This window comes from Variovorax sp. 22077, from assembly GCF_052044195.1.
GTDB classification, from domain to species: Bacteria; Pseudomonadota; Gammaproteobacteria; order Burkholderiales; family Burkholderiaceae_C; genus Variovorax; species Variovorax atrisoli.
This window is the reverse complement of record NZ_JBQEQC010000023.1, coordinates 55,781-111,296: the sequence shown is the minus strand read 5'-3', so window position 1 is coordinate 111,296 and position 55,516 is coordinate 55,781. Positions and strand designations below refer to the sequence as shown.

52 protein-coding genes, 1 tRNA gene and 1 pseudogene (2 of these 54 cut by a window edge) are annotated in these 55,516 nt (G+C 69.1%); 33 read left to right on the top strand and 21 right to left on the bottom strand.

The window, feature by feature from the left end; genetic code table 11:
- On the bottom strand, positions 1-65 hold the 5' end (the start) of the coding sequence (locus ACTJLF_RS27390) for a YicC/YloC family endoribonuclease (RefSeq protein ID WP_019656437.1). 859 nt of this gene lie to the left of the window's left edge; the window shows 65 of its 924 coding nt (coding positions 1-65); it begins with the start codon at positions 63-65; its stop codon lies off the left edge, out of view.
- Positions 66-156: 91 nt separating this feature from the next.
- On the opposite strand from ACTJLF_RS27390, the gene ACTJLF_RS27385 reads away from it, so the two are divergent.
- From ACTJLF_RS27385 to ACTJLF_RS27360, 6 genes are all read left to right on the top strand, one after another.
- Entirely contained in the window at positions 157-1,164 is a 1,008-nt protein-coding gene (locus ACTJLF_RS27385) for a serine/threonine protein kinase (protein ID WP_019656438.1), read from the top strand.
- A 4-nt stretch (positions 1,165-1,168) separates the two neighbouring features.
- Positions 1,169-2,074 (top strand): PP2C family protein-serine/threonine phosphatase, encoded by a 906-nt coding sequence (locus ACTJLF_RS27380; RefSeq protein ID WP_019656439.1) that lies wholly within the window; start codon positions 1,169-1,171, stop codon positions 2,072-2,074.
- A 41-nt stretch (positions 2,075-2,115) separates the two neighbouring features.
- Positions 2,116-2,847, top strand: coding sequence for a ribonuclease PH (gene rph / locus ACTJLF_RS27375; RefSeq protein ID WP_132754093.1), 732 nt, complete (start codon positions 2,116-2,118; stop codon positions 2,845-2,847).
- Between the two features lie 19 nt (positions 2,848-2,866).
- The gene (locus ACTJLF_RS27370) at positions 2,867-3,466 is read left to right on the top strand and encodes a non-canonical purine NTP pyrophosphatase (RefSeq protein WP_132754091.1); all 600 of its coding nucleotides are present in this window, start codon (positions 2,867-2,869) and stop codon (positions 3,464-3,466) included.
- A 14-nt stretch (positions 3,467-3,480) separates the two neighbouring features.
- Complete coding sequence (gene hemW / locus ACTJLF_RS27365; RefSeq protein WP_132754089.1) at positions 3,481-4,743, top strand: radical SAM family heme chaperone HemW; 1,263 nt, start codon at positions 3,481-3,483, stop codon at positions 4,741-4,743.
- Positions 4,744-4,775: 32 nt separating this feature from the next.
- A tRNA-Ser gene (locus ACTJLF_RS27360) sits at positions 4,776-4,863 on the top strand.
- A 161-nt stretch (positions 4,864-5,024) separates the two neighbouring features.
- Here ACTJLF_RS27360 and ACTJLF_RS27355 read toward each other — a convergent pair.
- Entirely contained in the window at positions 5,025-5,273 is a 249-nt protein-coding gene (locus tag ACTJLF_RS27355; protein ID WP_132754087.1) for a hypothetical protein, read from the bottom strand.
- Positions 5,274-5,714: 441 nt separating this feature from the next.
- On the opposite strand from ACTJLF_RS27355, the gene ACTJLF_RS27350 reads away from it, so the two are divergent.
- From ACTJLF_RS27350 to ACTJLF_RS27335, 4 genes are all read left to right on the top strand, one after another.
- Positions 5,715-6,470 carry a hypothetical protein gene (locus tag ACTJLF_RS27350; protein WP_132754085.1) on the top strand — a complete coding sequence of 252 codons (756 nt, stop codon included), beginning with the start codon at positions 5,715-5,717 and terminating at the stop codon, positions 6,468-6,470.
- 5 nt (positions 6,471-6,475) lie between these two features.
- Positions 6,476-6,994 carry an ATP/GTP-binding protein gene (locus ACTJLF_RS27345; RefSeq protein WP_132754083.1) on the top strand — a complete coding sequence of 173 codons (519 nt, stop codon included), beginning with the start codon at positions 6,476-6,478 and terminating at the stop codon, positions 6,992-6,994.
- 53 nt (positions 6,995-7,047) lie between these two features.
- Positions 7,048-7,431, top strand: a complete 384-nt coding sequence (locus ACTJLF_RS27340) for a roadblock/LC7 domain-containing protein (protein WP_019656467.1) — start codon at positions 7,048-7,050, stop codon at positions 7,429-7,431.
- Positions 7,432-7,515: 84 nt separating this feature from the next.
- Positions 7,516-7,875: a hypothetical protein gene (locus ACTJLF_RS27335; RefSeq protein WP_019656468.1), complete on the top strand. Its 360-nt coding sequence runs from the start codon at positions 7,516-7,518 to the stop codon at positions 7,873-7,875.
- A 58-nt stretch (positions 7,876-7,933) separates the two neighbouring features.
- On the opposite strand, the gene ACTJLF_RS27330 is transcribed toward ACTJLF_RS27335, so the two are convergent.
- Positions 7,934-8,947: an AraC family transcriptional regulator gene (locus tag ACTJLF_RS27330; RefSeq protein WP_440884302.1), complete on the bottom strand. Its 1,014-nt coding sequence runs from the start codon at positions 8,945-8,947 to the stop codon at positions 7,934-7,936.
- A 238-nt stretch (positions 8,948-9,185) separates the two neighbouring features.
- Here ACTJLF_RS27330 and ACTJLF_RS27325 point away from each other — a divergent pair, with 238 nt between their 5' ends.
- The 5 genes and pseudogenes from ACTJLF_RS27325 (at position 9,186) to ACTJLF_RS27305 (ending at position 14,287) form a co-directional block, all read left to right on the top strand.
- Positions 9,186-9,977, top strand: a complete 792-nt coding sequence (locus ACTJLF_RS27325; RefSeq protein WP_440884301.1) for an SDR family oxidoreductase — start codon at positions 9,186-9,188, stop codon at positions 9,975-9,977.
- Between the two features lie 30 nt (positions 9,978-10,007).
- Positions 10,008-11,246 carry a styrene monooxygenase/indole monooxygenase family protein gene (locus tag ACTJLF_RS27320; protein ID WP_440884300.1) on the top strand — a complete coding sequence of 413 codons (1,239 nt, stop codon included), beginning with the start codon at positions 10,008-10,010 and terminating at the stop codon, positions 11,244-11,246.
- 13 nt (positions 11,247-11,259) lie between these two features.
- Positions 11,260-12,492 (top strand): annotated as a pseudogene (locus ACTJLF_RS27315) (styrene monooxygenase/indole monooxygenase family protein); the annotation flags it as partial.
- The gene (locus tag ACTJLF_RS27310) at positions 12,493-12,993 is read left to right on the top strand and encodes a flavin reductase family protein (protein WP_309938299.1); all 501 of its coding nucleotides are present in this window, start codon (positions 12,493-12,495) and stop codon (positions 12,991-12,993) included.
- Between the two features lie 55 nt (positions 12,994-13,048).
- Positions 13,049-14,287: a dienelactone hydrolase family protein gene (locus ACTJLF_RS27305; protein WP_440884299.1), complete on the top strand. Its 1,239-nt coding sequence runs from the start codon at positions 13,049-13,051 to the stop codon at positions 14,285-14,287.
- A gap of 19 nt (positions 14,288-14,306) precedes the next feature.
- On the opposite strand, the gene ACTJLF_RS27300 is transcribed toward ACTJLF_RS27305, so the two are convergent.
- Positions 14,307-15,221, bottom strand: coding sequence for a LysR family transcriptional regulator (locus tag ACTJLF_RS27300; protein WP_019656474.1), 915 nt, complete (start codon positions 15,219-15,221; stop codon positions 14,307-14,309).
- A gap of 159 nt (positions 15,222-15,380) precedes the next feature.
- On the opposite strand from ACTJLF_RS27300, the gene ACTJLF_RS27295 reads away from it, so the two are divergent.
- Together ACTJLF_RS27295 and ACTJLF_RS27290 are read left to right on the top strand one after the other, a co-directional pair.
- Complete coding sequence (locus ACTJLF_RS27295; protein ID WP_019656475.1) at positions 15,381-16,373, top strand: Bug family tripartite tricarboxylate transporter substrate binding protein; 993 nt, start codon at positions 15,381-15,383, stop codon at positions 16,371-16,373.
- Between the two features lie 138 nt (positions 16,374-16,511).
- Positions 16,512-18,062: an amidase gene (locus tag ACTJLF_RS27290; protein ID WP_440884298.1), complete on the top strand. Its 1,551-nt coding sequence runs from the start codon at positions 16,512-16,514 to the stop codon at positions 18,060-18,062.
- On the opposite strand, the gene ACTJLF_RS27285 is transcribed toward ACTJLF_RS27290, so the two are convergent.
- On the bottom strand, positions 18,059-19,483 hold the full coding sequence (locus ACTJLF_RS27285; protein ID WP_440884297.1) for a short-chain fatty acyl-CoA regulator family protein: 1,425 nt from the start codon (positions 19,481-19,483) through the stop codon (positions 18,059-18,061). The two genes, ACTJLF_RS27290 and ACTJLF_RS27285, sit on opposite strands and share 4 nt — an antisense overlap.
- Positions 19,484-19,604: 121 nt before the next feature.
- On the opposite strand from ACTJLF_RS27285, the gene ACTJLF_RS27280 reads away from it, so the two are divergent.
- From ACTJLF_RS27280 to ACTJLF_RS27250, 7 genes are all read left to right on the top strand, one after another.
- Entirely contained in the window at positions 19,605-20,030 is a 426-nt protein-coding gene (locus ACTJLF_RS27280) for an acyl-CoA thioesterase (RefSeq protein WP_126183015.1), read from the top strand.
- Entirely contained in the window at positions 20,027-21,196 is a 1,170-nt protein-coding gene (gene prpC, locus ACTJLF_RS27275; protein ID WP_354412364.1) for a bifunctional 2-methylcitrate synthase/citrate synthase, read from the top strand. Before ACTJLF_RS27280 ends, prpC begins: the two co-directional genes overlap by 4 nt.
- A 140-nt stretch (positions 21,197-21,336) precedes the next feature.
- On the top strand, positions 21,337-22,320 hold the full coding sequence (locus ACTJLF_RS27270; RefSeq protein ID WP_019656480.1) for a tripartite tricarboxylate transporter substrate binding protein: 984 nt from the start codon (positions 21,337-21,339) through the stop codon (positions 22,318-22,320).
- 91 nt (positions 22,321-22,411) lie between these two features.
- Positions 22,412-25,051 (top strand): Fe/S-dependent 2-methylisocitrate dehydratase AcnD, encoded by a 2,640-nt coding sequence (gene acnD / locus ACTJLF_RS27265; protein WP_440884296.1) that lies wholly within the window; start codon positions 22,412-22,414, stop codon positions 25,049-25,051.
- Between the two features lie 18 nt (positions 25,052-25,069).
- Entirely contained in the window at positions 25,070-26,260 is a 1,191-nt protein-coding gene (gene prpF / locus ACTJLF_RS27260) for a 2-methylaconitate cis-trans isomerase PrpF (protein ID WP_440884295.1), read from the top strand.
- A gap of 50 nt (positions 26,261-26,310) precedes the next feature.
- Positions 26,311-27,174, top strand: coding sequence for an isocitrate lyase/PEP mutase family protein (locus ACTJLF_RS27255; RefSeq protein ID WP_132799278.1), 864 nt, complete (start codon positions 26,311-26,313; stop codon positions 27,172-27,174).
- Between the two features lie 87 nt (positions 27,175-27,261).
- Positions 27,262-27,612 carry a FlxA-like family protein gene (locus tag ACTJLF_RS27250; RefSeq protein ID WP_440884294.1) on the top strand — a complete coding sequence of 117 codons (351 nt, stop codon included), beginning with the start codon at positions 27,262-27,264 and terminating at the stop codon, positions 27,610-27,612.
- 20 nt (positions 27,613-27,632) lie between these two features.
- On the opposite strand, the gene ACTJLF_RS27245 is transcribed toward ACTJLF_RS27250, so the two are convergent.
- Positions 27,633-28,181, bottom strand: a complete 549-nt coding sequence (locus ACTJLF_RS27245) for a MarR family winged helix-turn-helix transcriptional regulator (RefSeq protein WP_440884293.1) — start codon at positions 28,179-28,181, stop codon at positions 27,633-27,635.
- A 225-nt stretch (positions 28,182-28,406) separates the two neighbouring features.
- Between ACTJLF_RS27245 and ACTJLF_RS27240 the strand changes: the two genes are divergently transcribed.
- Complete coding sequence (locus tag ACTJLF_RS27240; protein WP_440884292.1) at positions 28,407-29,393, top strand: tripartite tricarboxylate transporter substrate-binding protein; 987 nt, start codon at positions 28,407-28,409, stop codon at positions 29,391-29,393.
- Positions 29,394-29,516: 123 nt separating this feature from the next.
- On the opposite strand, the gene ACTJLF_RS27235 is transcribed toward ACTJLF_RS27240, so the two are convergent.
- The 4 genes from ACTJLF_RS27235 to ACTJLF_RS27220 are packed head-to-tail and all read right to left on the bottom strand — an operon-like array spanning position 29,517 to position 33,385.
- Complete coding sequence (locus tag ACTJLF_RS27235) at positions 29,517-30,683, bottom strand: mandelate racemase/muconate lactonizing enzyme family protein (protein WP_132754061.1); 1,167 nt, start codon at positions 30,681-30,683, stop codon at positions 29,517-29,519.
- Between the two features lie 39 nt (positions 30,684-30,722).
- Positions 30,723-31,433 carry an SDR family NAD(P)-dependent oxidoreductase gene (locus ACTJLF_RS27230; protein ID WP_019656488.1) on the bottom strand — a complete coding sequence of 237 codons (711 nt, stop codon included), beginning with the start codon at positions 31,431-31,433 and terminating at the stop codon, positions 30,723-30,725.
- Positions 31,423-32,394 (bottom strand): Bug family tripartite tricarboxylate transporter substrate binding protein, encoded by a 972-nt coding sequence (locus ACTJLF_RS27225; RefSeq protein WP_019656489.1) that lies wholly within the window; start codon positions 32,392-32,394, stop codon positions 31,423-31,425. Before ACTJLF_RS27225 ends, ACTJLF_RS27230 begins: the two co-directional genes overlap by 11 nt.
- Positions 32,395-32,446: 52 nt before the next feature.
- Complete coding sequence (locus ACTJLF_RS27220; protein ID WP_126183020.1) at positions 32,447-33,385, bottom strand: dihydrodipicolinate synthase family protein; 939 nt, start codon at positions 33,383-33,385, stop codon at positions 32,447-32,449.
- Positions 33,386-33,500: 115 nt separating this feature from the next.
- Here ACTJLF_RS27220 and ACTJLF_RS27215 point away from each other — a divergent pair, with 115 nt between their 5' ends.
- The gene (locus ACTJLF_RS27215) at positions 33,501-34,436 is read left to right on the top strand and encodes a LysR family transcriptional regulator (protein ID WP_440884291.1); all 936 of its coding nucleotides are present in this window, start codon (positions 33,501-33,503) and stop codon (positions 34,434-34,436) included.
- Between the two features lie 39 nt (positions 34,437-34,475).
- On the opposite strand, the gene ACTJLF_RS27210 is transcribed toward ACTJLF_RS27215, so the two are convergent.
- A complete protein-coding gene (locus ACTJLF_RS27210) occupies positions 34,476-35,267 on the bottom strand; it encodes a fumarylacetoacetate hydrolase family protein (RefSeq protein ID WP_440884290.1) in 792 nt (263 codons plus the stop codon).
- A gap of 155 nt (positions 35,268-35,422) precedes the next feature.
- A complete protein-coding gene (locus tag ACTJLF_RS27205; RefSeq protein ID WP_026346569.1) occupies positions 35,423-35,866 on the bottom strand; it encodes an Lrp/AsnC family transcriptional regulator in 444 nt (147 codons plus the stop codon).
- A gap of 139 nt (positions 35,867-36,005) precedes the next feature.
- On the opposite strand from ACTJLF_RS27205, the gene ACTJLF_RS27200 reads away from it, so the two are divergent.
- A complete protein-coding gene (locus ACTJLF_RS27200) occupies positions 36,006-36,908 on the top strand; it encodes a DMT family transporter (RefSeq protein ID WP_132754057.1) in 903 nt (300 codons plus the stop codon).
- A gap of 13 nt (positions 36,909-36,921) precedes the next feature.
- Here ACTJLF_RS27200 and ACTJLF_RS27195 read toward each other — a convergent pair whose 3' ends face one another.
- From ACTJLF_RS27195 to ACTJLF_RS27165, 7 genes are all read right to left on the bottom strand, one after another.
- Positions 36,922-40,047, bottom strand: a complete 3,126-nt coding sequence (locus ACTJLF_RS27195; RefSeq protein ID WP_440884289.1) for an efflux RND transporter permease subunit — start codon at positions 40,045-40,047, stop codon at positions 36,922-36,924.
- Positions 40,048-40,057: 10 nt separating this feature from the next.
- Positions 40,058-41,197: an efflux RND transporter periplasmic adaptor subunit gene (locus tag ACTJLF_RS27190; protein WP_440884288.1), complete on the bottom strand. Its 1,140-nt coding sequence runs from the start codon at positions 41,195-41,197 to the stop codon at positions 40,058-40,060.
- 239 nt (positions 41,198-41,436) lie between these two features.
- Complete coding sequence (locus ACTJLF_RS27185; protein ID WP_019656494.1) at positions 41,437-41,979, bottom strand: Rrf2 family transcriptional regulator; 543 nt, start codon at positions 41,977-41,979, stop codon at positions 41,437-41,439.
- A 34-nt stretch (positions 41,980-42,013) separates the two neighbouring features.
- The gene (locus tag ACTJLF_RS27180) at positions 42,014-42,712 is read right to left on the bottom strand and encodes a Bax inhibitor-1/YccA family protein (RefSeq protein ID WP_019656495.1); all 699 of its coding nucleotides are present in this window, start codon (positions 42,710-42,712) and stop codon (positions 42,014-42,016) included.
- 190 nt (positions 42,713-42,902) lie between these two features.
- Positions 42,903-43,331 carry a hypothetical protein gene (locus tag ACTJLF_RS27175; RefSeq protein WP_240649936.1) on the bottom strand — a complete coding sequence of 143 codons (429 nt, stop codon included), beginning with the start codon at positions 43,329-43,331 and terminating at the stop codon, positions 42,903-42,905.
- An 84-nt stretch (positions 43,332-43,415) separates the two neighbouring features.
- Positions 43,416-45,635, bottom strand: a complete 2,220-nt coding sequence (gene yccS, locus ACTJLF_RS27170) for a YccS family putative transporter (protein ID WP_440884287.1) — start codon at positions 45,633-45,635, stop codon at positions 43,416-43,418.
- 63 nt (positions 45,636-45,698) lie between these two features.
- Positions 45,699-47,021, bottom strand: a complete 1,323-nt coding sequence (locus tag ACTJLF_RS27165; RefSeq protein ID WP_440884286.1) for an NUDIX hydrolase — start codon at positions 47,019-47,021, stop codon at positions 45,699-45,701.
- 139 nt (positions 47,022-47,160) lie between these two features.
- On the opposite strand from ACTJLF_RS27165, the gene ACTJLF_RS27160 reads away from it, so the two are divergent.
- Positions 47,161-48,378 carry an acyl-CoA dehydrogenase family protein gene (locus ACTJLF_RS27160; protein ID WP_019656499.1) on the top strand — a complete coding sequence of 406 codons (1,218 nt, stop codon included), beginning with the start codon at positions 47,161-47,163 and terminating at the stop codon, positions 48,376-48,378.
- 31 nt (positions 48,379-48,409) lie between these two features.
- Here ACTJLF_RS27160 and ACTJLF_RS27155 read toward each other — a convergent pair whose 3' ends face one another.
- Together ACTJLF_RS27155 and ACTJLF_RS27150 are read right to left on the bottom strand one after the other, a co-directional pair.
- Positions 48,410-49,738: a PhzF family phenazine biosynthesis isomerase gene (locus ACTJLF_RS27155; protein WP_440884285.1), complete on the bottom strand. Its 1,329-nt coding sequence runs from the start codon at positions 49,736-49,738 to the stop codon at positions 48,410-48,412.
- A gap of 2 nt (positions 49,739-49,740) precedes the next feature.
- Complete coding sequence (locus ACTJLF_RS27150; RefSeq protein ID WP_440884284.1) at positions 49,741-50,730, bottom strand: Bug family tripartite tricarboxylate transporter substrate binding protein; 990 nt, start codon at positions 50,728-50,730, stop codon at positions 49,741-49,743.
- A 103-nt stretch (positions 50,731-50,833) separates the two neighbouring features.
- Here ACTJLF_RS27150 and ACTJLF_RS27145 point away from each other — a divergent pair, with 103 nt between their 5' ends.
- The 5 genes from ACTJLF_RS27145 to ACTJLF_RS27125 all read left to right on the top strand — a co-directional run.
- Positions 50,834-51,682, top strand: coding sequence for an AraC family transcriptional regulator (locus tag ACTJLF_RS27145; RefSeq protein ID WP_416491604.1), 849 nt, complete (start codon positions 50,834-50,836; stop codon positions 51,680-51,682).
- Between the two features lie 270 nt (positions 51,683-51,952).
- Positions 51,953-52,636: a response regulator transcription factor gene (locus tag ACTJLF_RS27140; protein ID WP_020723231.1), complete on the top strand. Its 684-nt coding sequence runs from the start codon at positions 51,953-51,955 to the stop codon at positions 52,634-52,636.
- On the top strand, positions 52,633-54,000 hold the full coding sequence (locus tag ACTJLF_RS27135) for a sensor histidine kinase (RefSeq protein WP_440884283.1): 1,368 nt from the start codon (positions 52,633-52,635) through the stop codon (positions 53,998-54,000). The genes ACTJLF_RS27140 and ACTJLF_RS27135 overlap by 4 nt, the downstream gene beginning before the upstream one ends.
- Before the next feature lie 117 nt (positions 54,001-54,117).
- The gene (locus ACTJLF_RS27130; protein ID WP_019656505.1) at positions 54,118-54,606 is read left to right on the top strand and encodes a tripartite tricarboxylate transporter TctB family protein; all 489 of its coding nucleotides are present in this window, start codon (positions 54,118-54,120) and stop codon (positions 54,604-54,606) included.
- 37 nt (positions 54,607-54,643) lie between these two features.
- Positions 54,644-55,516 carry the 5' portion of a tripartite tricarboxylate transporter permease gene (locus ACTJLF_RS27125; RefSeq protein WP_019656506.1) on the top strand. It continues 639 nt past the right edge of the window, so the window shows 873 of its 1,512 coding nt (coding positions 1-873); its start codon is at positions 54,644-54,646; its stop codon lies off the right edge, out of view.

Sequence of the window (55,516 nt, the reverse complement as noted above, 5' to 3'; positions counted from 1 at the left end):
TCGGAGTGGCTGCCTGCGGGCCCGTTCTGGCCGCTGGCGTAGCCGGTCATGCTGTAAACTGGCATTGCGCCTCACTGTGGTTTTGCTTGCATGCTCCGAGGCGTCGGCACGGCGTTCGCTTGCCGCACCATCGCCTTCGGGCGAAACTCCCGGATTATGTCAAAGGTCAAGCCTACGCCCCTGCCGCCCGATACGGTCATTGGTGGTTACCGTGTTGTACGCCGGCTTTCCGCGGGCGGATTCGGCGTGGTCTACCTTGCGATCGATTCCAGCGGGCAGCAGGTGGCCATCAAGGAATACCTGCCGTCGTCGCTCGCCACGCGGGGCCCGGGTGAGCTCGCTCCGCAGGTGCCGCCGGAGAAGCTGTCGCTTTACCGGCTCGGCCTGAAGAGCTTCTTCGAGGAAGGGCGTTCGCTGGCGCAGATCTCGCACGCATCGGTGGTCAGCGTGCTCAACTTCTTCCGCGAGAACGAGACCGTCTACATGGTGATGAACTACCTGGAGGGCGCGACCCTGCAGGACTTCGTGGTCACCGCGCGCGACCTGAAGAAGCAGAAGGTGTTCCGCGAGTCGACCATCCGCTCGCTCTTCGACGAGATCCTGCGCGGCCTGCGCATCGTCCACCAGTACAAGATGCTGCACCTGGACATCAAGCCGGCCAACATCTTCGTCACCGACGACGACCGCGCCGTGCTGATCGACTTCGGCGCCGCGCGCGAAGTGCTCAGCAAGGAAGGCATCTTCATCCGCCCGATGTACACCCCCGGCTTCGCGGCGCCCGAGATGTACCGGCGCGATTCGTCCATGGGCCCGTGGACCGACATCTACGCCATCGGCGCCTGCATCTATGCCTGCATGCAGGGCTATCCACCCAACGACGCGCCCCGGCGCATCGAGAAGGACCGCCTCAGCCTGTCGCTCTCGCGGCTGCGCGGCGTCTACTCCGACAACCTGATCGAAGTGGTCGAGTGGTGCATGTCGCTCGATCCGCTGTCGCGTCCGCAGTCGGTCTTCGCGCTGCAGAAGGAACTCAGCCGCGAAGGCGAGCGCCGCTATACCAAGCTCACGGTGGGCGAGAAAGTGCGCCTGTCGATCGACAACATCCGCTCCTTCGACAAGAAGGGTCTGCCCAAGGCTGCCGCGCCCACCACGCGCCCTGCATGACATCATGAAATTCTCCGTCTTCCAGGTCAGCCGCAAGGGCGGGCGTCTCAAGAACGAAGACCGCATGGGCTATTGCTACACGCGGGAATCGGGGTTGTTCGTGCTCGCCGACGGCATGGGCGGCCATCCGGAAGGCGAAGTGGCGGCGCAGCTCGCACTGCAGACCATCGCCGCGCTCTACCAGCGCGAGGCACGCCCGATGGTCAAGGACGTGAAGTCCTTCCTCGCCGAATCGGCCATGGCTGCGCACCAGCAGATCATGCGCTACGCGAGCCACAAGGCCATGCTCGACACGCCGCGCACCACCGTCGTCGCGGCCGTGCTGCAGAACAACACCGCCACCTGGATGCACTGCGGCGACTCGCGCCTGTACGTCGTGCGCGACGGCCGCCTCCTGGTGCGCACGCGCGACCACTCGCATGCCGAGCGCCCGAAGCCGAACGGCTCCGACATGCCCGTCAACCGCAACCTGCTGCTCACCTGCCTGGGCTCGCCGACGACGCCGCTCTTCGATGTCTCGGCACCGCTGCAGCTGCAGCGCGGCGATCGCATCATGCTGTGCTCCGACGGTGTGTGGGGCGTGCTGGACGACGAACTCATCGTGCACACGCTGTCCTCCGGCAAGCCCGTTTCCGACGCCGCTCCCGACCTCGCCGAGATGGCGCTGCGCAAGGGCGGCTCCCACAGCGACAACGTCACGCTCATTGCGCTCGAATGGGAGATGCCCGACAGCGCGGACGACCGCAGCGGCGTTTCCACCGAGACCATCGAGGACGGTGTCTTCGCCTCCACCATCCAGGCCGGCATGCCCTCCGACAACGAGATCGACGACCTCGACGAAGACGCCATCGAGCGCTCCATCGCCGAGATCAACGAGGCCATCCGCAGATCGGCGGCGCGCAAGACCTGAGCGCAGCCTTCTTTCCTTTTTCCTTTTCCGGTTCTCGAACAATGACTGCTTTCACACGAAGCGGCGGCCGTGCCGCCGACCAGCTGCGCCCGGTGCGCATCACCCGCGGTTTCACCATCCATGCCGAAGGCTCCGTACTCATCGAGTTCGGCCAGACCCGCGTGTTGTGTACCGCCTCCGTCGAGGAAAAAGTGCCGCCGCACAAGAAGGGCAGCGGCGAGGGCTGGGTCACCGCCGAATACGGCATGCTGCCGCGCGCCACCCACACCCGCAGCAGCCGCGAGGCCGCCAAGGGCAAGCAGACCGGCCGCACGCAGGAAATCCAGCGCCTCATCGGCCGCTCGATGCGCGCCGTGTTCGACCTCGCCGCGCTCGGCGAACGCACCATCCACCTGGACTGCGACGTGCTGCAGGCCGACGGCGGCACGCGCACCGCGGCCATCACCGGCGCCTTCGTCGCCGCGCAGGACGCCGTCAGCAAGCTGCTGGCATCCGGCGCCATCGCCGCCTCGCCCATCAAGGGCCACGTGGCGGCGATCTCGGTCGGCATCGTCGGCGGCACGCCGCTGCTCGACCTCGAATACACCGAAGACTCCGCCTGCGACACCGACATGAACGTCGTCATGACGGGCGCCGGCCATTTCGTCGAAGTGCAGGGCACGGCCGAAGGCGTGGCCTTCACCCGGGAAGAAATGAACATCCTGCTCGGCCTGGCCGAGAAGGGCATCGGCGAGCTCGTGGACCTGCAGAAGCAGGCGCTGCTCTCCAACTGACGCATCCACTGGCGAATTCATGAAACTGGTCCTGGCTTCCAACAACGCAGGCAAGCTCGCCGAGCTCCAGCAGCTGTTCGCCGAGCTCGCCGTCACCCTGGTGCCGCAGTCGGCGCTGGGGGTGAGCGAGGCCGAGGAGCCTTTCCGCACCTTCGTCGAGAACGCGCTGGCCAAGGCGCGCCACGCGAGCGCAGCCACCGGACTGCCCGCCATCGCCGACGACGCCGGCCTGTGCGTTGACGCCTTTGGCGGCCTGCCGGGCGTTGACACCGCCTTCTACGCCACGCAGTTCGGCTACACCAAGGGCGATGCCAACAACGTGAAGGCTCTGCTCGAGCAACTCGACGGCGTCGTCAACCGCCGCGCCGCGCTCGTCAGCACGCTGGTCGCGCTGCGCAGCCACGACGACCCCGAGCCGCTCATCGCGGTGGGCCGCGTGGTCGGCGAGATCGCGCCTGCACCCGTCGGCGATAACGGCTTCGGCTTCGACCCCGTCATGTACCTGCCGTCCTTCGGCAAGACCTTCGCGCAGCTGCCGCCCGAGGTGAAGAACGCCAACAGCCACCGCGGCCGTGCGGCGCAGGCCATGCTGGCGCTGATGCGCGAGCGCTGGTTCTGAGCGGTACGCGATCGATGGCCACCACCTTCCCGATCCTGCCGGCGCAGGCTGCCGGCGCGCCGCACGCCAACGACGTGCTGCACTGGATGCGTCCCGGTCCGCTGCAGCTCAGCGCGCTGCCCCCGCTGTCGCTGTACATCCACCTGCCCTGGTGCCTGCGCAAGTGCCCGTACTGCGACTTCAACTCGCATGAATGGCGCGCCGCCAGCGAGGCCGACATCGACGGTATTCCCGAAGCGGCCTACATCGACGCGCTGGTGGCAGACCTCGACGCCGCGCTGCCGCTCATCTGGGGCCGCAGCGTCCACACCATCTTCATCGGCGGCGGCACGCCCAGCCTGTTTTCACCGCAGGCCATCGACCGCCTGCTGAGCGACGTGCGCGCACGCCTGAAGCTCACGCCCGACTGCGAGATCACGCTTGAAGCCAACCCCGGCACCTTCGAGCGCAACCGCTTCCGCGCATACCGCTCGGCCGGCGTCACGCGCCTGTCGGTGGGCGTGCAGAGCTTCAACGACGAGCATCTGAAGGCGCTGGGCCGCGTCCACGACCGCGCGCAGGCCATCGCCGCCCTCGAGGAGGCCGCGAGCAACTTCGACACCTTCAACCTCGACCTGATGTACGCGCTGCCGGGCCAGACCCTGGAAGACCTCGAGGCCGACCTCTCGCAGGCCCTCGCGCTCGCGCCGCCGCACCTCTCGGTTTACCACCTGACCATCGAGCCCAACACCTGGTTCGCCAAGTTCCCGCCCACGCTGCCCGAGGACGACATCGCCTACGCCATGCTCGACCGCATCACCGAGCGCACCGGCGCCCGCGGCATGTCGCGCTACGAGGTGTCCGCCTATGCGCGCGAAGGGCACCAGTGCGCGCACAACCTCAACTACTGGCAGTTCGGCGACTACCTCGGCATCGGCGCGGGCGCACACAGCAAGCTGAGCTTCGCCCACCGCATCGTGCGGCAGGTGCGCTTTCGCGAGCCGCGCCTGTACATGGAGAACGCACGCGCCGGCGCGGCCGTGTCGCAGAGCGACGAAGTGGCCCTGGCCGACCTGCCGTTCGAATTCATGCTCAATGCATTGCGGCTGAAGCAGGGCTTCACGCTGCCGCAGTTCAGCGAACGCACCGGGCTTGCGATGACGTCGATCCAGCGCGGCCTCGAAGAAGCCGAGCGCAAGGGCCTCGTCGAGCGCGACCTGTTCCGCGTATGGCCGACCGAACGCGGCCTCGACTTCCTGAGCGACCTGCAGTCGATGTTCCTGCCCGACGAGGAGTAGGGCGCCGCCGTCGGCATAAAATCGTCGGTTCCGGAGAGTTGGGTGAGTGGTTTAAACCAGCAGTCTTGAAAACTGCCGACGTGAAAGCGTCCGTGAGTTCGAATCTCACACTCTCCGCCAGAATCAATCTCTGGCAGTTTTTGAAAGTCCCGCGCAGCCTCTGCGACGGGACTTTTTCATTGATCCGTCCCTGCTTGCCGAGAGGGCTGCAGCGGATCCGCTGATGACTTCCTCCGACAGCTGCTGCGCCTAGTCCTTGTTGATGCCATCGGTGATCGCTGTCACGAGCGATTCAGCGTCCATGGCTCCGCTGCGGCAGGTCGCTCTTCGGAGAAAAAGTGGCGGTTGCATGTGCTCATGACAATGCGGACGCCCTCGGTGGTCGGCTTCGAAACGGCTGCATCGGTGCATTCATCGTAGTTCTTGCGCGCCGCAGGAGACAGTTGCTCGAAGCGCGTCTGAGCACGAGCGGTCATGGCGGCCAACAGAACTACGAGAAGACTGGCGCCGGTTTCAACTTCTTTTTTCACGTTCCGATGGCAGTTGCCGGTGCTCCTGGCTTGCCTTGATGGAAGCCCATGCGCTGGCCAGCCGGCGTGTTCTCACCCGGCCTCGCCGCAGCCAACCCGGGTGCCTCTTCGCCCCGCCTGAACAGCGGGCCATCGGCACTGCCGTCGCCCTGCCGCCACACCCCTCACCACCGATTCCCGTAGGCAGCAGTCGGGCTTTGTAATCTAGTGTTTTTATTTGCAACGGATGTTATATTTTCCCAGAAACATTCTCGTAACACTTAGGGCTTCAGTACAGGACTGACGGGCGTCTTCCTGTGGATGCCCATCATGGGGAGCTCTGGAATTGCAGTTCAAGCCGCAAGAAAGCCCCAATCCGGTGCGACTGGCCTCGGCCGTCGCTTGGCCGATCCGGAGCCGCCTGTGAACACGCCGGCTACTGCCCCTCGCGCCCGTCGCCCGTTGCTGAGCTTCAGCGTGGAGGGCCTGCCGGCCCGCGACGAGTTGCTCTTCAAGTCCCTTGTCCGGCTGCTCGACCATCGCACCCACCAGCACTGGGACTGGCAGGTCCAGGACGCCGATCTGCGCGTGGTGGGCGACAAGCTGTCGGCGCCACCCGAGCAGGATCCGGCGGAGCGTCCGGTGCCACTGCTGACGATCGGCGACACGCCGCCGCCGCACGGCCCTTTTCTGCGCCTGCCGCTGCATGCCGATGCGCTCGAGGCGATGCTCAACCGCCTCGGTGCGATGCTGGTCCACGCCCGTGAACTGGGGCTGGCCGCGGCTTCCCGCAGCCGCAGCGAGCAGGTCGCACGAGGCGAGGAATACCGCCTGCTGCGCTGGCCCTCGTCCACCCTGCTCGACACGAGCATGCGCATGAAGCTCGCGACGCTGCTCGCGACCCGTCCGGCAACGCCGCAGGCCTTGCAGCAACGCTCGGGCGCCAGCGCGCGCGAGTGCGCGGACTTCATCTCGATGCTGGAACGCGCAGGCTTCGTCGCCAGCAGCAGCGGCGGTGGCGGCAGCGGCAGTGGCGTCACCGGCTTCGCCAACAGCCGAGCACCCGAATCGATCTGGCCCGATTCGCACATCTCCTCCGGCAGCGAGGCGCATCACCCCGCTGCCGCCGGCCCGGCGGCCCGCGCCAACGTGGAGCCGGGCCTGCTCGCCCGCATCCGCAACCGGCTCGGCTTGCTGGCTTCCGGACCGAGGGCCTGAAGAGCGTGGAACACAAGATTCTTTTCACCGGCACCATGGGTGCGGGCAAGACCACCGCCATCGCCGCGGTGAGCGAGATTCCCCCGGTGCGCACCGAGGTGCGCAACAGCGACACCTCCGTCGCCAAGGCCACCACCACGGTCGGCCTGGATTACGGTGAACTCACGCTCGACAACGGCGAGAAGCTGCGCCTGTACGGCACGCCGGGGCAGATGCGCTTCGACTTCATGTGGCGCATCCTCGCGCGCGGCGCGCTGGGCCTCGTGATCCTGGTCGACAACAGCCGCCCCGATCCGCTGGCCGACCTGGAGGTGTACCTCGACGGCTTCGCCGAGCTGATCGAGAGCTCGGCCTGCGTGGTCGCGGTCGGCCGCATGGAAGCGCACCCAGAGCCCGGCCTCGAAGCCTATGCCCAGCGCATGCAGGACAAGGGCGTGCTGTGCCCCGTGCTGCCCGCCAACGTGACCGATCCGCAGCAGGTGGTGCAGCTGCTGGAGCTGCTGCTGATCCAGCTCGAGGCCTGAGGGCCGGACGGCTTCCCCTTTCTTTTTCACCGCAACGCCGGACCCCCAATCACATGAACATCGCACCCCGCATCAAGGACGCCGCCGAGACCGTCGTCGACACGCTCATGCGCGAGATCAAGGGCGTGAAGGCCGTGGTGATCGCGACCGAGGACGGCCTCGAGCTCGCCGCGCGCGCGCAGAACACCGCCCAGGTCGCGCGCATGTCGGCCATCGCGAGTTCGCTCGCGGCGCTCGGCGCGGTGGCGGGCGAGGAAAGCGGCCTCGGGCAATGCGAGAACGTCGCCATCGAAACCGCACTGGGCCACATCCTGATGCTGCAGGCCCGCCACCAGGAAGCCGGGCTGATCGTGAGCGTGGTCACTGGCAAGGACGCGGTCATCGGCCAGGCCCTGTACTTCTCCAAGCAGGCGACGTTGGCGCTGCAGCGGGCCTGAAGGCTTTCACCAGCGGCTGCCGCTCATCATTCGCCCGGGCGGCGGCCGATCATCAGGGCGATGGAATACCTACGAAAGACTCCGATGGCAAACATCAAGCAATCCATGGACGAACTCATGACCATCGACGGCGCGCTGTGCGCGGCGCTCGTCGACTCGGGCAGCGGCATGATCCTTGGACAGATCGGTTCGGGCGTCGACCTGGAAGTGGCCGCCGCCGGCAATACCGAAGTGGTGCGCGCCAAGCACAAGACGATGCGCGCGCTGGGCCTGAACGACGTGATCGAGGACATCCTGATCACGCTCGGCCGCCAGTACCACATCATTCGCCCGCTGCAGAAGCACGAAGGCCTGTTCATCTACCTGGTGCTCGACAAGTCGAAGTCGAACCTCGCGCTTGCCCGCCGCAAGACGCAGGACGTGGAGCAGACGCTGGCGGTCTGACGCGCCAAGCCGATCTGCGGGGTCCGGCGAAGAGCCGGGGCCCGCGCATGCGGCTCGGTCAGCAGGGGCGCAGCGCCCGGGTCTCCGAAGGCCTTTCCCCGAAGCGCGCGCGGTACTGTGCCGCGAAGTGCCCCAGGTGGAGAAAGCCGTACTTCTGCGCCACCTCTCGCACGCCGGCGCCATTGGCGCCCGCCGAGGTGCGCTGCTGCAGTTCGTTGCGCACCCTGTCGAGGCGCGTCTCGCGCAGGAACTCCATCGGCCCCTGGCCCGCGTGCTGGCGAAAGGCCAGCTGCAGCGCACGCGCACTGCAGCCGACCTCGCGGCAGACGTCCGCCAGCGACAGGGGCTGGTCCGCATGCGCCGACATGTATTCCTGGGCCCTGCGGACCACGCGCGGCAGCAGGCGCCGCTGGTTGTCGCCTGCCAGGGCCCTGGAGTGGTTGTGGCCCGCCGACATCAGCAGGCTGGAGATCAGGTAGGCCTCTGCGTGCTCGGCCAGCGGACCGCCGCCGTGCAGGCCGGTGCCGGCATCGAGCGTGAGCCGCAGGTAGTCGATGAAGTGCACCAGCGGCGCGAGCGTGGGGTTGTCCAGCGGCACGCCCAGGTCGAACACCAGCGGCTTTCCGACGGGGGCCTGCAGCAGCGATTCGAGCCGCGAATGCAGCGCGGAGCGGGCCAGTTGCACGATGAGGTGCGGGCTGCCGTCGGCCCAGCGCATCGACAGCGGCTCGGTGGGCGAGGGCAGCGAAGCGAGGCGGGGCGTGGCGTCGATCTGCTGCGCGCCGCAGCGGATTTCGGCGCCGCCGCGCAACGGAATCTGCAACAGGAAGAAATCCTGCAGGTAGCCCGGGTCGATCTGCACGCCGGGGCCGTACTGCACGTAGTTGAGGCTCACGTCCCGGTGCAGCTTCGCGCTGTGGTGGCAGGCGTCCAGTCTGGTGCGCGGCTTCAGCATCACGAGGCCGTGCGGGCAGAACACGCGGGCCACGCTCTCACGCGCCTCGTCCACGTCGTGGCTCTCGAAAAGCCGGTAGCGCTGCAGCGGCAACGGTGGGGTCGTGAGGGTTTCCATGGGGCGAGGACAGGGCGAGGGCACCGTAGCAAAAACCGTCCCCGCCCACAATTCGGACCTCCCCGCGGCCATCCCTCGGCCCTGACCCAGGAGCCGGCGCAGGCCATCGCCCCAAGAAATCTGCGCGCCAGGGACAGCGCCTGCGTTTGCGGGACTCGTCCGGCGCACCCTTGCCCATAACGTTCGCTCCACAGGCACCAGCCGGGCCTGCCCGATCAAACCGAGGAGAGCAAGCGTCATGTTCAAGGGACTCGAAGGCAAGAGCGCCATCGTCACCGGTGGCTCCACACTGATAGGCGCGGGCGTGGTGCGCGCCCTGCATGCGGCGGGGGTGAAGGTCGTCATCGCCGACATCGACGCCGGCAACGGCCAGGCGCTGGCCGATTCGCTGGGGGCCGGCGTGCGCTTCATGCGCACCGACATCACCGACGACGCGCAGGTGAAGGCCTGCGTGGCCGAGGCGGCCGAGCATCACGGCGGGGTGCACTTCCTCGTCAACCTGGCGTGCTCGTACGTGGACGACGGCTTCAAGTCGCCGCGCGCCGACTGGCTCACCTCGTTCAACGTGAACGTGGCCAGCGCCGTGGCGATGCTGCAGGCCGTGCATCCGCACATGGTGGCTGCCGGCGGCGGGGCGGTGGTCAACTTCACGAGCATCTCGTCGAGCGTGGCGCAGACGGGCCGCTGGCTCTATCCGGTAAGCAAGGCGGCGATGGCGCAGCTCACCCGCAACATGGCGATGGACCTCGCGCCCGACCGCATCCGCGTGAACAGCGTGTCGCCGGGCTGGACCTGGTCGGCGGTGATGAACCAGCTCACGAACGGCGACCGCGCCAAGACCGATCGCGTGGCCGCGCCTTTCCACCTGCTCGGCCGCGTCGGCGACCCGGACGAGGTGGCGCAGGTGGTGCTCTTCCTGTGCTCCGACCACGCAAGCTTCGTGACCGGTGCCGACTACGCGGTGGACGGCGGCTACTCCGCCATGGGGCCCGAGCAGGCCGTTCCCGCCATTCCCAAGTTGATGGACTGAGCTCCAGCCGGAGCATCGAAGGAGCAGCAAATGAAGCGAATCGCCATCGTCGGCGCGGGCCAGTCGGGCCTGCAACTGGGACTCGGCCTGCTTGCCGCGGGCTACGAGGTCACGATGTTCAGCAACCGCACGGGCGAGGACATCCGCCAGGGCAAGGTCATGTCTAGCCAGTGCATGTTCCACACCTCGCTGCAGATCGAGCGCGACCTGGGGCTCGACCATTGGGCGAGCGCATGCCCCACGGTGGACGGCATCGGTCTGGCCGTGCCGCACCCGGAGCAGAAGGGCGCCAAGGTCATCGACTGGGTCGCGCGGCTCGATTCGAGCGCGCAGTCGGTCGACCAGCGCGTGAAGATTCCGGCGTGGATGGACGAGTTCAGGAAGAAGGGCGGCGAGCTCGTCTTCAAGGACGCGGGCATCGACGAGCTCGAGACCTGCACGCAGACGCACGACCTCACGCTGGTGGCCAGCGGCAAGGGCGAGATCTCGAAGCTCTTCGAGCGCGACGCCCACAAGTCCACCTACGACAAGCCGCAGCGCGCCCTCGCGCTGACCTATGTGAAGGGCATGAAGCCGCGCGAGCCGTACTCGGCGGTGTGCTTCAACCTGATTCCCGGCGTTGGCGAGTACTTCGTGTTCCCGGCGCTGACCACCACGGGGCCGTGCGAGATCATGGTGTTCGAAGGCGTGCCCGGCGGCCCGATGGACTGCTGGGCCGACGTGAAGACACCCGAGGAGCATCTCGCGCGCAGCAAGTGGATCGTCGACACCTTCACGCCATGGGAGGCCGAGCGCTGCCATGACATCGAGCTGACCGACGACAACGGGATCCTCGCCGGCCGCTTCGCGCCCACGGTGCGCAAGCCGGTGGCGACGCTGCCGTCGGGCCGCAAGGTGCTGGGCCTGGCCGACGTGGTGGTGCTCAACGACCCGATCACCGGCCAGGGATCGAACAACGCGGCCAAGTGCGCAGACACGTATCTCAAGAGCATCCTCGCGCGCGGCGACGGCCCGGCCGACGCCGCCTGGATGCAGCAGACCTTCGACCGCTACTGGTTCGGCTATGCACAGTGGGTCACGCAGTGGACCAACATGCTGCTGGCCCCGCCGCCGCCGCACGTGCTCAACCTGCTCGGTGCGGCCGGCGCGGTACCGCCGCTGGCCAGCGCATTCGCCAACGGCTTCGACGATCCGCGCACCTTCTTCCCGTGGTTCGCGGACCCGACCGAGTCGCAGCGTTTCATCGACACCTGCGCAGCGGTTGCATAGCGGGAGCGGCACCATGAAGCGACGCGTGGCCATCGTCGGCGCCGGCCAGTCCGGCATGCAGCTCGCGCTCGGCCTGCAGAGCGCGGGGCACGAGGTGACGGTGTTCTCCAACCGCAGCGCACGGGAGATCGCCGAGGGGCCTGTGATGTCCAGCCAGTGCATGTTCGAGACCGCGCTGCAGACCGAGCGCGAACTGGGGCTCGACTGGTGGGCCGACGAATGCCCGGCGGTGGAAGGCATCGCCGTCGCGGTGCGCAACCCCGAAGGCGGCAAGGCCGTCGAATGGAGCGCGAAGCTCGACGGCCCCGCGCAGTCGGTAGACCAGCGGCTCAAGATACCCGCGTGGATCGCCGAGTTCGAGAGGCGCGGCGGGCAGCTGGTGCTGCGCGACGTGGACATCGACGATCTGGAGACCTGCACGCAGATGCACGACCTGGTGGTCGTGGCGAGCGGCAAGGGCGAGATCTCCAGGCTCTTCGAGCGCGACCCCCAACGCTCGCCCTACGAGCAACCGCAGCGCGCACTCGCACTGACCTATGTGAAGGGCATGAGGCCGCGCGGGCCGCACTCGGCGGTGTGCTTCAACCTGATTCCGGGCGTGGGCGAGTACTTCGTGTTCCCGGCGCTGACCACCACGGGGCCGTGCGAGATCATGGTGTTCGAAGGCGTGCCCGGCGGCCCTATGGACTGCTGGGCCGACGTGAAGACGCCCGAGGAGCATCTCGCGCGCAGCAAGTGGATCCTCGAAACCTTCCTGCCCTGGGAGGCCGAGCGCTGCAGGCACGTCGAGCTCACCGACGACAACGGCATCCTCTCGGGCCGCTTCACGCCCACGGTACGCAGGCCGGTGGCGACGCTGCCGTCGGGCCGCAAGGTGCTGGGCCTGGCCGACGCGGTGGTGCTCAACGACCCGATCACCGGCCAGGGATCGAACAACGCGGCCAAGTGCGCCGACATCTACCTCAAGCGCATCCTCGAGCATGGCGACGCGCTCTTCGACGCCGCGTGGATGCAGCAGACCTTCGAGCGTTACTGGGAGGGCTATGCCCGCTGGGCCACCGGCTGGACCAACAGCCTGCTCGCGCCCCCGGGGCCGCATCTGCAGAAGCTGCTGCAGAGCGCCTCCAGCATGCCGGCGGTCGCGAGCATCGTGGTCAACGGCTTCGACGATCCGCGCGCCTTCGCGCCGTGGTGGTTCGATGCGGCGGAGGCCGACCGCTTTCTCGAAGCGTGTGCACGCGAGGCCGTGGTCGACCGCTTCGACCGGCGCGACTTCCGCAAGGCCCTCGGGCAGTTCAGCACTGGCGTGACCGTCATCACCACCCGCGCGATGGACGGGCGGCGCGTGGGCATGACGGCCAACTCGTTCTCGTCGGTCTCGCTCGATCCGCCGCTGGTGCTGTGGAGCCTCGCGCGCCAGGCGCCGAGCCTGGCCGACTTCACCGGTGCCAGCCATTTCGCGATCAACGTGCTGGCGGCGAACCAGCATCACCTGTCGCGGCAGTTCTCGACACCGCAGGCCGACAAGTTCGGCGGCGTCGACTGCTGCGAGGGCACGGCCGGCGTGCCGCTGCTCAACGGCGTGATCGCGCGCTTCGTGTGCCGCAACGTCAGGCAGTACGATGGGGGCGACCACCTCATCTTCATCGGCGAGGTCGAGCGCTACGACCGCTTCGACGGCGAGCCGCTGGTCTTTCATTCGGGCTACTACCAGGTGACCACAAGACATCCGGAATGCATGCAATGAGCGCGTGGCCCGCCACACTTATCCCGTGAACCACCCCATGAACGGAGCAACACACATGCAGCAGAAAGCACCCCAGGCCGCACCACAGCGCATCCGCATCGAGGCCACCGACGCAAGCGGCAGCTTCAGCGGCTACCTCGCACTGCCCAGCTCGGGCACCGGGCCCGGCCTGGTCATCGCGCAGGAGATCTTCGGCGTGAACGACACGATGCGAGAGGTGGCCGACTACTACGCGGAAGAAGGCTACGTGGTGCTCGTGCCCGACCTGTTCTGGCGCCAGCAGCCCGACGTCGAACTCGGCTACACGCCCGAGGACTGGCAGCGCGCCTTCGGCTTCTACCAGGGCTTCGACGAGGCCAAGGGCATGGAGGACATGCAGGCCGCGATCACCGCCCTGCGCCAGCGGCCCGAGGTGCAGGACGCCAAGGTCGGCGTGCTCGGCTTCTGCCTCGGCGGCAAGCTGGCCTACCTCGCGGCGTGCCGCACCGATGCGGACGTGGCCGTGGGCTACTACGGCGTGGGCATCGATGCCGCGCTCGACGAGGCCGACAAGATCAAGCGCCCGCTCACGCTGCACATCGCAGAGCTCGACAAGTTCTGCCCGCCCGAGGCGCGCGACCGCATCGTGGCGGCGCTCAAGGGCCGCCCCGGCGTCTCGCTGCACGTGTACCCGGACATGGACCACGCCTTCGCACGCCTGGGCGGCGAGCACTACCACAAGCCCTCGGCGCTGATGGCGCACGAGCGCAGCATCGCCACGCTGAAGGACGCCATCGGCCCGCACTACGACCTCTCGGCGCTGTGGGACAAGCACTGCGAGTACGAGTTCGGCACACGCAACGTCGACGACACCATGTCGACCATGGTGGCCGAGCCCTACGTCAACCACATCCCGACCATGACCGGCGGCGTGGGCTACAGGAACCTGCACGCCTTCTATTCGAACCACTTCGTCAACAGCAACCCGCCCGACACCTCGCTGGTGCCGATCTCGCGCACCATCGGCGCCACGCAGGTGGTCGACGAGATGCTGTTCTGCTTCACCCACACCACCGAGATCCCGTGGATGCTGCCGGGCGTGGCACCGACCGGCAAGCGCGTGGAGATCCCGCTGCTCGCGGTCATCAAGTTCCGCGGCGACAAGCTCTACCACGAGCACATCTACTGGGACCAGGCCAGCGTGCTGGTGCAGGTGGGGTTGCTCGATGCGAAGCTGCTGCCGGTGGCGGGCGTGGAGACGGCCCGCAAGCTGCTCGACGAGACGCTGCCGTCGAACACGCTGATGCAGCGTTGAGGCCCTGAAGCCCTGAGCCCTAGTCCGAAGCCTTCACCGCATCCACCAGGAAGCGCACGAAGGCCTTGCCCGCGTCGGACAGCGAGCGGCCCGCCATGGTTTCGATGGCGAGGTGCCGCTCGTGCATCTCGCGGTCCTTCAGCGGGATAGCGACCAGCGCCTTGCTCTGCAGCAGCGCGCGGATCGACAGCGGACCGTAGAACGCGATGCTGCCGCCGCCCGCGGCCGCGAAGCTCAGCAGCGCGTTCGCATGGTTGCTCGACATCGCCAGCTGGTAGCGCAGCTCCTGGCGCGAGCAGCTCGCATCGAGCAGGCGGCGGATCGAGCTGTCCTCCTGCGGCAGCCCCAGCGGATAGGCCACCACCTGGCGAAGCGAGAGCTGCCGCTGGCGTGCGAGCGGATGGTCCATCGCCATCACCGCGAGGATGGGGCTCGGATGCCGCAGCTCCACCTCGATGCCCGGCTCCGGCAGCGCACTGAGCGTGATGCCCACGTCGGCCTCGCCGTCGCGCACCAGCCGCGAGATGTCGGAGGGCGCGCAGACCTCCAGGTGGAAGCGGATGCCCGCGTGCTTGAGGCGGAACTGCGCGATCAGCCTCGGTATGAAGTCGAAGGCGAAGCCCTCGGTGCTCGCCACGCGGACGTGGCCGCTGCGCAGTCCGCGCAGCCCGGCGATCTCGTTCGCGACGCGCTCGATGTCCTGCTGCGCCCGCTTGGCGTGCGCCGCGAGCAGTTCGCCCGCGGCGTTGGGCACCATGCCGCGGGCATGGCGTTCGAAGAGCAGGGTGTCGAGCTCCCGCTCCAGCCGCGCGACCTGCCGGCTCACGGCCGAGGGCGCGACGTTGAGCTTGAGTGCGGCTTCCTTCACCGAGCCGGTCTTCACGACCTCGAGAAAGTAGCGCACCGCTGTTTCCTGCAAGGCACGAGGCGCCATGGATCGCTCCTGCACGTGGTCCGGACGGTTGCTGAAGATTGCCGATTCGGCAACGAAGAATTCTAAACATTGCGCTTGTGGCACCGGCATGACGATCCTAGGATGAACTCGTTCGCACCCTCGAACCCCTGTCATCCAGTCGAAATTCCAGGAGTCCCGATGAACCGTCTTCCGCTCGTGGCGCGCATGGCATTGCTGTGCTGCAGCCTTGGATTTGGCGCCGTGCCGCTGACTTCGCTTGCCGCCGAGACGGGCTTTCCCGCGCGGCCGGTCACGCTGGTGATTCCCTTCCCGCCGGGCGGCGCCACCGACGTCAACGGCCGCGTGATCGCGCAGAAGCTCGGCAAGGAACTGGGCCAGCCGGTGGTGATCGAGAACCGCGGCGGCGCCGGCACGGTGGTGGGCGCGAGCTACGTGGCGAAGTCCACGCCCGACGGCTACACGCTGCTGCTGAGCTCGGGCTCCACCTTCACCGTCAACCCCGCGATCCGCAGCAACCTGCCCTACGACCCGGTGAAGAGCTTCGAGCCGATCGGCATCGCCGGTCGCGTGGCGCTGATCCTGCTGGCCAACAGCGAAGTGCCGGTGCAGACCGTCAAGCAGTTCGTCGAGTACGTGAAGGCCGCGCCGGACAAGTACTCGTACGGCTCCTTCGGCACCGGCACCACCGCCCAGTTCGCGGGTGAAACCATGCTGCGCGCCACCGGCCTGAAGATGACGCACGTGCCCTACAAGGGCAGCGCTCCGGCCATGACCGACCTGATGGGCGGGCAGATCCCGTTCACCATCGACACCGTGAGCGCGACAGTTCCGCAGCTCAAGAGCGGCAAGATCAAGGCGATCGCGCTCACCACCGCGAAGCGCTCTGCGCTGCTGCCCGACGTGCCCACCTTCGCCGAGAGCGGCTATCCCGACGTCGACATGGATTCGTGGCTCATGCTCGCGGCCCCCAAGGGAGTGCCCGCCGACGTGAAGGCGAAGCTGGAGAAGGCGCTCGCCGCGACCATCGCCGACCCCGAGACGAAGAGCAAGCTGCTGGCCGCGGGGCTGGAGCCGAGCTACAGCAACGCGGCCACGAGCGTGGAGCTGATCAACCGCGAGCTGCCGATCATGCGAGCCATCGCGGCGAGAGCCAACATCACTGCGGACTGAACAGGTTCTCCCCCAGGCTTCGCGCACTTCGTGTCGCTGCGCCTACCCCCTCGCCGGGGGCGACACCTACGGCCCGGCGGAGCCGGTTCCGTGGTGTCTTGCGAATGTGCAGCGCCATGGCCAGAACAAGAGACATCGATGACCTTTGCCAGAACAACCCACGATTCCGCCGACGAACTCGTCGAGAAATCCGCCGTCGAACTGCGCCGCCTCATCGGCAGCAAGCAGATATCGCCCGTCGAGCTGCTGGAGGCATGCATCGCGCGCATCGAGCGCGTGAACCCGTTCGTCAATGCGGTCACCGCCACCTGCTTCGATAGAGCGCGCGCCGAGGCGAAGGCGGCCGAAGGCGCCGTCATGCGCGGCGATGCGCTGGGCCTGCTGCACGGCCTGCCGATGGGCGTGAAGGACCTGGAGCCCACCGAGGGCCTGCTCACCACCTGGGGCTCGCCCATCTACCGCGACCACGTACCCACGGAAGACATCGAGCTCGTGGCGCGCCTGCGCCGGGCCGGCGCCATCGTCGCAGGCAAGACCAACGTGCCCGAGATGGGCGCGGGCGCCAACTCGCGCAACGACGTGTGGGGCGCCACGGGCAACCCGTTCAACCCGAACCTCAACGCGGGCGGCTCCTCGGGCGGCTCGGCGGCCGCGCTGGCCTGCGACATGCTGCCGGTGTGCACCGGCTCCGACACCGGTGGCTCGCTGCGCATTCCGGCCGCGAAGTGCGGCGTCGTGGGCTTCCGGCCCTCGCCGGGCGTGGTGCCCAGCGTGCGCAAGCCGCTGGGCTGGACGCCGATCTCGGTCGTCGGCCCCATGGGCCGCACCGTGGAAGAGGCCTGCCTGCAGCTGGCGGCATCGGCCGGCATGTGCGCGGGCGACCCGCTGAGCTATCCGCTCGACCCGATGTCCTTTCTCGTGCCGCCTCCGGTCGACCTGGGCCGGCTGCGCGTGGCATGGACCGAGGACTTCGGCATCTGCGCCGTGGACAACGGCATCCGTGCCACCTTCCGCCGCAAGATCGAAGCGATGCGGCACCTCTTCGGCCGCTGCGACAAGGTCGACTTCGACATGGGCGAGGCGCACCGCTGCTTCGACGTGCTGCGCGCCGAGGCCTTCGTGGCCGGCATGCAGGCGGCCTACGAGCGCGACCCCGACAGCCTCGGCCCCAATCCGCGCGCCAACTACGAGATGGGCGCGAGGATGAGCCTGCTCGACAGCGCCTGGGCACAGGCCGAGCAGACGCGGCTGCTGAAGCGCTTCCAGGCCACCTTCGCCGACTACGACCTCGTGCTGTCGCCGACCACGCCGGTCTCGCCCTTCCCGTGGACCCAGCTCTACGCCGCCACCATCAACGGCGAGCCGCAGGCCAACTACTACCGCTGGCTGGCGCTGACCTATGTGGTCACGCTGACCACGCACCCCGCGATCGCGCTGCCCTGCGGCCTCGACCACGCGGGCATGCCCTTCGGGCTGCAAATGGTGGGCGGGTTCAGGGCCGACCACCAGGTGCTGGGCGCGGCGCATGCGATGGAGGCGGCGTTCTCGTCGAACCCCGAGCTGCGGCGGCCGCGTCCCGACCTCGCTGCGCTGCGCGTGGCCGAACCTGCGCTGACTTCGATCGTCAGGATGCCGCCCGTCTTCGGCGATGGCCGTGCTGCCGCATCGGCCGCCGTGTCGGCCGTCTAGGAGTTCGCCACCGCATACGGCGTGAACCTGCTTTCGTTCTCGTTCACGTCCAGCGCCCGTCCGATGAACGGGAACGCCCGTTGCGGGCAGGCGGTGCGTTCGCACACCTTGCAGCCCATGCCGATGGGCGTGGGCGCTTCCTGGTCCGCGAGGTCGAGGCCCTTGGAGTAGACCAGCCTCGGCGCATGGCGGATATCGCAGCCCAGGCCGATGGCGAAGGTCTTGCTCGGTGAGCCGAAGCCGCGCTGCCCGTGCGAGACGGTGCGCGCCACCCACAGGTAGGTGCGCCCGTCAGGCATGCGCGCGAGCTGCCGCAGCACGCGGCCCGGCTGCGCGAAGGCCTCGTACACGTTCCACAGCGGGCAGGTGCCGCCGGTCTTCGAGAAGTGGAAGTGCGTGGCCGACTGCCGCTTCGAGATGTTGCCCGCGCGGTCCACGCGGATGAAGAAGAAGGGCACGCCGGGCGCGCCGGGCCGCTGCATCGAACTCAGGCGATGGCACACCGTCTCGAAGCCCACGCCGAAGCGGCGCGCCAGCAGGTCGATGTCGTAGCGCAGGGCTTCCGCCGTCTTCAGGAACAGGCCGTAGGGCAGCAGCACGGCGCTCGCGAAGTAGTTCGCCAGGCCGATGCGGGCGAGCGCATGCGTGGGTGCGTCGTCGATCAGGCTGGCGCCCTGCAGCAGCGATTCGATGAGCTGCGTCTGCTCCAGCAGCGCGAGCTGCGTCGCGAGCTGGAAGGCCTGCTGGCCCGGCTCCAGGCCCGACGACAGGCGCAGCACGCGGCTGGCCGGGTCGTAGCGGCGCTGGCTGTCGATGGCGTCTTCGTCGGTGGGCACCACGTGCACGCCGTGCTGCCTCGAAAGGCGCTGCTGCAGCCATTCCGACAGCGTGCCGCCGTGGCCGCGCGCCTCGTCGGCGAGCCTTTCCGCCTGCAGGTCGAGCTCCTCGAAATGGTTCTGGTGGGCGAAGAAGAAATCGCGCACCGCCTCGAAGGGCATGGGCCGCGCGTTCGTGAGTTCGCCGCGTCCGTCGCCGAGCTCGGCGGCCATGATCTCCAGCCGCTCCATCGCTTCCTGGTGGCGGCGGTGCAGCGCGAGCAGCGCGCGCGCCACGGCGGGCATCTGCGAAGCCACCTCGCGCAGTTCAGGCAGGGCGATGGCTTCGCCGCCGGGGTTGTCGGCCAGCGCGTCGCGCATGCTCGAGACGAGGCGGGCCTCCTCGTCTTCCGAGAACTGCTGCACGTCGACGCCGAGCGTGCGGCTGATCCTGAGCAGCACGGGCACGGTGAGTGGCCGCTGGTTCTGTTCGAGCTGGTTCAGGTAGCTGGGCGACAGGCCCAGCGCCTGCGCGAGTGCCACCTGCGTCAGGCCGCGCTCGGCGCGCAGCTTGCGCAGGCGAACGCCCATGAAGGTCTTGCTCATCGTGCGGCTCCTCGCTGGCTCAGGTTTTTCGCAATATTTGCAAATCTGGTGTTTCCCATTCGCAATGATTGGCAAATTCAGTCCTTCATTATGGGCAGGCAATTGCGTAAATTGCGAATCCATGACTGACGAGCGCACGGCCTTCGAACTCACGGAAATCGTGTTTCCCGAGCACGCCAACCACTACGGCACCCTGTTCGGCGGCAATGCCCTGCTGCTGATGTCGAAGGCGGCCTTTCTCGCTGCGCGTGCCCATGCCGGCACCGACGTGGTGATGGCCCGCTGCAGCGACGCGCAGTTCCTCGCGCCCGTGCCCGTGGGCAGCGTGCTGAGGCTGCGGGCGTGGATCGGCCGCGCCGGCCGCAGCTCGCTGACGGTGCGCGTCAGCGGCACGGCGCATCAGCTGGGGCGCGAGCCGGTGGCGGTGTTGCAGTCGCTGTTCGAAATGGTCGCGGTCGACCGCAGCGGCCGGCCCGTGCGCATACCCGCCTCGTTTCCGAAGCAGGAAATGAAGGACAAGGAAACCAAGGAGAAGGAAGCAGCATGAACGACATCGCCACCCCCGCCGAAGCCAAGGCCGGCTTCCGGCCGAAGAAGTCCGTGGCCCTGTCCGGCGTGACCGCCGGCAACACCGCGCTGTGCACGGTTGGGCGCACCGGCAACGACCTGCACTACCGCGGCTACGACATCCTCGACATCGCAGAGGTCTGCGAGTTCGAGGAGATTGCGCACCTGCTGGTGCACGGCAAGCTGCCCACGGCCGCGGAGCTGCGCGCCTACAAGGCGAAGCTCAGGTCGATGCGCGGCCTGCCTGCGAGCCTGAAGGAAGCGCTCGAGCAGTTGCCCGCCGGCGCGCACCCGATGGACGTGATGCGCACCGGCGTGTCGTCGCTGGGCTGCATGCTCCCCGAGAAGGAAGACCACAACCTGCCGGGCGCACGCGACATCGCCGACCGGCTGATGGCTTCGCTGGGCTCGATGCTGCTGTACTGGTACCACTGGTCCACGCAGGGCAGGCGCATCGACGTGGAGACCGAAGACGACTCCATCGGCGGCCACTTCCTCCACCTGCTGCACGGCCGCGAGCCTTCCGAAGCCTGGGTGCGCGCGATGCACACGTCGCTCAACCTCTACGCCGAGCACGAGTTCAACGCATCGACCTTCACCGCTCGCGTGGTGGCGGGCACCGGCTCCGACATGTACTCGGCCATCACCGGCGCCATCGGCGCGCTGCGCGGGCCCAAGCACGGCGGCGCCAACGAGGTGGCCTTCGAGATCCAGAAGCGCTACGACTCGCCCGACGAGGCCGAGGCCGACATCCGCCGCCGGGTCGAGGCGAAGGAGGTCGTGATCGGCTTCGGCCACCCGGTCTACACGGTGAGCGACCCGCGCAACGTGGTCATCAAGGGCGTGGCGAGGTCGCTGTCGCAGCAGGCGGGCTCGACCAAGATGTTCGACATCGCCGAGCGGCTCGAAGGCGTGATGTGGGAGGTGAAGAAGATGTTTCCGAACCTCGACTGGTTCAGCGCGGTGAGCTATCACATGATGGGCGTGCCCACGGCCATGTTCACGCCGCTCTTCGTGATCGCGCGCACCGCGGGCTGGGCGGCGCACATCATCGAGCAGCGCATCGACAACAAGATCATCCGGCCCAGCGCCAACTACACGGGGCCCGAGGACCTGGCCTTCGTGCCCATCGAGGCGCGCGCCTGAGGCGCGGGGTTCGCCGGTCCAGGGTTCATGCAGCCTCCGGGTGGTCAGGGCGGGGTCGGCGGACAGGCGCAAACTAGCGCTTGCCGACGCGACGGCACGCCGTTGCGGAACGCATGACAACAACACTGGAGACAAACCGCATGACCTTGAATCGCCGCGCCTTCTCGTCAGCCGCCCTGGCCGGACTGGCACTCCCTCTCGCCCGCACGGTCCGGGCCCAGGATGCCTTTCCGTCCAAGCCGCTGCGCATCGTCTGCCCCTTCGCGCCCGGAGGCGGCTCCGACTTCATCGCCCGCATCGCCGCCAACGTGCTGACCCAGCAGCTCGGCCAGTCGGTGGTGGTGGACAACCGGCCCGGCGCCGGCGGCACCATCGGCACCGAGTACGCGCTGCACACGCCGGCCGACGGCTACACGCTGCTGCTGATCGCCGGCAGCTACACGGTCAATCCCTCGCTCTACAAGCTGCGCTTCGATCCGGTGGGCGACATCAGCCCGGTGATCCAGCTGTCCAAGGGCGCCTACGTGCTGTGCGTCAACCCGTCGAAGGTGCAGGCGAAGAGCCTGCGGGAGCTGCTGGCCTTCGCGCGCCAGAACCCCGGCAAGCTGAGCTTCGCCTCGGCGGGCAACGGCAGCCACCTGCACATCGTGAGCGAGTACATGTTCGGCATGGCGAAGGTGAAGGCCACGCACATCCCGTACCGCGGCACCGGGCCGGCGGTCACCGACCTGGTGGCAGGCAACGTCGACATGCTGATCGCGGGCACCGAGGCGCTGATGCCGCACGTGCAGTCGGGCCGGCTGCGTGCCCTGGCCGTCACCACGGCGCAGCGGCTGCAGGCCTATCCCGACATTCCCTCGATCGCCGAGGCCGGCGGGCTGCCCGACTACGACGTGGTGGCCTGGCACGGCCTGGTGGCGCCCAAGGGCGTGCCGCCCGCCGTCATCGCGAAGCTCAACGGCGCGCTGGCCACCGGGCTGAAGGCGCCCGAACTCGGGGCCAAGCTGGACCCGACCGGCGTGTCGCCGGCCGGCGGCACGCCCGAGCAGTTCGGCGCGCTGATCCGTGCGGAGATCCCGCGCTATGCCAAGGTCGTGAAGGACAACGACATCCGCTCCGAGTGAGCCCGTTCAAGCAAGAGAGAAAGCAGAAAGCCCAGTCGGCGCGGCCCGCCATCGCCGCTGCCGCGCCGACGCCGCAGACAGATCCGCCACGATGAACACACGATTCCGAAAGCCGCTGCCCGGCACCACGCTGGACTACATCGATGCCCGGGCCGCCGTCGATGCGCTTCGCCCCGGGGCCTGGAGCACGCTGCCCTACACCGCGCGGGTGCATGCCGAGAACCTGGTGCGCCGCTGCGACCCGGCCATCCTCGACGAGTGCCTGCTGCAGCTGGCCGAGCGCCGCCGCGACCGCGACTTCCCGTGGTTTCCGGTGCGCGTGGTGTGCCACGACATCCTGGGGCAGACCGCGCTGGTCGATCTTGCGGGCCTGCGCGATGCGATCGCGGCCGAGGGCGGCGACCCCGCGCGCGTGAACCCGGTGGTGCCGGTGCAGCTCATCGTCGACCATTCGCTGGCCGTGGAGTGCGGAGGGTTCGACCCGCAGGCCTTTGAGAAGAACCGGCAGATCGAGGATCGCCGCAACGAGGACCGCTTCCACTTCATCGACTGGACGAAGCGCGCCTTCGCCAACGTCGACGTGATCCCTGCGGGCAACGGCATCATGCATCAGATCAACCTGGAGAAGATGTCTCCGGTGGTCTGGGTGCAGGACGGGCTGGCCTTTCCCGACACCTGCGTGGGCACCGACAGCCACACGCCGCACGTCGACGCGCTGGGCGTGATCGCGGTCGGCGTGGGCGGCCTGGAGGCCGAGAACGTGATGCTGGGCCGCGCCTCGTGGATGCGGCTGCCCGAGATCGTCGGCGTGGAGCTCACCGGCCGCCGCCAGGCCGGCATCACGGCCACCGACATCGTGCTCGCGCTCACCGAGTTCCTGCGCAGGGAGAAGGTGGTCGGCGCCTACCTGGAGTTCTTCGGCGAGGGCGCGCGCAGCCTGACCATCGGCGACCGCGCCACCATCTCCAACATGTGCCCCGAGTACGGCGCCACCGCCGCGCTCTTCCATGTCGACGAGCAGACGCTGGCCTACCTGAGGCTCACCGGCCGCGAGGAAGAGCAGGTCGCGCTGGTCGAGACCTATGCGAAGACCGCCGGCTTCTGGGCCGATGCGCTTGCGACGGCCAGCTACGAGCGCGTGCTGCGCTTCGACCTGTCGGGCGTGGTGCGCAACATGGCCGGCCCCTCGAACCCGCACCGGCGGCTGCCGACCTCGCAGCTGGCCGAGCGCGACATCGCCGTCGGCCTGGCCGAGGCGCGCAGGCAGGAGGCCGAAGGGCTGATGCCCGACGGCGCGGTGATCATCGCGGCCATCACCTCGTGTACCAACACCTCGAATCCGCGCAACGTGATCGCGGCCGGGCTGCTGGCGCGCAACGCCAACCGGCTGGGGCTGCGGCGCAAGCCCTGGGTCAAGTCCTCGCTGGCGCCGGGCTCGAAGACCGTGGAGCTCTACCTGCGCGACGCGGGCCTCCTGGGCGAACTGGAGCAGCTGGGCTTCGGCATCGTCGCCTTCGCCTGCACCACCTGCAACGGCATGTCGGGCGCGCTCGATCCGCGGATCCGGCAGGAGATCGTCGAGCGCGATCTCTACGCCACGGCGGTGCTTTCGGGCAACCGCAACTTCGACGGCCGCATCCATCCCCATGCGAAGCAGGCTTTCCTGGCCTCGCCGCCGCTGGTCGTGGCGTATGCGATCGCGGGCACGATCCGCTTCGACATCGAGCGCGACGTGCTCGGCGTGGCCGGCGACGGCCGCGAGATCCGCCTGGCCGACCTCTGGCCGGCCGACGAGGAGATCGACGCCATCGTCGCGGCCTCCGTGCGGCCCGAGATGTTCCGCAAGGTCTACGAGCCGATGTTCGCGATCCACGCGGACCGCGGCGAGAAGGTGAGCCCGCAGTACGACTGGCGGCCGCAGTCGACCTACATCCGGCGCCCGCCCTACTGGGACCGCGAGGGCGTGGGCGCGCTGGCGGCCAACCCGCGCACGCTGCGCGGCATGCGGCCGCTGGCGCTGCTGCCCGACAACATCACGACCGACCACCTGTCGCCCTCCAACGCGATCCTGCCCGACAGCGCCGCCGGCGAGTACCTCGCGAGGATGGGCCTGCCCGAGGAGGACTTCAACTCCTACGCCACGCACCGCGGCGACCATCTGACGGCCATGCGCGCCACCTTCGCCAATCCGCAGCTCGTCAACGAGATGGCGGTGGTCGACGGCGTGCAGCGCAAGGGCTCGCTTGCGCGCATCGAGCCCGAGGGCAGGGTGGTGCGCATGTGGGAGGCGATCGAGACCTACCTGGAGCGCAGGCAGCCGCTGATCATCGTGGCGGGCGCCGACTACGGCCAGGGCTCCTCGCGCGACTGGGCGGCCAAGGGCGTGCGCCTCGCGGGCGTGGAGGCCATCGCGGCCGAAGGCTTCGAGCGCATCCATCGCACCAACCTGATCGGCATGGGCGTGCTGCCGCTCGAGTTCAAGCCCGGCACCAACCGCCTGACGCTGGGCCTGGACGGCACCGAGACCTACGACGTGATCGGCGCGCGCGAGCCGCGTGCCAATGTGACGCTGGTCATCCACCGCCGCAGCGGCGAACGGCTCGAAGTGCCGATGACCTGCCGCCTCGACACCGCGGAGGAGGTGTCGATCTACGAGGCCGGCGGCGTGCTGCAGCGCTTCGCGCAGGACTTCCTCGCCACGAACGCAGCGGCGGCGCCCGCGGCCGCCTGAACCGACAATCGCACGACCATGGCCTTCGCACCACAGATCAGGATTCCCGCCACCTACATGCGCGGCGGCACCAGCAAGGGCGTGTTCTTCCGCCTGCAGGACCTGCCCGAAGCCGCGCAGTTGCCCGGCAAGGCGCGCGACGCACTGCTGCTGCGCGTCATCGGCAGCCCCGACCCCTACGGCAAGCAGATCGACGGCATGGGCGCAGCCACCTCCAGCACGAGCAAGGCGGTGATCCTCTCGAAGAGCGAGAGGCCCGGCCACGACGTGGACTACCTCTTCGGCCAGGTGTCGATCGACCAGCCCTTCGTAGACTGGAGCGGCAACTGCGGCAACCTCTCGGCGGCGGTCGGCCCGTTCGCGATTTCCAACGGCCTGGTCGATGCGGCCCGCGTGCCGCGCAACGGCGTGGCGGTGGTGCGCATCTGGCAGGCCAACATCGGCAAGACCATCGTCGCGCACGTGCCGATGACCGATGGCGCGGTGCAGGAGACCGGCGACTTCGAGCTCGACGGCGTGACCTTCGCGGCCGCCGAGGTGCAGCTCGAATTCATGGACCCCGCGGCGGAAGAGGAAGGCGCCGGCGGCGCGATGTTCCCGACCGGCAACCTCGTCGACGAGCTCGAGGTGACCGGCGTCGGCAGGCTGCGCGCGACGATGATCAACGCCGGCATCCCGACGATCTTCGTGGAGGCCGAAGCCATCGGCTACAAGGGCACCGAGCTGCAGGACGCCATCAACGGCGACGCCGCCGCGCTCGCACGCTTCGAGGCCATCCGTGCGCACGGCGCGGTGCGCATGGGGCTCATCGCGAACGTCGGCGAAGCGGCGGGGCGGCAGCACACGCCCAAGGTCGCGTTCGTCGCGCGGTCCGCGGGCTACACCGCCTCCAGCGGCAAGCCGGTCGCGGCGGGCGACATCGACCTGCTGGTGCGAGCCCTCTCGATGGGCAAGCTGCATCACGCGATGATGGGCACGGCGGCGGTGGCCATCGGCACGGCGGCTGCCATTCCGGGCACGCTGGTCAACCTCGCGGCCGGCGGCGGCGAGCGCTCGGCGGTGCGCTTCGGCCATCCCTCGGGCACGCTGCGCGTGGGTGCGCAGGCGGCGCGGGTCGATGGCGAATGGCGCGTGACCAAGGCCGTCATGAGCCGCAGCGCCCGCGTGCTGATGGAAGGCTGGGTGCGCGTGCCCGGCGATACGCTCTGACCCTGCTGAATCAACAACACCACACCCCACAACACAACAAGGAAGAACCGATGTCGACTCGCAAGACCCTCCGATCCCTGGCCGAGGCGCGCCGGGGCGTGCTGGTGCCGGGTGCCTTCAATGCGCTCTCGGCGCGCGTGATCGAGGACCTGGGATTCGAGGCCATCTACGTCACCGGCGCAGGCGTCACCAACATGTGGTTCGGCCTGCCCGACCAGGGCTTCATGGGGCTGCACGAGATCGCCGACCACACGGCGCGCATCCGCGACGCGGTGGGCCTGCCGCTGATCGTGGATGCCGACACCGGCTTCGGCAACGCGCTCAACGTGCGCCACACGGTGCGCGTGCTGGAGCGCGCGGGCGCCGACTGCATCCAGTTCGAGGACCAGGTCGCGCCCAAGCGCTGCGGCCACTTCTCGGGCAAGGACGTGATCTCCACCGAGGAGGCCGTGAGCAAGATCAAGGCGGCGGTCGATGCGCGCACCGATCCCGACCTGCTCGTGATGGCCCGCACCGACGCGGCCGCCACGCTGGGCTTCGAGGCCGCCATCGAGCGCGCGCAGCAGTTCAGCGAAGCGGGCGCCGACATCCTCTTCGTGGAGGCCGTGACCACCGCCGACGAGATCCGTGCGCTGCCGCAGCGGCTGAAGAAGCCGCAGCTCATGAACATGGTGATCGGCGGCAGGACGCCCATCTTCGGCGCGGAAGAGCTCGCGCAGCTGGGCTACGGCATCGTGCTTTACGCCAACGCGGCGCTGCAGGGCGCGGTCGCCGGCATGCAGAAGGCGCTGACGGTGCTGCGCGACACGAAGCGCGTGGACGAAGACCCGGCGCTGGTCGTGCCCTTCGCCGAGCGCCAGCGGCTGGTGGGGAAGCCGGAGCTCGACGCCCTGGAGAAGCGCTACGCGAGCTGAGCCCGTTCGGCGACGGCGGCGGCCCTCAACTTTTCGCGCGCGCTGCCGATAGACGTTCTTACCCATGTGCAAGAACGGAGGAACGGGATGCTGAATGCCATCGGCGCCAGCAGCGGTGCGGCAAGGAGCGGGATCGACGTCAACGTCGAGATCGCGAAGATCCAGCGGCAGATCGCCGCGACGCAGAAGCAGATCGGCGAGACGCAGGCCCAGTTGATCGACACGCCCGAGGGCGATGCGCGCGACGCGATCCGGATGCAGCTCGAGGCGCTCGCGGCGAAGCTCGCGATGCTGCAGCAGCAGATGAACGCGCTGCGCAACGCCGGCGTGCAGCAGAGCGCGATGGCCTCTCTGGAGGAAAGCGCTGCGGGCACGTCGCGCCCTGGCCGCACCAGCGGGTCCGGAACGATGGGCAGCGTGGTGGACGTGCAGGCCTGAATGGTCGGCTGCCGGCCGCCTCAGCGGCTGCGCTCCGGCCAGCGGTGCCGCGTGCCGCCCGAACGCCGGTCGGCCTTTTCCGCCACCACGCCGCGCGCGAGCAGTTCCTCGCCGCGCTGTTCCAGGTGCTGCAGGCAGCGCAGGAAGGCGTCGAGGTCGGCGGGCGACACGCCTTCGAGCAGTTCGGTGTTCAGCCCTGCGATGCGCGGAAAGAGCCCGCCGAAGAGCTGCTCGCCCGATGCGCTCAGCCGCACGTGCACCTCGCGCCGGTCTTCCGCGTTCTGCCGGCGCAGCACCAGCTTCTTGTCGACCAGGCTGCGCAGTCCGCGCGAAGTGCGCACGCGGTCCAGGTGAAGGTGCGTGGCCAGCGCGGAGGAGGTCATCTCGCCCTCCTGCGCGAGGGTGGCGATCATTCCCCATTCCCGGCGCGTGATGCCGAAGCCGCCTTCGACCAGCCGCGTCGCCATGCCGTTGCCGGCCCGCACGGCGCGCACCATGCGGTAGAGCACCAGGTCGTCCAGTGAGCGGGGCGCGCGCAGCGCGCCGGCATCGGGGAAAGCTTGTCGCATACGGGCTGAGGGTGACGGCGTGAGGTGACGTGGTTGCGGAAACGTCGGGAGTGTGGCTCGCCCGCCGCGGCAGGCAGTTGGTTGATTAGATCAACTGTTTCCCCATACGTATAAACCAGTAACAAATTTGAACGAGCGGAAACAGTCTTGACGCGCGGATTTTCGCCGCGAAACCGCGCCTGTCCCCGTCCGCTCGCGCCCACCGTCCGCAGGAGACCCGATCCGATGCCCGCATTCCTTTCACGGCGCAAGCTCATCATGGCAGGAGGCCTCGCCCTTGCCGCTTGCGCTCCCCTGGCCCAGGCCCAGGCGCCCGCCGCGCTCGACGGCGGCCCGCTCACCCTCGTGGTCGGCTACGCGCCCGGCGGCAGCACCGACCGCATCGCACGGCTGATCGCCGAGCGGCTCACGCCGAAGCTCGGCGTGCCGGTGAGCGTCGAGAACCGGCCGGGCGAGGGTGGCCGCCTCGCGGCCAAGGAAGTCAAGCGCGCCCCCGCGGGACAGAACGTGCTGATGCTCGGCAACCCGGCCGTGATGGTGGTCGCGCCGCTGGTCATCAAGGACGCCGGCTACGACCCCGACAAGGACTTCGTGCCCGTCTCCCAGGTCAGCAGCTACGACTTCGCGCTGGCCGTGGGCAGCAAGCTCCAGCTCGACCGCGCGATGTTCCTGGTGGGCCGCCTGTGGGCGCACCCCGAGGAAGCCATCTTCGGCGTGCCCGCCACCGGCAGCCTGCCGCACTTCTTCGGCCTGATGGTGGGCGACGCGCTGAGCGTGCAGCCGCAGATCAAGGGCTATGGCGGCTCCGCACCGCTGGCGGCCGACCTCGTCAACGGCAGCCTGCCGATCGCCATCGACACGCTCGATTCGCTCTATCCGCAGCACGTGGCCGGCAAGATCCGCATCCTGGCGACATCGGGCAAGAAGCGCGCGAGCTTCGCGTCCGGCATTCCCACCTTCAGCGAGGCCGGCATGAAGATCGACGCCGACGGCTGGAACACCTTCTTCGCGCCCGCTTCGATGCCGCCCGCCAGGGTGCAGCTGCTGGCCAACTCGATCCGCGACGTGATGAAGGACCCGGGCCTGCAGAAGGTGGCCGACTCGCTCTTCATCACGCCGGTGGTGAGCAATGCGGCGGAAGCGACGCAGATGCTGAAGGCCTACCGCGCGCAGTGGGAGCCGGTGGTGCGCCGCTCCGGCTTTCATCCTTGAACGTGGTACTCCCCCCAGGCTTCGCGCACTTCGTGTCGCTTCGCCAACCCCCCTCGCCGGGGGGCGACGCCTGCGGCCCGGCGGAGCCGGTTCCGCGGCGTCCCGCGAAAAGGCAGTGATCGCTCAGGCCGCGAGGGCCCTCATCTCGGCGATCAGGTCGGCCTTGCCTTCGAAGCCGATGCCGGGCAGCGGCGGCAGGGTGACGTAGCCGTTGTCGACCTTCACGCCGTCGGGGAAGCCGCCGTAGGGCTGGAACAGGTCGGGGTAGCTCTCGTTGCCGCCGAGGCCGAGGCCGGCGGCGATGGCCAGGGACATCTGGTGGCCGCCGTGGGGGATGCAGCGCGAGGGCGACCAGCCGTTCTCCTTCAGCATGTCGAGCGTGCGCAGGTATTCGACGAGGCCGTAGCTCAGCGCGCAGTCGAACTGCAGCCAGTCGCGGTCGGGGCGCATGCCGCCGTGGCGGATGAGGTTGCGCGCGTCCTGCATCGAGAACAGGTTCTCGCCCGTGGCCATCGGACTGGCGTACACCTCGCCGAGCCTGGCCTGCAGCTCGTAGTCGAGCGGGTCGCCCGCTTCCTCGTACCAGAAGAGCGGGTATTGCGAGAGCGCGCGGCCGTAGTCGAGGGCGGTGGGCAGGTCGAAGCGGCCGTTGGCGTCCACCGCGAGCTGCTGGCCGGGACCGAGGATCTTCAGCACCGACTCGATGCGCTCGCAGTCTTCGGCGAGCGTGGCGCCGCCGATCTTCATCTTCACCACCGAGTAGCCGCGCTCCAGGTAGCTGGTCATCTCGCGCTGCAGGCCTTCGAGGCCCTTGCCGGGGTAGTAGTAGCCGCCGGCCGCGTAGACGAACACGCGCGGGTTCGGCTTGCCGTTGCCATAGCGCTCGGCCAGCAGCTGATGGAGCGGCTTGCCGGCGATCTTGGCGGTGGCGTCCCAGACCGCCATGTCGATGGTGCCCACGGCCACCGAGCGCTCGCCGTGGCCGCCGGGCTTCTCGTTGATCATCATGCGGGCCCAGATCTTGTGCGGATCGAGGTTGTCGCCGGTCTCGTCGAGCAGCGAGGCCGGGTCGGCCTCCAGCAGGCGCGGCAGGAAGCGCTCGCGGATCAGCCCGCCCTGACCGTAGCGGCCGTTGGAATTGAAGCCGTAGCCGACGACGGGCCGGCCGTCGCGGATCACGTCGGTGACCACCGCGACGAGGCTCAGCGTCATCTTCGAGAAGTCGATGTAGGCGTTGCGGATGTCCGACTTGATGGGGCGGGTGGATTCGAGGATGTTGACGATTTTCATGGTCGGGTTCCGGGTGGAAGGAAAGGAAGCGAAAGAGGGTCAGAGATGCAGCGAGGAGCCGCCGCAGATCGGGATGTCCTGCCCCGTGATGGCCGCCGCCGGCGGCGACAGAAGAAAGCCGGTGAGCGCGGCGATCTCCTCGGGCTGGATCAGCCGGCCGATGGGCGGCAGGCGCGGCGCGCTGCCCGCGCGGGCCGGGTCCTGCAGCATCGACGTCTGCGTCGCGCCGGGCGACACCACGTTCACGGTCACGCCGCGCGCCGCGACTTCCGCGGCCCAGCTTCGCGCGAGCGCGATCAGCGCGGCCTTGGTCGCGGCGTACTGGCCGCGCCCCGGCAGCCCCTGCGCGACGCGGCTGCCGACGAACACCACGCGGCCGTGCCCGCGCGCCGCCATCGCGGGCACGAGCGCGTCGGCCAGGCGCGTGGCCGCGTCCACGTGCAGGCGCCACATCAGCTCGCCGCCCGCGTGATCGAGTTCGCCCAGCGGACCGACGCGCAGCACGCCGGCCGCGTGCACCAGCGCGCTCGCATCCTGCAGCGTCGAGGCGATGCGCGCGATGGCTGCGGCGTCGCCCAGGTCCACGGCCACGTGGGTGAAGCCGGCATGGGACGACAGCGTGGGCGCGGCCAGGTCCAGCCCGCTCACGCGCCAGCCCGCGTGCAGCAGATGCGAGGCGATGGCGCGGCCGATGCCGCCGCTGCTGCCCGTCACCACCGCATGGGGCGCCGTGGCGAGCTCATTCGACATGGATGTTGCCCTCGGTGATGATCTTCTTCGAGCGCGCCATGTCCTCGGCCTGGAACTTCGCGAAGTCCTCGACGCTGCCCGGCGTCAGCAGCAGGCCCTGCGCGTTCAGCGTCTCGCGCATGTCGGTGCCCAGCGCCTTGTTGACCTCGGCGTTCAGCCGCTGCGTGATGGCCGCCGGCAGCTTCGCCGGGCCCCACAACCCGTACCAGCTATAGAACTCGTAGCCCGGGATGCTCTCGCCCACCGTGGGCACGTTCGGCAGGCTTGTCGCGCGCGTGGCCGAGGTGACGGCGATCACCTTCAGCATGCCGCTCTTGTGGTACTGCAGCGAGCCGAGGATCGGGTCGATGAAGCCGTCGATCTGGCCGCCGATCAGGTCCTGGAAGGCAGGCGCCGTGCCCTTGTACGGCACGATCAGGTAGTCGAGCCCGCCGCCCGCGCGCTTGAGCAGCTCGGTCGACAGGTGCCCGGCCGAGCCGATCGAGCCGACCGCGAAGGTCATCTTGCCGGGATGCGCCTTGGCATAGGCGATGAGCGACTTCACGTCGTTCACCGGCAGGTTCTTGTTGACCGCTACCGACAGCGGTGCCTTCGCCACCAGCGCTACCGGCGTGAAGTCCTTCACCACCTCGTAGGGCACCGACTTCATGGTCATCGGCGCGGTGGTGAAGGTCGACGCGTTGAACAGCAGCGTGTAGCCGTCGGCCGGCGCCTTCGACACCACGTCGGCGCCGATCACGCCGTTGCCGCCGGGGCGGTTCTCCACGATGAAGGTCTGGCCCGTCTGCTCGCCGAGCTTCTGCGCCAGCAGGCGGCCGATGGTGTCGAGCGTGCCGCCGGGCGGGAAGGGAATCACCATGCGCACCGGCCGGGCGGGCCAGTTCTGGGCGAGGCCGGCGGTCGATACTGCGGCCAGCGCGAGCGCGGCCAGTGTGGCGCGCAGGAAGTGCTTGCGTTGCATGTCTCTTGTCTCCTTGTGTTCTCTTGGCCGGGGCGCAGCGGCCCCTGGCGCTTCAGCGCCTCGACAGGCCGGCCTGCTCGACGGCGGCGCGCAGCGCGTCCATCTCGCGCGCGTTCGGCGCCTCGGTGGGCGGGCGCACGGTGGCGTTCTCCAGCACGCCGGCCAGGTACATGCCGCCCTTCATGCGCGCATGGGCCTCGCCGGTGGGCTCGCCGCCGCCGTACACCGCGTCCTTCAGCGGCGTGATGAGGGCCTGCACCGCCATGGCCTTCTTCAGGTCGCCGGCCTTCACCGCATTCCACAGGTCGATGATGAGTTGCGGGATGAAGGTCGCGAAGCCGACCAGCGCGCCGTCCACGCCCTGCACCATCGAGGCGAGCAGGTATTCGTCGTGGCAGGTGAGGATGGCCTTGGACGCATCGGCCTCGCGGATCGCCTGGATGTCGCGGGCGTACTTGTTCATGTCGCGTTGGCCCACCTTGAAGGCCTGCAGGTAGGGCAGCCGCGCCAGGTCGGCCAGCAGCTGCGAGGAGTACGAGGCGCGCGTCCAGGCCGGGTACACGTGGCAGACCAGGTCCAGCTCCGGCGCGGCGCGGTGGATGGCCTCGAAGTACTGCAGCGCGTGGCCGGGCGTGAAGCCGAAGCGCAGCCAGTGGTGGGGCGGCATCACGTCCAGCGCCACCGCGCCGGCGGCCTGCGCGGCGCGGGCATGCTCGGCGGCCTCGGCAAGGCCCTCGCAGACGATCGACGAGATCACCGGCGTGCGCCCGCGCAGTTCGTCGGCCACGATGCGCGTCACCTCGGCGCGCTCCGACGGCGTGAGCGAGAAGACCTCGCCGGTGTGGCCGTTGGTCATGACCGCCACCACGCCGTCATGGCCGGCGAGCCACGAGGCCAGCTTGCGCAGCGCGGGTTCGTCGATGCGGTGGTCGCTGGTGAAGGGGCAGGAAATGGCGGGAATGATCCCGCGATAATTCGCGATGGAAGGCATGCTGTGTCTCCGTGTGGTTCAAGGTGCAGGAATGGGTGCATCTTTTGCCGGCGGGGTGCGGACCGTCCAATACTCGAATCGCATACAACTATTCAACCGACCGACCGAGCAGCGCATGGGCCCCGGCAACAGACCGCTCGACCTCGAATGGCTGGAAGACTTCCTGGCCCTGGCCGAGACCGGCAACTTCTCGCGCGCCGCTCAGGCCCGCTCCATCGCACAGCCCGCTTTCAGCCGCCACATCCGATCGCTGGAGGAATGGGTGGGCGTCGACCTGTTCGACCGCAGCGCGCATCCCACTGCGCTCACCGCCGCGGGCAAGCGCTTCCAGCCGCTGCTGCAGGAAGTGCTCGCGGGCTTGGAGGCCGCACGCATCAAGGCCCGCGCCGCGCACGACCTGGCCGCGGCCAGCCTGAGCTTCGCCGCCACGCACGTGCTCTCGCTGACCTTCTTTCCGCGCTGGCTGGCGAGCGTCGAGTCGCGGCTGAGCATGGGCCCGATCCAGACCATCTCCGACAGCTCCTACGCCTGCGAAGACCTGATGCTGCAGCGCCGCGTGCAGTTCGTGCTGTGCCACGGCCACGCCGATGCACCGGGCCGGCTCGACGAGGCGCAATACCCCGTGCGGCGGCTCAGCGACGACGTGCTGGTGCCGGTGAGCACGCCCGCTGCCGGCGGTGTTCCGCTGCATGCACTGGGCGGGGGCAAGTCGCCCGCCGTGCTGGCCTACAGCGAGGCCTCGGGCCTGGGCCGGATCATGCGCGCCATCCAGGACATCGAGTTCGGCAAGGACTTCGCCGCTTCGCTGTCCGTCGTCTTCACCGCCCACCATGCCGCGCTGCTGCGCACCATGGCCCTCGAAGGCCGCGGCCTCGCATGGCTGCCGATGAGCCTGGTGGCCGACGACCTGCGCAGCGGCGCGCTCACCGATGCCGGCGCGGGCGGCTGGCGCGTGCCGGTGGACATCCGCCTGTATCGCCAGCAGGCGCAGATGGCGCCGGTGGCGGAGGCGCTGTGGGGGCTGGTCGGCGAGGCGGCCGCCGGCTCCTGAAGCGGCGGTGCGGCCCGCGCATCGGCGGGCCTTTTTTCCTCAGACGATCCGCACCGACAGCTCCGGCAGCCGGTCGATGTGGATCTGGATCAGGTCGCCGCGTACCACCGGCCCCACGTTCTCCGGCGTGCCCGAATAGATGATGTCGCCCGGCTTGAGCTCGAAGGCCTGCGACAGCCGGCTGATCTGCTCGGCCACCGACCAGATCATGTGCCTGAGCGTGGCGCTCTGCTTCGTCTGCCCGTTCACCTTGAGCCAGATCGCGCCGTCGCTGAAATGCCCGACCTTCGCCACCGGGTGGATCGGCCCCACGGGCGCCGAATGGTCGAAGCTCTTGCCGATCTCCCAGGGCTTCTTCTGGTCGCCCATCTCGCGCTGCAGGTCGCGGCGCGTCATGTCCAGGCCCAGCGAGTAGCCGTACACGTGGTCGAGCGCGGCGCTCGTCGGGATGTCGCGCCCGCCCTTGCCCAGCGCCACCACCAGTTCGACTTCGTAGTGGTAGTTCTTCGTGAGCGTGGGATAGGGGTGGTCGGCCACCACGCCCGGCGTCACGACCTGGATCGCATCGGCCGGCTTCTGGAAGAAGAAGGGCGGCTCGCGGCTCGGGTCCGATCCCATCTCGCGTGCATGCGCCTCGTAGTTGCGGCCGATGCAGTAGATGCGGCGCACCGGAAAGACCTGGTCGCTGCCGACGATCGGAATGGTCGACGCAGCGACATCGAACGGCGTGGCGGCCGAGCGGCCGGCCCCGGCGGGCAGCGCGCAGCCGGCGACGGCGCCGGTGGCCATGGCGGCGGAACCGGCCAGCAGGCCGCGGCGGGAAGTGATCATGGGCATGTGTCTCCTTGGTCTTGTGGATCGGCGTCTCGGGCCGTGCCTCTCACGGCCGGTCGATTCTGGGAGGCCGCACCGCGTGGCGATGGTGCGCATCTACGCAAAAACAGGACACAACCCACCCGCAGGCGCCGCCGATCGGCTGCGGCGCCTCACCGCGCCGAGAAGGGCGGCAGCCGCCTCTGGATCGTCTGGGCCTTCACGATGGAGGTGTTGGTCTCCGCCCTGGCCGCGATGCGGTCGAGGATGCCGTCGAGCTGCTCGAGCGACTGCAGATGGAGCCGCGCGACGAAGCAGTCTTCTCCCGTGACCTTGTCGCACTCGCAGAACTCGGGCGTGGCAGCGATCAGTTCCTGCACAGCCTTCAGCTGCCCCGGCAGCGGGCGGATGCGCACGATGGCCTGGAACTGGTAGCCCAGCGCCTTCGGGTTCAGCTCGAGCGTGTAGCCGCGGATCACGTCGCGCTCCTCGAGCCGCCGCAGCCGCTCCGACACGCTGGGCGACGAGAGCCCCACGTGATGGGCCAGCTCCTTCAGCGACATGCGGGCATTGCCCGCGAGGGCCAGCACGATGGCTTCGTCGGTTGCGTCGAGCATCTTCCTGTTCTCCGGTTGAGGGGCTCGGATGCCTTCGTTTCGAAGGCCATCGGCGGCTTTCGCCTTCTTCCGAGCATATCCAGGGGACGCGATAAGTGGCACTCTTGTTTCCCCTGAACAGCGGCGACAACGGACCGACATGCAGACACAGCTTCGCGGCGCGCTGGAGATGAGCGCGGCCATGGCGATCTCCGGAACCATCGGATGGTTCGTGGTTCATTTCGACCAGCCGCTGGCCGACCTGCTGTTCTGGCGCTGCGTGTTCGGTGCCGCAACGCTGCTGGTCGTGTGCTTCGCGCTGGGACTGCTGAAGCGGGGCATCGCGCCGCGCAAGTTCGCGCTCGCGGCCTTGGGCGGCGTGGCGCTCGTCGTGAACTGGGTGCTGATCTTCGCGTCGTTCTCGCGCGCGTCGATCTCCATCGCCACGGCGGTCTACAACACGCAGCCCTTCATGCTGGTGGCGCTGGGTGCGCTGCTGCTGTCGGAGCGGCTGACCGCGATGAAGGCGATCTGGCTGTGCATCGCATTCGCCGGCGTGGTGCTGGTGGCGCAGGCCAAGTCCGGCGGAGGGGCCGACGGGTCTTCCTACTTCGTCGGCGTGCTCATGGCGCTGGGCGCTGCCTTCTGCTATGCGTTGGCCGCCTTCGTCGCGAAGAAGCTCGACGGCATCGCGCCCCACCTCATCGCGCTGATCCAGGTGTGCGTGGGCATCGTGATGCTCGCGCCCTTCGCGAACCTCAGGGCGCTGCCCGCCGACGCGGCCACCTGGGGCGTGCACCTGACGATGGGCGTGGTCTACACCGGGCTGGTTTTCGTGCTGCTGTACGGCGCGCTGCAGAAGCTGTCGACACCGGTGGCCGGGGCGTTGTCGTTCATCTATCCGCTGGTGGCGATCGGCGTGGACTACGTCGCCTTCGGCCAGCGGCTGGGCGCGTTGCAGGTGGTGGGCGCGGCCGCCATCCTGATCGCCGCGGCGGGCATGACCTTCGGATGGACCTTGCCGGGCCTGGCGCGACGCTCGCCCGTTGCCGGAAAGAGCTGACGGCGACGGCTCCTCAGGAGGCCGCCGCCACGCCGCTGCGTTTGTAGAACCGGGCCGCCAGCCTCTTCACCAGCAGATAGAACAGCGGCACGAAGAAGATGCCCAGCGCCGTCGCCGCCAGCACGCCGCCGAACACGCCCGTGCCGATGGCCACCTGGCTCGCCGAGCCTGCGCCGGTGGCCAGCGCCAGCGGCACCACGCCTGCCAGGAAGGCCAGCGATGTCATCAGGATCGGCCGCAGCCGCAGGCGCGCGCCTTCCGCCACTGCGTCGAGCAGCGGCATGCCCCGGCGCAGCGCGGCTTCGGCGAACTCGATGATCAGGATCGCGTTCTTCGCCGACAGCCCGATGGTCGCGAGCAGGCCGACCTGGAAGTAGATGTCGTTCGACAGGCCGCGCAGCGACGTGGCGATCACTGCGCCGAGCACGCCCAGCGGAATCACCAGCATCACCGAGAACGGCACCGACCAGCTCTCGTACAGCGCCGCCAGGCAAAGGAACACGACGAGGATCGACAGCGCGAACAGCAGCGGCGCCTGCCCGCCCGAGAGGCGCTCCTGGTACGACAGCCCGCTCCACGCATGGCCGGTGCCGCGCTGCTTCTTCGCGATGGCTTCGACGGCCGCCATCGCCGTGCCCGAGCTCGTGCCGTGCGAGGCCGCGCCCTGGATCTGCACCGCCGGCAGGCCGTTGTAGCGCTCCAGCTGCGGCGCGCCCTGCGACCAGCGCGTGGTGGCGAAGGCCGAGAACGGCGTCATCGCGCCGGTGGAGCCGCGCACGAACCACTCGCGGATGTCGTCGGGGTCGGAGCGGTAGGGCGCGTCGGCCTGCACGTACACGCGCTTGACGCGGCCGCGGTCGATGAAGTCGTTGACGTAGCTGCCGCCCCAGGCAATGCCCAGCGTGGTGTTCACGTCGTCCAGCGACAGGCGCAGCGCCGAGGCCTTGAGCTGGTCGATGTCGATCTGCAGCTGCGGCGTGCCGGCCACGCTGTTGGCGCGCACCGATTGCAGCCGCGCGTCCTTGCCCGCGTCGCGCAGCAGCGACTCGCGCGCCTGCACCAGCTTCTGCGCGCCCATGCCCGAGGTGTCCTGCAGCCAGAACTCGAAGCCGTTCGACTGCCCCAGCCCCTCGATGGGCGGCGGCACCATGCCGTAGACCTCGGCGTCGCGCTGCTGCCTGCCGAGCACGGTGCCGGCGCGCTCCACGATGGCCTGCGCGCGCTGGCCCGCATGCCCGCGCTCGGACCAGTCCTTCAGCGAGACGAAGGCCATGCCCATGTTCTGCCCCGAGCCGCCGTAGCTCCAGCCCGAGATGGTGAAGATGGTGTCGGTCGTGTCCTTCTCCGCTTCGAGGAAGTGCTTCTCGACCAGGCGGTTCACCGCGTCGGTGCGGCTGATCGTGGAGCCCGCCGGCAGCGTGAGCTGCACCATCACGCTGCCCTGGTCCTCCTCGGGCAGGAAGCCGCCGGGCAGGCTCAGGTAGAGCGCGCCCATGCCGGCCGCGATGGCCGCGTACACGGCGGCGAAGCGAAGCGGCTTGCGCAGGATGCGCCCCAGCAGGCCCGCGTAGCGGCCCTGCGCCGCGTCGAAGCGGCGGTTGAAGGCGCCGAGGAATCCACGTGTGCGCGGCGCGTCGCTGGCCCGCAGGAAGCGCGCGCACAGCGCCGGGATGAGCACGATCGCCACCACCACCGACAGCACCATCGACGCGATGATCGTCACAGAGAACTGCCGGTAGATCACGCCCACCGAGCCGCCGAAGAAGGCCATCGGCAGGAACACTGCCGACACCACCACCGCGATGCCCATCAGCGCGCCGGTGATCTCCTGCATCGACTTGACGGTGGCCGCCTTCGGGTCGAGCCCTTCCTCGTGCATCACGCGCTCGACGTTCTCCACCACCACGATCGCGTCGTCCACCAGCAGGCCGATGGCCAGCACCATGCCGAAGAGCGTGAGCACGTTGATCGAGTAGCCGAAGGCCGCGAGCACGCCGAAGGTGCCCAGCAGCACCACCGGAACCGTGATGGCCGGGATGACCGTGGCGCGCCAGTTCTGCAGGAACAGGTACATCACGACCACCACCAGCGCGATCGCCTCCAGCAGCGTCTTGATGACCGACCTGATCGAGATCTTCACGAAGCGCGTGGTGTCCTCCGCGTAGGCCACGCGCAGGCCGGCCGGCAGCGAAGGCTCCATCTCGGCCATGCGCGCCTTCACCGCGCTGGCCGTGGTCAGCGCGTTGGCGCCGGGCGCCAGCATGACCGCGGCGCCCGCGGCGGGGTGGCCGTTCAGGCGCGTGGTCTCGGCGTACGACTCGCTGCCCATCTCCACCCGCGCCACGTCGCCCAGGCGCACCACGGCGCCGTCAGCCTGCGTCTTCAGCACGATGTCGCGGAACTGCCCGGGCGTCTGCAGCCGCGACAGCGCCGTCACCGTGGCGTTGAGCTGCTGCCTCGCGGGCGAGGGCCGCGCGCCGATCTCGCCGACCGACACCTGCGTGTTCTGCGCGGCGATGGCCGCGGTCACGTCCGAGGGCATCAGCTGGTAGCTCGCGAGCCGGTGCGGGTCGAGCCAGATGCGCATCGCATACGAGGCGCCGAAGGCCTGCACCGAGCCCACGCCGTCGACGCGGCTGATGGGGTCGCGCAGGTTGCTGGCCATCCAGTCGGCCACGTCGGTGTCGGTGCGGCGGTCGGTCTCGTCGTAGAGGGCCACGATCAGCAGGAAGTTGTTCTGCGACTTCGCGACCGTCACGCCCTGCTGCTGCACCGCCTGCGGCAGCCGGCTGGTGGCCTGGCTGACCTTGTTCTGCACCTGCACCTGGGCGGTGTCGGGGTTGATCCCCTGGCGGAAGGTGACGCTGATCTCGGCCCAGCCGGCCGAGCTGCTGGTCGACTTGAAATACAGCAGCCCGTCGATGCCCTTGAGCTGCTGTTCGAGCACCTGCGTGACGCTGCTCTCCACCGCCTGCGCCGAGGCGCCCGGGTAGTTGGCCGAGACGACGACGGTGGGCGGCGCGATGTCCGGGTACTGCGACACCGGCAGCGTGCGGATGGCCACCCCGCCGGCCAGCATGACGAGGATGGCGATGACCCATGCGAACACGGGCCGCTGGATGAAGAAATTGGCGATCACTTGCGCTGTCTCAATCTGCCGATGAAGGCGACGCCGCGGCCGCTATCGGCACCGGCTTCACCTTGTCGCCAGGGTGGGCGCGCTGCAGGCCGTCGACCACGAGCCGGTCGCCTTCCTGCAGGCCGCCGGTCACGATCCACTGGTCGCCCGCCGCGCTGCGCACTTCGAGCGTGCGCAGCTCGACCTTGTCGTCCCTGCCCACCACGAGCGCGGTCGGCTCGCCCTTCTCGTTGCGCGCCACGCCGCGCTGCGGCGCGAGCACGGCCTGCCGTTCAACCCCGGACTCGACCTGCGCACGCACGTACATGCCGGGCAGCAGCAGTCCCTGCGGGTTCGGAAACTCCGCGCGCAGCGTGACCGAGCCGGTGGCGGCATCGACCGCCACTTCGGCGAACTTCAGCGTGCCGGGGTGCGGGTAGGGCAGGCCGTCTTCCATGCGAAGGCTCACGCGCGTGCTCGCGGGCGCCATGTCGCCCGAGATGAAGCGGCGCTTGAGCCGCGTGAGCTCGAGGCTGGACTGCACCACGTCGACGTAGATCGGGTCGATGCGCTGGATGGTTGCCAGCGCCGTGGCCTGGCCCGGCGCCACCAGCGCGCCCTCGGTCACGCTGGAGCGGCCGATGCGGCCCGAGATGGGCGCCTCGATGCGGGTGAATTCGAGGTTGATGCGCGCGGCCTTCAGCGCCGCCTTGGCAGCCTTCACGCCGGCCTCGGCCTGCACGAGCGCGGCCTGGGCTTCCTCGTGCTCCTGCCGGCTCACCGCGTTGGCCTTCACCAGTTCGCCGAAGCGCTCGGCCTTGCCGCGCAGGCTCGCGATGCTCGCCTGGGCCGTGGCCAGCGCGGCCTGCGCCTGCTCGTGCGCCGCCTCGAAGGGGCCGGGCTCGATCTCGTACAGCACCTGGCCCGCGCGGACCATGCTGCCTTCCTCGAACAGCCGCTTGCGCACGATGCCGTTGACCTGCGGGCGCACCTCCGACACGCGGAATGCGGCCGTTCGGCCCGAGAGTTCCGTGTGCACCGGCACGTCGCTCGCGTGCATCGCCATCACGCCGACTTCGGGCGGCGCGGTGCCGGCCTCCGGGGCCTGTCTGGCGCCGCATGCGGCGAGCACGAGCAGGGAAATAGGAAGAAGCAGGAGCTTGGAAGTCATGGTCGTCCGGAAACGCGATGCGGCGCGAGCCGGGGTCGCCCGGGTCGCGCGCCTGTATTGTTTTGCACTGTTGTGGTGCATTCTGCCTGCCGTGCTGCGTCGCAACATGAAGAAATCCTGAGGCTTCCGAGGGAGAAGCCGACGACAAAAAGGCCCATGCGGGCGAGAGCCCGCCGCCACGTCGATCCGTGGCGGCGGGCCCTGCCGCATGGGCCGGGCGGGCTTGCTGGCCTGGGGAGCTAGCTGGCGCTTTGCTGTCGCCGTCCCAGCGCGAACACCGAGTTCGGCGCATCGACGACGAAGGGCTTGCGCGTGACGGGCTGCCCGCTGGGCGAACGCCGCACTTCGCTGCGCACCGCGGCCTGCACGCCCTTGGCCTTCTGCTCGTCGACCAGGCTCTGCAGCGAGATCGAGCGGAGGAACTCGACCGCCCGCAGGTTCACGGTGGCCCAGAGCTCGTCGATCTCGCAGCGGCCGGCTTCGTCCGGCGCGTCGGCATCGCGCCGGCGGGTGGTCTCGGCATCATGTTCCTCGATCGAGAGGACGATGTCGGCCACGGAAATCTCGGCCGCCTTGCGGCTGAGCGAATACCCGCCGCCGGGGCCGCGGGTCGATTCGACCAGGCTGGCGCGGCGCAGCTTGCCGAACAGCAGTTCGAGGTACGAAAGCGACACGCGCTGGCGCAGGCTGATCGAGGCCAGCGTGACGGGGCCCGATCGCCCATGAAGGGCGATGTCGATCATCGCGGTGACCGCGAAGCGGCCTTTGGTGGTGAGACGCATGGGATGTTCCTTCCGTTTCTTCCTTCGTGGGGAATCACTCGTCCCGGCCGCCGGCGATGCCCAGCAGGGCCAGCAGCGACTGGAAGACGTTGTAGATGCTGAGATACACACCCAGCGTGGCGGAGATGTAGTTGGTCTCCAGGCCGTCCTTCACGCGCTTGAGGTCGTGCAGGATGAAGGCCGAGAAGATGCCGATGGCCAGCACCGACAGCGTCATCATCAGCGCGCTCGACTTGATGAAGAAGTTGGCGATGCCCGCCACCAGCAGCAGGATGGCGCCGATGAAGAGCCACTTGCCCATGGCGGACAGGTCGCGCTTGATCACCGACGACAGCGTGGCCATGCCGAAGAAGATCGCGCCGGTGCCGGCGAAGGCCGTCATCACCAGGCTGGCGCCGTTGGCCAGGCCGAGCACGGTGCCCACCAGGCGCGACAGCATCAGGCCCATGAAGAAGGTGAAGGCCAGCAGCACCGGCACGCCGGCGGCCGATTCCTTCGTCTTCTCGATGGCGTACATGAAGCCGAAGGCGCCGCCGAGGAAGACCATCAGGCCGATGCCCGGCGACATAGCGCGCGAGAAACCGGTGGAGACGCCGATCCAGGCGCCGAGCACGGTGGGCAGCATCGACAGCGCGAGCAGCCAGTAGGTGTTGCGCAGGACGCGGTTGCGCTCCTGCGGCGAAGCGATCGGCAGCTCGATGCTGTCGTGATAGGCGGTAGGGCTGTTGTTCATTTCCTGTTGTTCCTTGAAGCTGGACCGGCGCCGGGGGCGCGCAATGGATGGCGCGCGGAAAGGGCACAGGGCCGTGAATGTGAGAGAGCGAGTGGCAGCGGTGCGATGCGGGCGCCGCCAATGGCGGCCGTGCCGGATCGCAAGGGGGCGGGAGCCATCGCGGCTCCCGGTCGCGAAGGCCCTGGAGGGCCTAGGCGACGAAGGCAGCGGCGCGGGGTGGCCGCTTGGGTCGCGCCAGGAACGGCGAGACGATGGTGGTCAGGCCGAGTTTCGGCGGCTGTTCAGTGAAGCGCAGCAGCGCGGGTGCGCCGTTGCGGGCATCGACCAGCTCGGCGTGTTCGGAGCCGGCTTCGTCGAGGGACAGGGTGTCGTCGGAGGAATTGTCGACATCGCCTGCGGCCGCGGCCTTCTGGGCTTCGGCGGGCGCTGGAATGTCGGAGGAGGCGGAGCGGTCGGACGTGTCCGGGAAGGCGACGCTGACGATCAGCGTCTGCGTGGCCTGGGCGGTCTGCGGTTCGCTGTGCGAATGGCCGGCACCGAGCATGTTGTGCGCAAGCACGGCGAAGCCGTAGCAGGACAACATGATGGCAAGAACGGTAGCGGCAAACCAGCGGGACATGTAGGGGTATTTTACCTGCCGCGCGGGAGGGTGCCCGCAGCGGCGCTTTCAACCGACCTGATCGCACGGATGTTCACTCGCCCCTCAGGCCGGCGCGGTCGTGTTTTCGCTGCCTTCGGGCTGCAGCCATTCGCTCGCATGGGCGCGCAGGGCGTCTATCTGCAGCCAGATCAGACCGAGTTCGGTATGGAAAGTTCGCGCATGCGGATCGCCGCGTTCGCCGCTGTCGGCCGCCGCCTGCGCCAGCGCTGCGCGCGCGGCGGCTTCCGATTCGATGCGGCCTGTTACATCCACCACGCCCTTTTCCAGCCCGGCCGCCAGCGCCTCCAGCGCCGCGATCGCCCCCTCGGCCGATGCATGCAGCACCGCCATCTGGGCCGAATCGGGCACTGCGGCACGGTGTGCGCCGAGCGCCGACAGATAGCTCAGCAGCGTGTGCGAGCGGATGAGGAAGCGCAGCGCCACCCCCGCGCGCGGCCGCACGTAGCCCGGCTCGCGGAACATGTCCGACACCGCGGTGGACAGCGCCGCGTCCGCGTTGTGGTCGTTGCGCCGCGCCAGCCGGTAGTCGAGGTGGTCGCGCGCGCCGGTGCGGTACTGGCCGACGATCTGCCGCAGGTAGCCCGCATGTCCGCGCATGGCGGCAGCCGCCAGCTCGTTGATGCGGCGGGCCTGCCAGTGAGGCAGCACCAGCAGCACCGCCAGCCCGGCGATCGCGCTGCCGATGGCAGTGTCGACCAGCCGCGGCACCAGCAGCACGCCGCTGTCGCCGACCTGGTTGAAGCACATCAGCACCAGCAGCGTCATGGATGCGGTGGCCAGGAGGTAGCGCGTGGCGCGGGTCGCGAAGAACAGCACCCCGGCGATCACCGCGAGCACCGACTGCACCAGCGGCTGCGGAAAGAGCTGCAGCAGCGCCCAGCCCGCCACCACGCCCAGGGCGGTGCCGGCAATGCGCTGCCCCATGCGCGCGATGGTGTCGCCATACGTCTGCTGGCAGACGAAGAGCGTGGTCAGCAGGATCCAGTAGCCCTGCGCCGGATGGATGAGCTGCATCACCCCGTAGCCCGCCACCAGCGCGATCGACAGCCGCAGCGCATGCCGAAAGAGCGGCGATCGCACCGTGAGCTGGCGCCGCACGCGCTCGACGGCGTCGCGCCAGGAGCGCGGCGAGCGGTCGAACAGGCCCATCTCGGTACGGCCCGCGCGCGCCGAGGGCTGGCTGGCCCCCGCGAGCTGTCCGTCGAGCAGCGCCAGATTGCGCGCCAGCGCCTCCACCGAGGCCAGCAGCGCCAGCCGTGCGGGCGTGCCGTCCCGCGCGCGCTCGTGCTCGATGGCGCTGCGCAGGTCGGCCAGCGCCTGCACGGTCTCCGTTCCCACCTCGAAGGGCTCGCGCCGCGCGATCGAATCGGCCAGACGCTGGCAGGCCAGCCCCTGCAGGCCCAGCACGCGCTGGCAGCGGTAGAGCAGGTCGCTGTGGAAGAAGGCGTCGGCCAGCGCGTTGTAGTCGTCGTGCGAGGAACTGGCGCGCTCGTGCACGTCCTGCGCGATCAGGTACAGCCCCCGGTAGCGGGAGATGCGGCCCGTCGGCGCCCGCGCGCCGATGCGGCGGAAGATGCTCTCCTTGGCCGCGTTGAGCTCGGTCACCACCTCGGCGTTGAGCTGTGCGAGCGCGAGCCGCTTGCGCTCGATGTCGATGCCGCGCAGCGGCTCGAACAGCGACGCCTTGTAGCGCACATAGTTGCCCAGCACGGTGAATAGCGTCACCAGCCGCGCCTGCACCGGCTGTGCCGGAAAGGCCGCGCACCACAGCACCGAGAACACGCCGTACCAGGCCGCGCCGGCCACCAGCAGCAGGGGCTCGCGTCCGCGATGCACGACGCCGTGCTCGCCCATGTTCTCGATGCCCAGCGTGGCGTACATCGCGAGGATCAGCGTCGCATACGCGATCGCCTTGTAGCGCGCCTCCACCGCGCCGAGCATGGTGAGCCAGAAGGCGGCCAGCGCGAACCCGGCGATGAACAGCAGCGGCATGCCGAAGGCCGCCTCCACCGCGAAGGCGATGGCTGCGAAGCAGACGAGCGTGACCAGCTGCGCTCGCAGCCGGCCGCGCCAGCTGTCGTCGGTCTCGGCCAGCGCGCTGGCGATGGCGCCGAGGAAGAGGGGAATCACCGCATCGGTGTGGCCGGTCCAGGCGCAGCCCGCCATGAGACTGCCGAGGGTGAGAAGAATGCGCACGGGCTGCGCGCGCGATGCGAAGGACCGCAGCCGCTGGCGCAGCGCGTCGGGAGACAGGGGAAGCATGATGTGCCGATCTTGCACGATGCATGCCACGGCCGTGCGGCGCGATGAGGCGCTGCGCGGCGGTCAGCGCCGGCTGTGCAGGAAGCCTTGGCGCGGCGCGATCCAGCGAACCTGCTCTTCGCCGGCCGCGGGCGCATCGGAAGCGCCCGTGAACAGGGTCCCTTCCTCGACCAGGAGGAACCGGCGCGATTGCGCATCGCCATCACCCGGCAGCGCGCGCAGCGTGGCGTCGCCGATGCGGATCTGTTCTCCAGGCGCCGGTGCCGCGGCGGAAGCATCGGGCCAGAGTTCGCGCAGGGCGTCTTCCGAAGGCGCCTGCGTCGACAGAAGCCATCGCACATGCCCCGGCGCCGCAGCGGCAAGCGCCTCGGCATGCGCGCGGCTTGCGGGCGATGCGTAGATCAGGGCGCAATCGCCGCCCGCTGTTCCCACGAAATAGCCGTGCACCAGCGTGCCCGATCCGTCGCCAGCTTCCCCGGTCACCCGGAGCACCCGCGCCGAAAGCCGCATCGCCAGCCCGGCCTCGTGCGCATAGCGCCCGCCGCCTTCGCCGTCCGGATCGACGAAGCCGACTTCCTCGTAAGAAGGCTCCTCCATGTTCACCGGCCGCCTTCCCTTCGGACCGTCCGCCAGCCGGGGCATCACGCGGGGAATGTGCTTGAGGCCGCGCGCATGCGCCATGAGCTCCTGCACGCTTTGGAATCGCGCGAGCTCCAGCAGGATGCGGCGCGTCACGTTCATCAGCTTGAGCCCGCGTGCCGGGTCGACCGCATCGGCGGGGCGCAGCCACATGTGCTCGACCGTCTCGCGCCCGTCGGGCCGAACGCTCTGCGCCTCGGGCATGGTGGCGAGGAAGAAGCGCGTGTCGAAGCGGCGCGGCATGCCCGGCGGCGTGAGCCAGTGCGAGAAGTACGCGAGCCGGTCGGCCGCGAGCTTCCAGCCGTGCTGCGCGCACAGCGAGAGCAGCGCGTCGGTGCCTTGTTCCGCCGCATGGCGCATTCCGGCGAGCTGGCCTGGAGGCAGGCCGTCGAGCGTCACTGGCCGCCCGGCGGAATCGGTCGCGAACAGCAGCCCGGCTTCCTCGAAGCATTCGCGGATCGCCGCCGCGTAGTAGTCGAGGCCGCCATCGGGCACTTCGAGCCGCTCGCTCGCGGCACGGTCGTCGAGGCCGCTGCAGCAGCCGTGCAGGCCGCGGTCGTGCGCGTCGATCACGCCGCCCGGGAACACGCTCGCGCCGCTGTTCTGGTCGTTGGCCTTCTCGGCCCGCCGCAGCATCAGCACCTCGAGGCCGGCGTTCGCGTCGCGCAGCACGATGAGGGTCGCGGCCATGCGCACGGGGCGCGGCGAGGCGGGAGAAGAAGAAACTTCCGTGGGGCTGGCGGTCATGCCCGCATTGTCGCGCCGGCCGCTGCTGCGAAGGTGACAGCACGTGGGCTGCGCTGTCACCCGGAAGACCGTGCGAAACACGGCGTGCGACGTACCTTCAAGCCACACCTACACATCGACTCTTGCCGAAGGACGCACCATGCATTTCGAATTCACGCCCCGGGTGATCGCGCTGCGCGAGGAACTGCTCAGGTTCATGGACGAGCACGTCTACCCCAACGAGAAGCGCCATGAGGAGGAGCTGGCCGCCAATGCCCGCGCGGGCCGGCCGTATGCCGAGCTACCGATGATGGCCGGCCTCAAGGCCAAGGCGCGCGAGCGCGGGCTGTGGAACCTCTTCCTGCCCGAGTCGGAGCACGGCCCTGGCCTCAGCAACGTCGAGTACGCGCCGCTGTGCGAGATCATGGGCCGGCGCTACTGGTGCTCGGAGATCTTCAACTGCTCCGCGCCCGACACCGGCAACATGGAAGTGCTGGCGCGCTACGGCACCAAGGCGCAGCAGGAGCGCTGGCTCAAGCCGCTGCTGGCCGGCGAGATCCGCTCCTCCTTCGCGATGACCGAGCCCGAGGTGGCCTCCAGCGACGCCACCAACATCCGCTGCAGCATCCGCCGCGAGGGCGACGAGTACGTCATCAACGGCCGCAAGTGGTACATCACCGGCGCGATGAACGAGCGCTGCGAGATCTTCGTGCTCATGGGCAAGACCGACCCCGACAACGCCGATCGCCACAGGCAGCAGTCGATGATCCTGGTGCCGAAGAACACGCCCGGCGTGACCATCGTGCGCGACATGGCGCTGCTGGGCGTGTACGACCCGCCCTTCGGCCACCCGGAGATCGTGTTCGAGAACGTGCGCGTGCCGGTGGAGAACATCCTGCTGGGCGAAGGCCGCGGCTTCGAGATCGCACAGGGCCGCCTCGGGCCCGGCCGCATCCACCACTGCATGCGCGCCATCGGCATGGCCGAGGCCGCGCTGGAGATGATGTGCCGGCGCCTGGTGTCGCGCACCGCCTTCCACAAGCCGCTGTCGGAGCAGGGCGTGTGGCGCGAGCGCATCGCCGAGTCGCGCATGCTCATCGAGCAGTCGCGCTGGATGGTGCTCAACGCCGCCTACCGCATGGACACCGTGGGCAACAAGGTCGCCGCGAAGGAGATCGCGATGATCAAGGTGCTCACGCCCAACAACTGCGTGAAGGTGATCGACTGGGCCATGCAGGCCTACGGCGCCATGGGCCTGAGCCAGGACACGCTGCTCACGAACTTCTACGCCTACGAGCGGCACCTGCGCGTGGCGGACGGTCCCGACGAGGTGCATCGCAACGCCATCGCGAAGCAGGAGCTGGCGGCGTACCAGTAGAAGAAAAGAGCTGGGCGGCGCGCCGCGGAGGTCAGTCGCGTACTTCCAGCGTCAACGACACCTCGGCCGCGCCGCCGCGCGGCAGCGACGTGACGCCGACGGTCGTGCGGGCCGGCAGCGGTGCCTCGGGAAAGACCTGCCGCAGCAGGTCCGATGCGGCGTCCATCACCTTCGCGTGTTCCGCGAAATCCCCGCCGGTCTGGAGGTATCCGTTCAGCGCGACGACGCGGGCGACGCGCGAGAGGCTGCCCAGCTCTTCCCGTGCGGCGCGCAGCAGAGCGGCCACTGCAGCCACCGCCGCGCGCTGGCCGCGCTCCACGTCGTCCGGCCCCCGCAGCGGCCCGGCGATGACTTCGCCGTTCTCGCGCCCGACGACGCCGCTGGAGTGCCACAGCCCGCCCGCCTTCGAGAAGGTGGCGTAGGTTCCGGAAGGGCTGGCTCGCGCCGCTTCCGGCGGGCAGTGCACGTCAAGGCGCAGATCCTCCGGCGGTTCCTCGCAGCACTCGCCGCCGACCCGGCAGCCTTCCTGCGCCTTCGCTTCCGACGGCAGGCCGACATGGATGGCGGAAGGCGAGCCCATGGCTTCGCCCTGCCGCACCGTCACCGTGAGCGCATCCGTGCCCACCAGGCCCAGGTGGCGCAGGCCCCATGCGAGTGCCGCTGCGGCGATGCCCGTGGCCGCATCTTCGGGATAGCCGGAGGACTTGGGGAACTGCCGCGCACTGACCGTGCAGACCTCGCCTTCCCCATCCGAAAGCGCGTACGGATACAGCCCGGTCGAGCCCAGCCGCTCGCACAGCGACTCGACGCGGGCGAAATCCACGCGCAAGCCGTGGAGCTGCGTCGTATCGGCCAGCCGCACCAGCGTCTTCACGCGGCTGGTCGCGGCGTTGAGCACGGGCCCGACGACGCTTGCCGCATCGATGCCCAGGCAGCGTGCGATCTCCTCGACCAGCGCCTGCTGCCTCACTTCCTCCACCACCGCGCGAGGCTGGCTGATCTGTACCGTGCCGTCGACGCGGCGGCCGGTCACGGTGCCGCTCAGCGTCTCGATGGCGATGGGCGAGCCGTCCCATTCGCCGCGCCGGTGCAGCAGCCAGAGCGCGCCGACGGTGGCGTGGCCGCACATCTCCATTTCGTGGTTGGGCACGAAGTAGCGCATGCGCAGGGCGTGCGCGGGCGTTGCGGGCTTCAGCACGAAGACCGATTCATGGCCGCTGCGCCGCGTGTATTCCTGCATCTGCGCGGTGGAGAGCGCGTCGGCATCAAGCCAGACCGGTGCGGGGTTGCCGCCGATCCTCGGGTCGGACCCCACGAAGACGCGGATGTTGTGGGCGTGCGGAGGGTGGGGTGTCGTCATCGTCATTCGGCCTTCGCATTCACCGAGCGCGCGATGCCGCCCCAGAGCTGGATGTCGCTGCGGATCCGTGCCTGGAACGCATCGGGCGTCACGGTCCACGGCGTCACGCCCTTGGACTGCATGTCGGCGCGCAGGCCTGCATCGCGCATGGCGGTGTCGAGCGCGGCGCGCAGGCGCTGCACCACCGGCTGCGGCGTCGCTGCGGGTGCCATCAGGCCGTACCAGAGCTGAGGCCTGAAACCCTTGATGCCGGCCTGCTCGAAGGTCGGCAGGCCCTCGAAGCCGGCCGAGGGCTCGCTGATCGCCAGCGCCCGCATGCGGCCGCCACGCACCTGCGCGAGCAGGGCAGGCGGGTTGTCGAACAGCGCCTGGATCTGGCCCGCCATCAGGTCGGCCTGCGCGGGCGCCGCGCCGCGGTAGGGCACATGGGTCATCTCGATGCCGGTGCGCTGCTTGAAGAGCTCGCCCGCCAGGTGGCTCAGGCTGCCGTTGCCGATGCTGCCGTAGTTGAGCGCCTGCGGATGGGCCTTGGCGTGGTCGACGAAGCCCTTCACGTCGCGCGCTGCGAGCGAGGGGGTCACCACCAGCACGAAGGGCGTGGTGCCGATGGTGCCGATGGGCACGAGGTCCTTGACCGGGTCGTAGGGCAGCTTGGGGTAGACGGCGTCGGCGGAGGCGATGGTCGAGGTGGTGGCGGCCACCAGCGTGTAGCCGTCGGGGTTCGCCTTCGCGCCGAAGCCGGTGCCCACGGTGCCGCCGGCGCCGGAGCGGTTGTCGATGATCACCGACACGCCGAGCGCGGCCTGCAGCCGCTGCTGCACCGAGCGGAAGATGACGTCGGTGCCGCCGCCGGCGGGGAAGGGTACGATGATCGTCACCGGCTTGGCCGGGTAGGCCGTTTCCGGAGCCGACCATGAGGCGGCAGGGCCGTACAGGAGGCCGGCGGCTGCCAGCCCGAGGAGCGCGCGGCGGCGCAGTGCTTGGGGTTTCATGTTTCTTGCTAGCGGGAGTGGTGTTTCCCGATTCTGTTGAGCGTGCGCGGACGCGCGCGGCCGATTGCGACATGCACGAGTTCAAATGCGACAAGGAGTGGCCATGCACCTGAACACCCCGACCCCGGCACTGGCCCCGATGCCGCGCCAGTCGCTGTTCGTCGAGCGCCTGTCGCACCACGCCACCATGGTCGCGAACGCCCGCGAGCGCTACGCCACCGACACGCACGTGCACGACTGCGACATGCTGTTCGTGCCGCTGGCGGGACGCTTCAGCGTCGGCGATGCGCAGGGCGGCGCGCAGACCCTGGGCCCCGGCCATTTCCTCTGGTTTGCGGCCGGCAGCGCGCATTCGACCACCACGCTCACGGCAGGGCAGACGCACATCGCGGTCTATGTGGACCCCGCGCTGTGGGCCACCGCGCTGCAGGCGCAGGGCGTTTCCGCTCCATCGCAGGGCATGCGCGCCGGCAGCACGGCGCTGCGTGCGCTGTCGCAGCGCATGTTCGAGTCGGCCAAGGCCGGCACCGCGGAGAACTATGCGCTGTGCGGCGCGCTCGTCATGGAAGCTGCAAGGCTCAGCGGCCAGCCGCTGTCGGACGGCGATCCCGCATCGGCCCTGCTGGTGGCAGAACTGCTGGCGGAAACCATCGAAGCCGATCTTTCCCGGCCGCTGACGCTGGAGGCCTTCGCCGAGCAGCACCGTGTTTCGCGCCGGCAGGTGGAGCGCGTCTTCCGCGCGAAATACGGCGTGTCGCCGCTGGCCTACCTGCAGCGCCGGCGCCTGGAGCGCGCGGAGTTCCTGCTGAGGAGCACGCGCGACTCGGTGCTGTCCATCGCGCTGCAGGTGGGCTGGGAATCGGGCTCGTACCTGTCCCGGATGCTGGAGAAGACCTGGGCGAAGACCGCGACGCAGATCCGCGCCTCGGGGCCCCTCCAGGGCATGGACTGACCCAGGCCGACATCCATGCCATCCACGGATCGCCACGGCGGGCGCGTCCGAGCATGGCGGCCCAACATGGACAAACGGTAATGAAGCAGCCGCGCCTTCTCTGATCCAATGCCGGCTAGGATGGCCCCGGCGGCACCCGCGTGAACGTGACGGCGGGGCGCCGGCCGACTCCATCGCCATGAGCATCAGAACGCAGCTTCCTCGGAAACCCTCTCTTTCATCTGCCGCTCCGTACCGGGGCGCCGCACCGGCGTGCTAGGCAGCACCGCCATGTGGCGCTGCCTCATCGTCGAGGACGACGCCGACAACGCGCGCTACATCGCCGAAGGATTCCGCTCGCTCGGCCACGTGGCGGTGATCAGCCGTGACGGCACCGACGCGCTCGCACGCGCCACCGGCGAGCAGTGGGACATCGTCATCCTCGACCGCATGCTGCCCAACGAGGTCGACGGCCTGTCGATCCTCTCGACCATGCGCGCGCTCGGCAGGAAGACGCCGGTGCTGGTGCTCAGCGCGCTGAACGCGCTCGACGAGCGCGTGCGCGGCCTCAAGGCCGGCGGCGACGACTACCTGGCCAAGCCTTTCGCCTTTTCGGAACTCGCGGCGCGCGCCGAAGCGCTGGTGCGCCGCTCGCGCACCGGGCCCGAGATCCGCATGCTGCAGGTGGCCGACCTCACGCTCGATCTCGCGCGCCGGCATGTGGAGCGCGGGGGCCGCGCCATCGCGCTGCAGCCGCGCGAGTTCCGCCTCCTGGCCTATCTCATGATGCATCCGGGCCAGGTGGTCACGCGCACCATGCTGCTGGAGGCGGTGTGGGACTACCAGTTCGACCCGCAGACCAACGTGATCGACGTGCAGGTCAGCCGGCTGCGCGGCAAGCTCGACGCGGGCGGCGCACCCACGCTGATCCACACCGTGCGCGGCGTGGGCTACACGCTGTCGGCGCCGCAATGACGGCGGCCCTGCGCCGGCTGTGGCGCTCGGTCGGCTTCCGGCTCGCCTTCTACTACGGGCTGCTGGTGGCGATCACCATGCTGGCGGCGCTGGCCATCGTCTACATGCAGACGGTTGGCGTGCTGCAGCAGCGCATGGTGCGGCAGGTGACCGCGAGCATGCAGCAGCTGATGGTGCGCTACGACGCGCGCGGCGCCGACGGCGTGGCCGGCGAGATCTCGAACGCGCTCTCCGACGGACGCAACTCCGACAACGAGATCTACCTGCTGACCGACCGCGAAGGCAACAAGCTCGCGGGCAACCTCGACCAGATGCCCTCGCAGGCCCCCGATGCCGGCGACGGCGTGCACCGCCGCGTGGTGCGCTCGGGGCAGACCGTCATCGCCTACCTGGTGATGCGCACGCTGCCCGACGGCGGCATGCTGGTGGTGGGGCACGACCTGCGCGACCAGGAGTCCATCGAGTCGCTGGTGGCCAGCGCGAGCGCGGCCGCGGGCATCGTGGCGGTGCTGCTGCTGATCGGCGGCACCTTCGTCTTCCGGCAGGAGCTGGAACGCAGCGTGGGTGCGGTGCGGCGCACGGCGGTGCGCATCGCTGCGGGCGAGCTGCAGGAGCGCGTCGAGCCTTCGGGCGAGGAGGACGAGTTCGCGCTGCTGGAGCACGACATCAACGCCATGCTCGACCGCATCCAGTCGCTGATGGACGGGGTGCGCCACGTCTCCAACACCATCGCGCACAACCTGCGTACGCCCCTCACGCGCGTACTGGTGCGGCTGCGCGCCGTGGAGGCCGGACTCGACGCCGGCGACTCCCAGCGCGATGCGGTGAGCACCGCCATCCGCGAACTGGAAGAACTGGCCGTGGTGTTCGAGAAGCTGCTTCAGATCGCCGAGGTGGAAGCCGGCGCGCGGCGGCAGCAGTTCGCGCCGGTGGCGCTGCACGTCATCGCCGACGACGTGGCGGAACTCTATGAGGCCGTGGCCGAGGTGCGGGGCATCGCGCTGCTGCGCGAGCCCGCCGACATGGCCGTCGCGCTGGGTGACCGCGACCTGCTGGCGGGCGCTGCCGCCAACCTGCTCGACAACGCGCTCAAGTACGCAGGCACCGGCGCCACGGTGCGCATCGGAACCCACACGGTGGACGGCAGGGCGCAGTTCTTCGTGCAGGACGACGGGCCCGGCATACCGAGGACGGAGCACGAGCGCATCGGCGTGCGCTTCCACCGGCTCGACCGCAGCGTGCCGGGGCACGGCCTCGGCCTTGCGAGCGTGCTCGCCGTGGTGGCGCTGCATGGCGGGCGGCTCGACTTCGCGGACGCGAAGCCAGGGCTGCGCGCGTGCATCGACCTGCCGATGGCGGACTGAGACCGCAAGCATTGCCGAATGGCAATGTTCTGTTCATGCACGGCGGGGCCGTGAATTCCTAGGATCGGCTGGGCGCACATCTCGTGCGGATCAACGCAGTTCCAGGAGACATCTACTTTGAGAATCAAGAGCCAGAGAGACTTCTGCTCGGGCGTGCTCTTCAGCGCCTTCGGCGTGGCCTTCGCATGGGGCGCCACGACCTACAACGTCGGCACCGGGGCACGCATGGGCCCGGGCTACTTCCCCCTGATCGTGGGCATCCTCATCGCCCTCATGGGCGTGCTCATCACGCTCAAGGCGCTGGCCGTGGAGACGGAGGACGGCGAGCCCGTCGGGCGCATCGCATGGAAGCCGCTGGTCTTCATCATCGGCGCGAACCTGATGTTCGGCGTGCTGCTGGGCGGCCTGCCGAGCATCGGACTGCCGTCGATGGGCCTCATCGTCGCCATCTACGCGCTGACCTTCATCGCCAGCCTTGCCGGGGACAACTTCGGCTGGAAGGGCGTGACCATCCTCGCGACCATCCTGGCGCTGGGCAGCTACCTGGCCTTCGTGGTCGCGCTGAAGCTGCAGTTCCAGGTGTGGCCGACCTTCATCTCGGGTTGATGCGCGAAGAAGAACAACAAGACCTGACACAAGACACATGGACCTGATTACCAATCTCTCGATCGGCTTCGGCGTCGCCTTCACGGCGCAGAACCTCGTCTATGCCTTCGTGGGCTGCCTGCTGGGCACGCTGATCGGCGTGCTGCCGGGCATCGGCCCCGTGGCGACCATCGCGATGCTGCTGCCGGCCACGTACGCGCTGCCGCCGGTGTCGGCGCTGATCATGCTCGCGGGCATCTACTACGGCGCGCAGTACGGCGGCTCCACCACGGCAATCCTTGTGAACCTCCCCGGTGAGTCCTCATCGGTGGTGACCGTCATCGACGGCTACCAGATGGCGCGCAAGGGAAGGGCCGGGCCGGCGTTGGCTGCGGCCGGCCTGGGCTCGTTCTTCGCGGGCTGCGTCGGTACGCTGATCCTGGCTGCCTTCGCGCCGCCGCTGACCGAGCTGGCCTTCAAGTTCGGCCCGGCCGAGTATTTCTCGCTGATGATCCTGGGCCTGATCGGCGCCGTGGTGCTGGCCTCGGGCTCGCTGCTGAAGGCCATCACGATGATCCTGCTGGGCCTCGCGCTCGGCCTCGTGGGCACCGACGTGAACTCGGGCGTGGCGCGCTACAGCTTCGACATTCCTGAACTGACCGACGGCATCGGCTTCATCGCCATCGCCATGGGCGTGTTCGGCTACGGCGAGATCATCGCCAACCTCGCGGTGCCCGAGCACGAGCGCGAGGTGTTCACCGCCAAGGTGAAGGGCCTGTGGCCCACCAAGCAGGACTTCAAGGACATGACGCCCGCGGTGCTGCGAGGCACGGCGCTGGGCTCGGCGCTGGGCATCCTGCCCGGCGGCGGCGCGCTGCTGTCGGCCTTCGCGGCCTACACGATCGAGAAGAAGATCAAGCTCAAGCAGGGC

Coding starts and splice junctions, on each gene's coding strand:
- ACTJLF_RS27205 (WP_026346569.1), bottom strand. CDS start 35,866: ATGCTCGACGCAACCGACGAAGCCATCGTGCTGGCCCTCGCGGGCAAT.
- ACTJLF_RS27335 (WP_019656468.1), top strand. CDS start 7,516: ATGGCAAACATCAAGCAATCCATGGACGAACTCATGACCATCGACGGC.
- ACTJLF_RS27150 (WP_440884284.1), bottom strand. CDS start 50,730: ATGAAACCCCAAGCACTGCGCCGCCGCGCGCTCCTCGGGCTGGCAGCC.
- ACTJLF_RS27235 (WP_132754061.1), bottom strand. CDS start 30,683: ATGAAAATCGTCAACATCCTCGAATCCACCCGCCCCATCAAGTCGGAC.
- ACTJLF_RS27135 (WP_440884283.1), top strand. CDS start 52,633: ATGACGGCGGCCCTGCGCCGGCTGTGGCGCTCGGTCGGCTTCCGGCTC.
- ACTJLF_RS27140 (WP_020723231.1), top strand. CDS start 51,953: ATGTGGCGCTGCCTCATCGTCGAGGACGACGCCGACAACGCGCGCTAC.
- ACTJLF_RS27220 (WP_126183020.1), bottom strand. CDS start 33,385: ATGCCTTCCATCGCGAATTATCGCGGGATCATTCCCGCCATTTCCTGC.
- ACTJLF_RS27145 (WP_416491604.1), top strand. CDS start 50,834: ATGCACCTGAACACCCCGACCCCGGCACTGGCCCCGATGCCGCGCCAG.
- prpF (WP_440884295.1), top strand. CDS start 25,070: ATGGCCTTCGCACCACAGATCAGGATTCCCGCCACCTACATGCGCGGC.
- ACTJLF_RS27215 (WP_440884291.1), top strand. CDS start 33,501: ATGGGCCCCGGCAACAGACCGCTCGACCTCGAATGGCTGGAAGACTTC.
- ACTJLF_RS27320 (WP_440884300.1), top strand. CDS start 10,008: ATGAAGCGAATCGCCATCGTCGGCGCGGGCCAGTCGGGCCTGCAACTG.
- ACTJLF_RS27190 (WP_440884288.1), bottom strand. CDS start 41,197: ATGACTTCCAAGCTCCTGCTTCTTCCTATTTCCCTGCTCGTGCTCGCC.
- ACTJLF_RS27155 (WP_440884285.1), bottom strand. CDS start 49,738: ATGACGACACCCCACCCTCCGCACGCCCACAACATCCGCGTCTTCGTG.
- acnD (WP_440884296.1), top strand. CDS start 22,412: ATGAACACACGATTCCGAAAGCCGCTGCCCGGCACCACGCTGGACTAC.
- ACTJLF_RS27160 (WP_019656499.1), top strand. CDS start 47,161: ATGCATTTCGAATTCACGCCCCGGGTGATCGCGCTGCGCGAGGAACTG.
- ACTJLF_RS27225 (WP_019656489.1), bottom strand. CDS start 32,394: ATGCAACGCAAGCACTTCCTGCGCGCCACACTGGCCGCGCTCGCGCTG.
- ACTJLF_RS27165 (WP_440884286.1), bottom strand. CDS start 47,021: ATGACCGCCAGCCCCACGGAAGTTTCTTCTTCTCCCGCCTCGCCGCGC.
- ACTJLF_RS27280 (WP_126183015.1), top strand. CDS start 19,605: ATGACTGACGAGCGCACGGCCTTCGAACTCACGGAAATCGTGTTTCCC.
- ACTJLF_RS27210 (WP_440884290.1), bottom strand. CDS start 35,267: ATGATCACTTCCCGCCGCGGCCTGCTGGCCGGTTCCGCCGCCATGGCC.
- hemW (WP_132754089.1), top strand. CDS start 3,481: ATGGCCACCACCTTCCCGATCCTGCCGGCGCAGGCTGCCGGCGCGCCG.
- ACTJLF_RS27255 (WP_132799278.1), top strand. CDS start 26,311: ATGTCGACTCGCAAGACCCTCCGATCCCTGGCCGAGGCGCGCCGGGGC.
- ACTJLF_RS27285 (WP_440884297.1), bottom strand. CDS start 19,483: ATGAGCAAGACCTTCATGGGCGTTCGCCTGCGCAAGCTGCGCGCCGAG.
- ACTJLF_RS27175 (WP_240649936.1), bottom strand. CDS start 43,331: ATGTCCCGCTGGTTTGCCGCTACCGTTCTTGCCATCATGTTGTCCTGC.
- ACTJLF_RS27230 (WP_019656488.1), bottom strand. CDS start 31,433: ATGTCGAATGAGCTCGCCACGGCGCCCCATGCGGTGGTGACGGGCAGC.
- ACTJLF_RS27200 (WP_132754057.1), top strand. CDS start 36,006: ATGCAGACACAGCTTCGCGGCGCGCTGGAGATGAGCGCGGCCATGGCG.
- ACTJLF_RS27385 (WP_019656438.1), top strand. CDS start 157: ATGTCAAAGGTCAAGCCTACGCCCCTGCCGCCCGATACGGTCATTGGT.
- ACTJLF_RS27250 (WP_440884294.1), top strand. CDS start 27,262: ATGCTGAATGCCATCGGCGCCAGCAGCGGTGCGGCAAGGAGCGGGATC.
- ACTJLF_RS27245 (WP_440884293.1), bottom strand. CDS start 28,181: ATGCGACAAGCTTTCCCCGATGCCGGCGCGCTGCGCGCGCCCCGCTCA.
- ACTJLF_RS27340 (WP_019656467.1), top strand. CDS start 7,048: ATGAACATCGCACCCCGCATCAAGGACGCCGCCGAGACCGTCGTCGAC.
- rph (WP_132754093.1), top strand. CDS start 2,116: ATGACTGCTTTCACACGAAGCGGCGGCCGTGCCGCCGACCAGCTGCGC.
- prpC (WP_354412364.1), top strand. CDS start 20,027: ATGAACGACATCGCCACCCCCGCCGAAGCCAAGGCCGGCTTCCGGCCG.
- ACTJLF_RS27305 (WP_440884299.1), top strand. CDS start 13,049: ATGCAGCAGAAAGCACCCCAGGCCGCACCACAGCGCATCCGCATCGAG.
- ACTJLF_RS27290 (WP_440884298.1), top strand. CDS start 16,512: ATGACCTTTGCCAGAACAACCCACGATTCCGCCGACGAACTCGTCGAG.
- ACTJLF_RS27270 (WP_019656480.1), top strand. CDS start 21,337: ATGACCTTGAATCGCCGCGCCTTCTCGTCAGCCGCCCTGGCCGGACTG.
- ACTJLF_RS27330 (WP_440884302.1), bottom strand. CDS start 8,947: ATGGAAACCCTCACGACCCCACCGTTGCCGCTGCAGCGCTACCGGCTT.
- ACTJLF_RS27325 (WP_440884301.1), top strand. CDS start 9,186: ATGTTCAAGGGACTCGAAGGCAAGAGCGCCATCGTCACCGGTGGCTCC.
- ACTJLF_RS27185 (WP_019656494.1), bottom strand. CDS start 41,979: ATGCGTCTCACCACCAAAGGCCGCTTCGCGGTCACCGCGATGATCGAC.
- ACTJLF_RS27370 (WP_132754091.1), top strand. CDS start 2,867: ATGAAACTGGTCCTGGCTTCCAACAACGCAGGCAAGCTCGCCGAGCTC.
- ACTJLF_RS27180 (WP_019656495.1), bottom strand. CDS start 42,712: ATGAACAACAGCCCTACCGCCTATCACGACAGCATCGAGCTGCCGATC.
- ACTJLF_RS27240 (WP_440884292.1), top strand. CDS start 28,407: ATGCCCGCATTCCTTTCACGGCGCAAGCTCATCATGGCAGGAGGCCTC.
- yccS (WP_440884287.1), bottom strand. CDS start 45,635: ATGCTTCCCCTGTCTCCCGACGCGCTGCGCCAGCGGCTGCGGTCCTTC.
- ACTJLF_RS27380 (WP_019656439.1), top strand. CDS start 1,169: ATGAAATTCTCCGTCTTCCAGGTCAGCCGCAAGGGCGGGCGTCTCAAG.
- ACTJLF_RS27295 (WP_019656475.1), top strand. CDS start 15,381: ATGAACCGTCTTCCGCTCGTGGCGCGCATGGCATTGCTGTGCTGCAGC.
- ACTJLF_RS27300 (WP_019656474.1), bottom strand. CDS start 15,221: ATGGCGCCTCGTGCCTTGCAGGAAACAGCGGTGCGCTACTTTCTCGAG.